This is a genomic window from Candidatus Tisiphia endosymbiont of Empis tessellata, from assembly GCF_964031035.1.
In the GTDB taxonomy this organism is placed as follows: Bacteria; Pseudomonadota; Alphaproteobacteria; order Rickettsiales; family Rickettsiaceae; genus Tisiphia.
Window position 1 is genome coordinate 288,357 of the sequence record NZ_OZ034997.1, and the last position, 57,671, is coordinate 346,027.

The 57,671-nt window shown below is 32.6% G+C and carries 48 protein-coding genes, 1 tRNA gene and 6 pseudogenes (2 of these 55 cut by a window edge); 28 read left to right on the forward strand and 27 right to left on the reverse strand.

Going from position 1 to position 57,671, the window contains the following annotated elements:
* The 5 genes from AAHM86_RS01500 to AAHM86_RS01520 form a co-directional block, all read right to left on the reverse strand.
* On the reverse strand, positions 1–612 hold the 5' portion of the coding sequence (locus tag AAHM86_RS01500) for an MFS transporter (RefSeq protein ID WP_342268027.1). The gene continues 537 nt to the left of window position 1, outside the view; the window shows 612 of its 1,149 coding nt (coding positions 1–612); it begins with the start codon at positions 610–612; its stop codon lies off the left edge, out of view.
* An 877-nt stretch (positions 613–1,489) separates the two neighbouring features.
* Entirely contained in the window at positions 1,490–2,215 is a 726-nt protein-coding gene (locus AAHM86_RS01505; protein ID WP_410520801.1) for an HD domain-containing protein, read from the reverse strand.
* Between the two features lie 134 nt (positions 2,216–2,349).
* Positions 2,350–4,122: an ABC transporter ATP-binding protein gene (locus AAHM86_RS01510; protein ID WP_342268028.1), complete on the reverse strand. Its 1,773-nt coding sequence runs from the start codon at positions 4,120–4,122 to the stop codon at positions 2,350–2,352.
* A 171-nt stretch (positions 4,123–4,293) separates the two neighbouring features.
* Positions 4,294–5,544: an MFS transporter gene (locus AAHM86_RS01515; protein ID WP_342268029.1), complete on the reverse strand. Its 1,251-nt coding sequence runs from the start codon at positions 5,542–5,544 to the stop codon at positions 4,294–4,296.
* 22 nt (positions 5,545–5,566) lie between these two features.
* Positions 5,567–6,760, reverse strand: coding sequence for an MFS transporter (locus tag AAHM86_RS01520; RefSeq protein WP_342268030.1), 1,194 nt, complete (start codon positions 6,758–6,760; stop codon positions 5,567–5,569).
* A gap of 163 nt (positions 6,761–6,923) precedes the next feature.
* Between AAHM86_RS01520 and AAHM86_RS01525 the strand changes: the two genes are divergently transcribed.
* Positions 6,924–8,399, forward strand: coding sequence for a UDP-N-acetylmuramoyl-L-alanyl-D-glutamate--2,6-diaminopimelate ligase (locus AAHM86_RS01525; RefSeq protein WP_342268031.1), 1,476 nt, complete (start codon positions 6,924–6,926; stop codon positions 8,397–8,399).
* Between the two features lie 31 nt (positions 8,400–8,430).
* Positions 8,431–9,471, forward strand: a complete 1,041-nt coding sequence (locus AAHM86_RS01530) for a hypothetical protein (protein WP_342268032.1) — start codon at positions 8,431–8,433, stop codon at positions 9,469–9,471.
* A gap of 13 nt (positions 9,472–9,484) precedes the next feature.
* Here AAHM86_RS01530 and recF read toward each other — a convergent pair whose 3' ends face one another.
* Positions 9,485–10,567, reverse strand: coding sequence for a DNA replication/repair protein RecF (recF, locus tag AAHM86_RS01535; protein WP_342268033.1), 1,083 nt, complete (start codon positions 10,565–10,567; stop codon positions 9,485–9,487).
* Positions 10,568–11,035: 468 nt separating this feature from the next.
* Here recF and mutS point away from each other — a divergent pair, with 468 nt between their 5' ends.
* The 3 genes and pseudogenes from mutS to clpX all read left to right on the forward strand — a co-directional run bounded on the left by mutS (position 11,036) and on the right by clpX (position 17,767).
* Positions 11,036–13,711 carry a DNA mismatch repair protein MutS gene (gene mutS / locus AAHM86_RS01540; RefSeq protein ID WP_342268034.1) on the forward strand — a complete coding sequence of 892 codons (2,676 nt, stop codon included), beginning with the start codon at positions 11,036–11,038 and terminating at the stop codon, positions 13,709–13,711.
* Between the two features lie 40 nt (positions 13,712–13,751).
* Positions 13,752–15,614 (forward strand): annotated as a pseudogene (recJ, locus tag AAHM86_RS01545) (single-stranded-DNA-specific exonuclease RecJ); the annotation flags it as partial.
* 890 nt (positions 15,615–16,504) lie between these two features.
* The gene (gene clpX / locus AAHM86_RS01550; protein WP_342268035.1) at positions 16,505–17,767 is read left to right on the forward strand and encodes an ATP-dependent Clp protease ATP-binding subunit ClpX; all 1,263 of its coding nucleotides are present in this window, start codon (positions 16,505–16,507) and stop codon (positions 17,765–17,767) included.
* A gap of 244 nt (positions 17,768–18,011) precedes the next feature.
* Here the strand turns inward: clpX and AAHM86_RS07155 are convergent.
* Positions 18,012–18,337, reverse strand: a pseudogene (locus tag AAHM86_RS07155) (transposase).
* Between the two features lie 192 nt (positions 18,338–18,529).
* On the opposite strand from AAHM86_RS07155, the gene AAHM86_RS01565 reads away from it, so the two are divergent.
* The 4 genes from AAHM86_RS01565 (at position 18,530) to AAHM86_RS01580 (ending at position 20,623) form a co-directional block, all read left to right on the forward strand.
* A complete protein-coding gene (locus AAHM86_RS01565) occupies positions 18,530–19,150 on the forward strand; it encodes a palindromic element RPE1 domain-containing protein (RefSeq protein ID WP_342268038.1) in 621 nt (206 codons plus the stop codon).
* An 82-nt stretch (positions 19,151–19,232) separates the two neighbouring features.
* Complete coding sequence (locus AAHM86_RS01570; protein WP_342267695.1) at positions 19,233–19,376, forward strand: transposase; 144 nt, start codon at positions 19,233–19,235, stop codon at positions 19,374–19,376.
* An 18-nt stretch (positions 19,377–19,394) separates the two neighbouring features.
* Positions 19,395–20,429, forward strand: a complete 1,035-nt coding sequence (locus AAHM86_RS01575; protein ID WP_342268039.1) for an IS3 family transposase — start codon at positions 19,395–19,397, stop codon at positions 20,427–20,429.
* A gap of 65 nt (positions 20,430–20,494) precedes the next feature.
* The gene (locus AAHM86_RS01580) at positions 20,495–20,623 is read left to right on the forward strand and encodes a hypothetical protein (protein ID WP_342268040.1); all 129 of its coding nucleotides are present in this window, start codon (positions 20,495–20,497) and stop codon (positions 20,621–20,623) included.
* 200 nt (positions 20,624–20,823) lie between these two features.
* Here AAHM86_RS01580 and lepA read toward each other — a convergent pair whose 3' ends face one another.
* Positions 20,824–22,626 carry a translation elongation factor 4 gene (gene lepA / locus AAHM86_RS01585; RefSeq protein WP_342268041.1) on the reverse strand — a complete coding sequence of 601 codons (1,803 nt, stop codon included), beginning with the start codon at positions 22,624–22,626 and terminating at the stop codon, positions 20,824–20,826.
* Positions 22,627–22,709: 83 nt separating this feature from the next.
* Here lepA and prfB point away from each other — a divergent pair.
* Positions 22,710–23,820, forward strand: a protein-coding gene (prfB, locus tag AAHM86_RS01590; RefSeq protein ID WP_342268042.1) for a peptide chain release factor 2 whose coding sequence is annotated in 2 segments (ribosomal slippage) — positions 22,710–22,778 and positions 22,780–23,820 — 1,110 coding nt in all. Because the reading frame shifts where the segments join, the coding sequence is not laid out codon by codon here.
* A gap of 762 nt (positions 23,821–24,582) precedes the next feature.
* Here the strand turns inward: prfB and AAHM86_RS01595 are convergent.
* The 11 genes and pseudogenes from AAHM86_RS01595 to AAHM86_RS01645 all read right to left on the reverse strand — a co-directional run bounded on the left by AAHM86_RS01595 (position 24,583) and on the right by AAHM86_RS01645 (position 33,148).
* A pseudogene (locus AAHM86_RS01595) lies at positions 24,583–25,368 on the reverse strand (SDR family NAD(P)-dependent oxidoreductase).
* Between the two features lie 431 nt (positions 25,369–25,799).
* Complete coding sequence (locus tag AAHM86_RS01600) at positions 25,800–26,690, reverse strand: HEPN domain-containing protein (protein WP_342268043.1); 891 nt, start codon at positions 26,688–26,690, stop codon at positions 25,800–25,802.
* A 126-nt stretch (positions 26,691–26,816) separates the two neighbouring features.
* Positions 26,817–27,065 (reverse strand): hypothetical protein, encoded by a 249-nt coding sequence (locus tag AAHM86_RS01605; protein WP_342268044.1) that lies wholly within the window; start codon positions 27,063–27,065, stop codon positions 26,817–26,819.
* 272 nt (positions 27,066–27,337) lie between these two features.
* Complete coding sequence (locus tag AAHM86_RS01610) at positions 27,338–27,553, reverse strand: transposase (RefSeq protein ID WP_342268345.1); 216 nt, start codon at positions 27,551–27,553, stop codon at positions 27,338–27,340.
* 197 nt (positions 27,554–27,750) lie between these two features.
* Positions 27,751–28,444 (reverse strand): annotated as a pseudogene (locus AAHM86_RS01615) (tyrosine-type recombinase/integrase).
* Between the two features lie 2 nt (positions 28,445–28,446).
* Positions 28,447–28,680 carry a Tn3 family transposase gene (locus AAHM86_RS01620; protein ID WP_342268346.1) on the reverse strand — a complete coding sequence of 78 codons (234 nt, stop codon included), beginning with the start codon at positions 28,678–28,680 and terminating at the stop codon, positions 28,447–28,449.
* 27 nt (positions 28,681–28,707) lie between these two features.
* Positions 28,708–29,474 (reverse strand): IS5 family transposase gene (locus tag AAHM86_RS01625; protein ID WP_342268347.1). Its coding sequence is split into 2 segments (ribosomal slippage): positions 28,708–29,117 and positions 29,117–29,474, totalling 768 coding nucleotides; the frame shifts between segments, so codons are not numbered across the junction.
* A 45-nt stretch (positions 29,475–29,519) separates the two neighbouring features.
* A complete protein-coding gene (locus tag AAHM86_RS01630; protein WP_342268045.1) occupies positions 29,520–29,735 on the reverse strand; it encodes a histidine phosphatase family protein in 216 nt (71 codons plus the stop codon).
* Positions 29,732–31,669, reverse strand: coding sequence for a heme lyase CcmF/NrfE family subunit (locus AAHM86_RS01635; RefSeq protein WP_410521569.1), 1,938 nt, complete (start codon positions 31,667–31,669; stop codon positions 29,732–29,734). Before AAHM86_RS01635 ends, AAHM86_RS01630 begins: the two co-directional genes overlap by 4 nt.
* Positions 31,662–32,933 carry an HlyC/CorC family transporter gene (locus AAHM86_RS01640; RefSeq protein WP_342268046.1) on the reverse strand — a complete coding sequence of 424 codons (1,272 nt, stop codon included), beginning with the start codon at positions 32,931–32,933 and terminating at the stop codon, positions 31,662–31,664. Before AAHM86_RS01640 ends, AAHM86_RS01635 begins: the two co-directional genes overlap by 8 nt.
* 29 nt (positions 32,934–32,962) lie before the next feature.
* A complete protein-coding gene (locus AAHM86_RS01645) occupies positions 32,963–33,148 on the reverse strand; it encodes a hypothetical protein (protein WP_342268047.1) in 186 nt (61 codons plus the stop codon).
* Between the two features lie 534 nt (positions 33,149–33,682).
* Between AAHM86_RS01645 and lepB the strand changes: the two genes are divergently transcribed.
* From lepB to recO, 4 genes are all read left to right on the forward strand, one after another.
* Positions 33,683–34,486, forward strand: a complete 804-nt coding sequence (lepB, locus tag AAHM86_RS01650; RefSeq protein WP_342268048.1) for a signal peptidase I — start codon at positions 33,683–33,685, stop codon at positions 34,484–34,486.
* Positions 34,473–35,189 carry a ribonuclease III gene (rnc, locus tag AAHM86_RS01655; protein WP_342268049.1) on the forward strand — a complete coding sequence of 239 codons (717 nt, stop codon included), beginning with the start codon at positions 34,473–34,475 and terminating at the stop codon, positions 35,187–35,189. The genes lepB and rnc overlap by 14 nt, the downstream gene beginning before the upstream one ends.
* A 217-nt stretch (positions 35,190–35,406) precedes the next feature.
* Positions 35,407–36,294, forward strand: coding sequence for a GTPase Era (era, locus tag AAHM86_RS01665; RefSeq protein WP_342268050.1), 888 nt, complete (start codon positions 35,407–35,409; stop codon positions 36,292–36,294).
* 2 nt (positions 36,295–36,296) lie between these two features.
* A complete protein-coding gene (gene recO / locus AAHM86_RS01670) occupies positions 36,297–37,019 on the forward strand; it encodes a DNA repair protein RecO (protein ID WP_342268051.1) in 723 nt (240 codons plus the stop codon).
* 18 nt (positions 37,020–37,037) lie between these two features.
* Here recO and rpoD read toward each other — a convergent pair whose 3' ends face one another.
* From rpoD to AAHM86_RS01685, 3 genes are read right to left on the reverse strand one after another with little or no spacing between them, the layout of a single operon-like run.
* The gene (gene rpoD / locus AAHM86_RS01675) at positions 37,038–38,954 is read right to left on the reverse strand and encodes an RNA polymerase sigma factor RpoD (RefSeq protein WP_342268052.1); all 1,917 of its coding nucleotides are present in this window, start codon (positions 38,952–38,954) and stop codon (positions 37,038–37,040) included.
* 17 nt (positions 38,955–38,971) lie between these two features.
* Positions 38,972–40,744, reverse strand: coding sequence for a DNA primase (dnaG, locus tag AAHM86_RS01680; protein ID WP_342268053.1), 1,773 nt, complete (start codon positions 40,742–40,744; stop codon positions 38,972–38,974).
* On the reverse strand, positions 40,741–41,361 hold the full coding sequence (locus AAHM86_RS01685) for a diacylglycerol/polyprenol kinase family protein (protein WP_341752167.1): 621 nt from the start codon (positions 41,359–41,361) through the stop codon (positions 40,741–40,743). The genes dnaG and AAHM86_RS01685 overlap by 4 nt, the downstream gene beginning before the upstream one ends.
* Positions 41,362–41,437: 76 nt before the next feature.
* On the opposite strand from AAHM86_RS01685, the gene greA reads away from it, so the two are divergent.
* From greA to AAHM86_RS01720, 7 genes are all read left to right on the forward strand, one after another.
* Positions 41,438–41,929, forward strand: coding sequence for a transcription elongation factor GreA (gene greA, locus AAHM86_RS01690; protein ID WP_341748463.1), 492 nt, complete (start codon positions 41,438–41,440; stop codon positions 41,927–41,929).
* A gap of 349 nt (positions 41,930–42,278) precedes the next feature.
* The gene (locus tag AAHM86_RS01695) at positions 42,279–42,926 is read left to right on the forward strand and encodes a dienelactone hydrolase family protein (protein WP_342268054.1); all 648 of its coding nucleotides are present in this window, start codon (positions 42,279–42,281) and stop codon (positions 42,924–42,926) included.
* A gap of 101 nt (positions 42,927–43,027) precedes the next feature.
* A complete protein-coding gene (ubiB, locus tag AAHM86_RS01700) occupies positions 43,028–44,416 on the forward strand; it encodes a 2-polyprenylphenol 6-hydroxylase (protein ID WP_342268055.1) in 1,389 nt (462 codons plus the stop codon).
* A complete protein-coding gene (gene xth, locus AAHM86_RS01705; protein ID WP_342268056.1) occupies positions 44,413–45,204 on the forward strand; it encodes an exodeoxyribonuclease III in 792 nt (263 codons plus the stop codon). Before ubiB ends, xth begins: the two co-directional genes overlap by 4 nt.
* Positions 45,205–45,400: 196 nt before the next feature.
* Positions 45,401–46,096, forward strand: a complete 696-nt coding sequence (locus AAHM86_RS01710; RefSeq protein WP_342268057.1) for a hypothetical protein — start codon at positions 45,401–45,403, stop codon at positions 46,094–46,096.
* A gap of 368 nt (positions 46,097–46,464) precedes the next feature.
* Entirely contained in the window at positions 46,465–46,758 is a 294-nt protein-coding gene (locus AAHM86_RS01715) for a nucleotidyltransferase domain-containing protein (protein ID WP_342268058.1), read from the forward strand.
* A complete protein-coding gene (locus AAHM86_RS01720) occupies positions 46,745–47,152 on the forward strand; it encodes an HI0074 family nucleotidyltransferase substrate-binding subunit (protein WP_342268059.1) in 408 nt (135 codons plus the stop codon). Before AAHM86_RS01715 ends, AAHM86_RS01720 begins: the two co-directional genes overlap by 14 nt.
* Before the next feature lie 584 nt (positions 47,153–47,736).
* Here the strand turns inward: AAHM86_RS01720 and AAHM86_RS01725 are convergent.
* Positions 47,737–47,970, reverse strand: coding sequence for a hypothetical protein (locus AAHM86_RS01725; protein ID WP_342268060.1), 234 nt, complete (start codon positions 47,968–47,970; stop codon positions 47,737–47,739).
* Positions 47,971–48,001: 31 nt separating this feature from the next.
* Positions 48,002–49,231 (reverse strand): oligopeptide:H+ symporter, encoded by a 1,230-nt coding sequence (locus AAHM86_RS01730; protein WP_342268061.1) that lies wholly within the window; start codon positions 49,229–49,231, stop codon positions 48,002–48,004.
* Positions 49,232–49,847: 616 nt separating this feature from the next.
* Here AAHM86_RS01730 and AAHM86_RS01735 point away from each other — a divergent pair.
* From AAHM86_RS01735 to AAHM86_RS01765, 7 genes and pseudogenes are all read left to right on the forward strand, one after another.
* Entirely contained in the window at positions 49,848–50,264 is a 417-nt protein-coding gene (locus AAHM86_RS01735) for a DUF2278 family protein (protein WP_342268062.1), read from the forward strand.
* The gene (locus AAHM86_RS01740) at positions 50,261–50,458 is read left to right on the forward strand and encodes a DUF2278 family protein (protein WP_342268063.1); all 198 of its coding nucleotides are present in this window, start codon (positions 50,261–50,263) and stop codon (positions 50,456–50,458) included. The genes AAHM86_RS01735 and AAHM86_RS01740 overlap by 4 nt, the downstream gene beginning before the upstream one ends.
* Positions 50,459–50,497: 39 nt before the next feature.
* Entirely contained in the window at positions 50,498–51,880 is a 1,383-nt protein-coding gene (fumC, locus tag AAHM86_RS01745) for a class II fumarate hydratase (protein WP_342268064.1), read from the forward strand.
* A 95-nt stretch (positions 51,881–51,975) separates the two neighbouring features.
* On the forward strand, positions 51,976–52,236 hold the full coding sequence (locus AAHM86_RS01750; RefSeq protein WP_341747302.1) for a type II toxin-antitoxin system RelB/DinJ family antitoxin: 261 nt from the start codon (positions 51,976–51,978) through the stop codon (positions 52,234–52,236).
* A gap of 86 nt (positions 52,237–52,322) precedes the next feature.
* Positions 52,323–52,508, forward strand: a pseudogene (locus AAHM86_RS01755) (type II toxin-antitoxin system YafQ family toxin); the annotation flags it as partial.
* Positions 52,509–52,610: 102 nt separating this feature from the next.
* Positions 52,611–53,583, forward strand: a pseudogene (gene ftsZ / locus AAHM86_RS01760) (cell division protein FtsZ); the annotation flags it as partial.
* Positions 53,584–54,118: 535 nt separating this feature from the next.
* Positions 54,119–54,988: a TIGR01459 family HAD-type hydrolase gene (locus AAHM86_RS01765; RefSeq protein ID WP_342268066.1), complete on the forward strand. Its 870-nt coding sequence runs from the start codon at positions 54,119–54,121 to the stop codon at positions 54,986–54,988.
* 702 nt (positions 54,989–55,690) lie between these two features.
* Here AAHM86_RS01765 and AAHM86_RS01770 read toward each other — a convergent pair.
* From AAHM86_RS01770 to waaA, 3 genes are all read right to left on the reverse strand, one after another.
* Positions 55,691–55,766, reverse strand: a tRNA-Ala gene (locus AAHM86_RS01770).
* 236 nt (positions 55,767–56,002) lie between these two features.
* Positions 56,003–56,554 carry an isopentenyl-diphosphate Delta-isomerase gene (gene idi / locus AAHM86_RS01775; protein ID WP_342268067.1) on the reverse strand — a complete coding sequence of 184 codons (552 nt, stop codon included), beginning with the start codon at positions 56,552–56,554 and terminating at the stop codon, positions 56,003–56,005.
* Between the two features lie 4 nt (positions 56,555–56,558).
* On the reverse strand, positions 56,559–57,671 hold the 3' portion of the coding sequence (gene waaA / locus AAHM86_RS01780; protein WP_342268068.1) for a lipid IV(A) 3-deoxy-D-manno-octulosonic acid transferase. Its footprint extends 174 nt past the window's final position; only the last 1,113 of its 1,287 coding nucleotides appear in the window; its start codon lies off the right edge, out of view; it ends in the stop codon at positions 56,559–56,561.

The window sequence follows — 57,671 nt, forward strand, 5'->3', positions numbered from 1 at the left end:
TGTTCTAGCAATACCGCCAATCAAAGCAATTACTGCTCCGATCCAAAAAGCAATACGCCAATTAAAACCGTAAGATGTAACAAGCGAAGCAATACCTAAAGCAGCTACTGTACCTATAACAGAAGCAACGGCAATAAAGGCTACTACTAGATATTGTATTGGTGGTTTTATAGTTTCTGTTAAATAAAGTTCTGCTCCTACTATTTCGCCTACTGATGACATACCTTGTAGTACACGACAAACCGTAATTATTACAGAAGCGGTAATGCCAATTTGGGCATAAGTTGGAACATTGGCCATTATTACACATGAAATTGCCATCATAATAGTGGTAATAATAACTGTTGCTTTACGTCCTACTCTATCCCCGATATAACCAAAAATTAATGCTCCAATTGGACAGAAAATAAAAGTAGAACAAAAGGCAAAAGCTGTCAGTATAGATGCAGCAAAAGCTTCATATTTAGGAAAAAACAACTCGTTTAGTAATACGGCTAAATGTACATAAAGCATCAAATCAAAATATTCAAGGAATGTTCCTACTGACAGTAATCCAACCGCTTCTTTTTGTTCTCTAGTTAGGATTCTTTGTTCTTGCTGGTATCCTATCATTTATTCACCTTAATATATTTATTAATACTAATAGATATTATGATTTGGTTGAACGATAGCAAGAAAAAATAATATAGAAAATTGAAATAATAAATCTTGGTTGTAACAATATCACAATTCTATAAACAAATTAGAAGGGAAAAAGAGATATTGGTAAAAATATAGGCTGAGATCAAAGGATGTTAAATATCAGAACTAATATAGTTATGCGAGTAGAATATTGGATATTGTTTATATATGAAAAATAATTAATTTTTATTAAAAATAAGTTGACTAATATTTTAGAATTGATTCTAATTAAATTATGGTAATATAAATAATACAGATACCAGTACTTTAGTAAACAATCCTATTTGGACAGAAAAAGTTAATAAAAAAACAATATTAGCTCTTTTTTTCTTACAATGTGCTTTACCTGTAGGTTTTTATTTTATTTATATATATTGTAGTAATATTTTACAAACTAACTTTGGTTATACAATTGCTGAGGTTATTCATCATAATTTTATTCTATGTCTAATACAGCTCTTGGTCGTATCAATATTATCTTATTTAAGTTACAAAATATATCCACTATTAACCATGAAAATTATACTCATAATATGTTCTATTTTTATCATATTTTGTCCATATTTTTTGAATAATCTTCATTCTCCGTTTGAGTTATTTTTAATTCAATTCTTTATCATTTTATTTAACGAATGTTTAGGTCCTGCTATGCCAATTATTTATAAACATTTTCCTGTATTTAAACGTTTCACCTGTGCTAGCATTATATTCGCTATATCACGTGCTTTCGTATCCGTTATTACTGCTTTTGGCTTCACTTATCTTGTTAACCATTTTGGCTATTGGGGATTATGGGTTATTATGATCCCTACAATTGTGGGGTTCGCATACGGGCTATTACATTTTGAAAAGTTGGAGAAAGTGGCGAATTATCCATAGAATTTTGATGATTATGTTGATCAAACTGCTGTATGGATAAATTTTTATAACATAATGCAGTTAAGTCTTGTGTTATTGTTGGTATTTTTAAATGCATAGCAATGATTATAAAATTTTTTACGGTTTCTTCAATAATCTTCCTAGCTTTTTCAGGTGATTTAACTCCTAGAGTTTGTAAGTTGTGAACTCGGTCAAATAATTTAATCAATGCCACATCATATTTTTCTTGTTGAAGTAATATATCTAATGTTTCTGCCGAGCTAATCTTCCCGTGAGGCTTGTTCCTGCTTAAGTCTTCTACTTGACTAGCAACCTGCTCCCCAAAGATATAGGCAATCATCTTTTTGGTAAGTTTTGTATCCTCAATGGTGTCATGCAATATGCTGGTAACAAGAATGTCAGTGCGGTAAAGATAATCAGAGATCATATACGCCACCTCTAGTGGATGAGAGTAATAAGGCTCGCCTGACTGCCGCATTTGGCTGCCATGATATTTCTTGGCGTAATAAATAGCCTTTTTAACCTCATCAATATCTATTGACCGGTTTATTTTCTCATTCATCTTACGTAATTTGTCCAGTAACCTAGTAGCATATTGACAAGGTGCATACTTTGAGTTGTCCCAATAATTAATATCTTCTTCCATAAAAACCATAAATATTTTTTATATTCAATTTATAGATTAAACTAAAGTATAAATTATTACCAAGGATTTTTTATCTATTTTTAAAAAAGAGGAATGTTTTTGCATTTTGTTGTTGTATAAATAGACAGCTACTCCCTTTATGTTCACTTATCCCCCTCCTCTAATTCCTTATGATATAATTTATAATATTCTGCTTTATTTTCTATAAGTTGCGAATGAGTTCCTTGTTCAAATATCATGCCAGATTTCATAACAACTATGTGATCAACGTCCTTAATACTCGATAAACGATGTGTTATAATTAGGGTGGTTTTATTCTCACGAATATTTACTAAAGAATTTAGAATTAATCGCTCAGAATTTTGGTCTAAAGAGCTTGTTGCTTCATCCCAAACCAAAATTGCTGCTGATTTCAAAAAAGCTCTAGCTATCGCTAAACGCTGACGTTGTCCACCTGAAAGTGTTGAACCTTGATTACCAATGATCGTATCATACCCTGCAGGCAGATTTGAGATAAATTGATGAGCATCAGCATATTTTGCTGCTATAATAATCTGATCACGAGTTGTATTTGGATTACCATAAGCAATATTTTCTGCAACACTAGTGTCAAATAATGTAGTATCTTGAGTTACTAAAGAAATTTGCTGCCTTAAAGAGTCAATCCTTATATCTTTAATATCATAATTATCAATTAAAATCTGTCCGCTAGTTGGGTTATAAAATCTTACTAATAAATTAGATAACGAAGTTTTTCCACTGCCAGAACGTCCAACAAAAGCTGTAGTTTTCCCTGGCATTATTTTTAGATTAATGAGCTTTAAAGCTACTTTATTATTAAATTTTAGCTCGACATTATTAAAAATTATTTGTGGATTAACTAACTGAACATTTTGAGCATTTACACTATCTTTAATAATAGGTTCAGTATCTAGAACATTAAAAACTCTTTTTGTTGCAGCAATACCCTCTTGTAAATTTACATTTAAAGAAACCAAGCTTTTAAAAGGTCTATAGGCTGCAAGAAAGGCAGTAATAAAAGCAAAAAATGCTCCCGGTGTAGTTTCTCCTTTTATGACTAACAACCCACCGTACCAAATAAGCCCTCCAACTGTAATACCACTTAACACTTCCATGATTGGTGAAACCAATGCATCCAATTTTGCAGTTTTCTTTAAAAAATGTAAAATATTACTAGAGAGCAATAAAGCTCGATTGCTTTCAATTTTCTCTCCTAAGAAAGACTTAACAATTTTAATTGACTGAAAAGTTTCATCTAACCTAGAAGTATAATTAGCTAATTCCTCTTGAGCTTGTCCTAATATTCTACGAATTTTTTTCCCTAATTTCTGTATTGGATAAATTGCTAGGGGAAATGCTAGAAATACTATACAAGATAACCTAGGTTCTAACTTAAACATCACTACGATAAGACCTATTACTGTTAAAAAATGTTTGGCACATCCTACTAGTAAATTTGACACAGCACCTCGCATCATGGCAATATCGTTAGTAAAACGTGATATTAAACGTCCCGATGATTGAGATTGAATAAAGAGAATATCAGCAAACAATAAATGCTCATACATCTTAATTTGTAGATCAGTTAAAATTCTCTGACCAACAAATTTAATTAAATAATTTGAATAATATTCAGCTATCCCTTTAATAGTAAATGTTATTACTACCATTAACGGTAAAAATAATAACATTTGACGATTGCCTGTTAAAAATATTTGATCAATAGTTGGTTGCACTAAATTAACGCTGTAAGCAGCACATATAGCCGCAATTACCATACAAAATACCGCCATGCTGATTTGTTTGAGATATGGCTTTATATGATCAACTATTAACCTTCTTAAAGTATTATAGGCACTATAGTCATAATTTATTAGGTTATGTTTTTTTTGCAAAATTCTCTCCTTCAGTTTGGTAATTTGTTATATAGCTAGCTATGGTTAGTATTTCCTATTTACCCCAACGACAAATGTGTATCATGCCTTGCACTCCCTTGTCATTCCCGCGTAGGCGGGAATCTAAGATCCCTGCATTCGCAGGGATGACGCATATCATCCGGATAAATACTAATATGGTTCTATAACATTTGTACTATACAGAAAAATTACTGTACTGAACAATATTAGTAATAATAGCATAAAAAATCCTAGCACTAAGTATATTGAATTAAAATATTGCCATAATAACATACAAAAAAATGGTGTTGTCGATGAAAGTATCATACCGCCAAGTGAATGGGATAGACTACACATTCTTGCCCTAATATTAGTTATAAACATAGATTGGACAATAATTTGTAATGGCACTACGTAAAATGGGGCAAGTCCGATAAGCATTACTGGAAAGTAAATTACCAAGATTTCTTTATATAGTAAAAATTGTACAATAATTATCACTAACAAACTTAATGATAATGCGATGATGATTTGTTTTTTAGGGTAAAATCTATCAGCTAAAAAACCAGACAATACTGACATAATAGCGTAAATGCTTATTAAAGCTATATTGATAATTTGAGCTTGATTGCTATCCATAATTAATGCACTTTTTACAGCAAATACTCCCCAAAAATAAATTAGAAAATGGTAAATACCTCCTATGCAACCACTTATTAATATTGCTATAATAAATTTTTTAAATGAATCTTTTACAATCTTTGTTAAATAAAAAAAGTTATAATCTGGAGATTTATGATCTTTTTTAGAATTTAAGAACTCCTCACTTTCATGAAAATAGTGCCTTAGGAATATGATAAATAAGCCAAAAACCCCACCAATAATAAAATTTGCCCGCCATAAATAAGCTGCTGAGTCAAATTCTGTAGAAAAATGATAAATTGTTGCAGCAAGCAATGCTCCAACCTGACTACAAAATGACACGATACCACTAGCACAATTTTTGCTAGTCTTACCTACTTTTTCTACAACGTAAATTTTTATAGCATCACTTTCTCCTGCTAAGCTCATTAAAAATGTCATACGACAAAATATTAAGATTATTGTAGCCACTATGCCAATTCTATCAAAATTAGGAGTTAATCCTATAAGAATTGTCGAGATAGTAGCTAAAAATACCGAGATTCTAACTGATACAATTCTACCATATTTATCACTGATAAAACCAAAAATGATCGAGCCTATGGGACGAGCTATTACAGCTATGCTGAATATAGCAAAAAATAATAATATCTGCCTATCATTTGATCCTAGAGGTAAAAAATTCTTGGATAGAACTGCTGCCGAGAGACCAAAAAGAGCATAATCATAATAACGCACAATTGTTGTAAAAAAAGCAATTAGGAATGCCGGTCTTGTCATACATCTATATCTATTATGTTTTTCATGGTATACTCTTCACCGCCCATATGGTAACTAAAGTAATCATTGCAATATAAACTCCTATGGCTATAGAAGAGCCAGTAAAATGCCAAAGAGCTATGCACACTGCAGGGGTAAATCGTCCAAATATTGAAGTACCTAAAGCATCACCAATACTGACCAGCATATATTTATCTGAGCCATGGAATAAGCTATTAAGCCAATAATTTAGTGGGCATAAGAAAGTTACCCCTAATGTAATAATCCACAAACGGACAAAATTAATATACCATAAGGAAGCGTCAGACATATATAACCATAATGGTACTATGCTAATAAATAAAATGCTAGTACTGATGATCATTACATTTGTAGGACGATATTTCTTAACCAAAGACCCTATTATTGGAATCATTGCTGCATCCATAATTAATAAGATTGTATTAAACGTCATCATCCTCTCCAAAGATATAGAGGTAATAAGAGGTATAAAACTATTCATCACGACAAAAGGTATCACATATGTCATATAGGAAAAGCCACTAACTATAGACACACGCAGAATATTGCATTTATTATTCAATATCGTATGTAAAGTATAAGACTTTTGTTTTATTGTATTCTGCAACATATTAGAATAACGTCTAAGATAAACCCCTACAATCCCAGTACTTCCTCCCAATATAAAACATAAACGCCAATATTCATGATGATTAGAACTAACTAGAATGGTACTTACAAAAGAGGCAATAATAATGCCAAACATTGTTGACAGTTGGTATAGATAAGATGCTTGTACGCCTTTAGTCTGTACCTTATTTTCTAAAATATATAATTTGGCAATAGAGCATTCTCCTTCGGCAAAAATTCCTTGTATCATTCGAATAATGGTCAGCATAAACGGTGAAAACCAGCCAATTGTTTGATAAGTTGGTATAAATCCTATTGATATAGTGGTAATGGCAACACCTATTAATGAGTAAGATAGAGCTAATGTTGACCCACGTTTTTTTACAATTATGCTAAAAATTATCGAACCAACTGGTCTAGTAATTATGGAAGTTGTCAATACGCTATAGGTTAAGATCAAGGCAACTATAGGATCACTCTTGGGAAAAAAGATTGTTGCTAAGATTGGAGCAATAAAACCATAAATAGCCGTATCAAAATGATCTAGAGCATTACCTATTAGAATTGATATATCTTTTTTTTGCATAAAAAACCATAAAATTCTTGTTAACAAATTATCTACTAGCTTTACATGGACTACTACTTTATACTACTATGATTTCAAGAAGTTGGTAGACGTAATATACTCAAATGATTTGAGTATACACGTGCTAAACATACACTTAAAAACTAATTAGGCTATATTTAAATTGCAAAAATTATTTGACTATTTAAAAATTACCTCTCAGATTGAACCTAAAATTTTATGTTGTGACTCTAGACTAGTTAAATCAACTAGTCTATTCTTTGCCATTAAAGGAGCAAGTTCGGATGGTAATAAGTTTATTGATGATGTAATAAACAAAGGAGTAAAATTCATTATTACCGATGATGCTGAAAGTTTAAAAAACCCTAACATTATCGCTAATGGTGTACATATAACGCTTGTAATTGATGCACGGGTGGCACTAAGCCAAGCTGCTAATATTCTCTACCCTTTATTACCACAATATATGGTAGCTGCTACTGGTACTAACGGTAAAACCTCGGTAGTATCCTATTGTAGGCAACTATACACATTACTAGGAATACCCAGCTGTTCTATCGGAACCATTGGCGTAGAATGTTCGGGTGGTTTGGATTTAACAAGCATCCAAGAAATTTTAGACGAATCCCCGGCTCTTACTACTCCTGATCCTGTAACTTTCAGGCATATTCTACATAAGCTAGCTGAGAATGGCACAAAATATCTAGCTTTTGAGGCTTCTAGCCATGGTCTAGATCAAGAAAGATTACATGGTCTAAAAGTAGATGCTGCCTGCTTTACTAGTTTTAGTCAAGATCATCTTGACTATCATAAGAATATGGATAATTATCTTTTATCCAAACTAAAATTATTTACAAATAATTTATCGCAGAAAGGAGTTGCTGTACTAAACTCGGAAATAGAACAATTAGATTATATCAAAAGTTATTTACAAGAACGTAATATAAAATTCTTAACCGTTGGTATGAATGGTGATCTGAAAATTATCGACAGCACAATTTGTACTTATAACGGACAGAAATATAATTTTACTACTGATATAGTTGGTAGTTTTCAAGCAACCAACTTGCTGATTGCCGTTATGATGGTGCATTTGACTGGCTTTCCTTTTGAACAAGTCATATCGAAATTACCGCAAATTAAAGCAGTTAAAGGACGTTTAGAGAGAGTAGCTAATAGCAATATTTTTATTGACTACGCTCACACTCCAGATGCCTTAGAAAAAAGCTTGCTAGAGCTAAAAAAAATAAAATCAGAAATATACTCAAATAGGGGTTCATTAAACGTAATTTTCGGATGTGGGGGAAATAGAGATAGTGGGAAAAGACCATTAATGGGACAAGTTGCGGCAAAAATTGCAGATATAGTTATTATCACTGACGATAATCCGAGGAATGAAGACCCAAAATTCATACGGCAGCAAATTATACAAGGTATTATATCTATCACTAATAGATATATAGAAATAAATAATAGAAAAATTGCAATTATTGAAACAATAAATAATTTACAAGAAGATGATATTTTGCTGATTGCCGGCAAAGGTCACGAAAATTATCAAATAATCGGTAATAAAAAACTACCATTTAGCGACTTCGATATAGCCAAGGAAGCTCTACAAAGCAGAAAAAGATTTTGAATTAAAAAATATAAACTAATAATAAAATTATATGCAAATTTTTAGAATATTCTTAGTCTCCTTCTATATAATTCTACCATCCTTATTAACTATACATTCTGTATATGCCACTCCATTTAACCATCCAGAAACATGGAAAAAAGTTGATATCTCAAAATTACTTAAAACATCTACAATACACCATATAGAACCTATGAGAAAGTTTCTCACAGAGAAAGGTAAAAAAGTGGAATTCAATGGAGAAGTTTTTTTAGTTACTTTAGATGATCAGGTAAAAGCTGTCTTTAAAAAATTACCTGCAGATGATTTAGGAGATGCACAAGCTGAAGTAGCAGCGTATCAAGCTTCTCTAATTCTAGGTTTCCCTCATATTCCTCCAACAGTAATGCGTAGAATTAATGGAATGACAGGATCATTGCAACTCTACATTGATACTAAAATTGATCCTTTAGTACCTGAAGAGTATGAAAAAGCTCTTCAAGAGGTTTCCATAAAAGATCAAATGAACCTACGAACTTTTTACTTTATTTTTGGGCAGTGGGACTCTGGATCATATAATTTATTAATATTTAAAGATATTAATAAAACATATTTTATTGCAATAGATAATTCAGGTATTCGTAATCGCCAACATGTTAAATTTGGTGAACTTCCTTTTGTTAGAGTACTGTATAGTGATAAATTAAATACCAATGATTGGGATAAACCATTTCCTTTTGATAAAGCAGAGGTTATTGATCTCCCTAATGAAGAAAAGCTAAAACAAAGATTTAAAAAACAAATACCTAATACCTTTTACAAAAATTTTCAATCTTATAACAAACCTTTGCGGTTTGTTATTTATCAAAATAGCCTATGGCGTCAATATCATGCATTTGATAAGAGTTTTATAATATCTTATCCAACACAATGTTATGACGACACTATAAAAGCTATAAAAAAATTAGACTTACCTATTCTTAGAAAGATTTTTATAGCAGCAAAAGGTTCTGATTTTTTAAATAATTCTTACCTTAATGCTATATTAGAACGCCGTGATCAAGTTTTAAGGCATTGCCTTAAAATTAAATAAGAGAAATTTTATCCTATAATTTTATTAATTCTGCTTTTTTTGTTAAAGATTCTATGCCATTTAAGTCAGTTGCAGTCACCCATAGCTGTAATCCTAATTCTAGGAAGAAATCAATTAAGTACTGTCTCCTTTTGTTATCAAGATGTACAAAAACCTCATCTAACAGTAAAATAGGCATAGCAATGTTTTCTTTAATAGAATAATTAACTTGGGCAAGTATTATGGCAATGAGCATAGCCTTCTGTTCACCGGTGGAACAGTGTTTAACTAAAGCATTTTTTTCTTTATGAATAACTATAAAATCACTTTTATGCACTCCAAAATTAGTTCTATTAGATATCTTATCACGAACACGAGACACCACTAACTCATTTTTTATAAAATCAATATCTATTTCAGAATTTTTTAATATTATATCTTCTATAACCCCATTAATTGATAAAATAGCTTTAGGAAAATCATTATCCAAATCTGAGATAGCTTTTTGCATATGTTCTAAAATTTTTAGCCTATTAATAGCGATCTCAATTGATAATTCCACCATTTTTTCTTCAACCACTCTTAGCCAATTTGTATCCACTTGGTCTTGTGCTAGTATTTTGCTACGTTCATACATATAATATTCGTATTTACTAACTATTCCTGCATGCGATGGATTAAAGTTATAAACAATCCTGTCAAAGAATTTACGCCTATCGCTAATACTGGAAGAAAAAATACCTTCCATTTGGGGTGTAAGCCAAATCATAGCAGAGAACTTACTTAGTTCATTATTTTGTATTTTAACACCGTTAAATTCTGTAAAACGTCTATTAGATTCACGCTTTAAATTCGTTGAAATTTCAACTAAGCCAAGTTTACTGTGTAATAATGCATAAGCTAAGCAATGATCTTCTCCCCTTTGACAAATATCATCTAATTTAGCTGATCTCAAACCTTTACCAGGTGAAAATAGTGATATTGATTCTAAAATGTTAGTTTTTCCACTACCATTCCCCCCTATTAGTATAACAGGATTATTACCAGCACTAATATCTAAATTCTGAAAATTACGATAATTTAGTAATTTTAATTTTTGTAGATAAATATTATGCATAACTTATTTGAAATAGTGAGAAAAAAACCTAATCAATTAAAATCAAAAGCTCTTTTGAATCTAAACATATACTGCTATACTCAAATGATTTGAAGAATTGGATTTGAAAATGAATGGTGAGCATACTAGGTATACATATAGTATAATTACGCATGCGAATCCATGATATTTTCAAAAAACAATTCTTCAAATCATTTGAGTATATAATTTCAAGAGTGGGTAGACGATAATAACTTCAAGAAGAGCTAGCTGTGCTATGATATTTAGGGTACGATGACCTTAATTCTTGAAGTTCTATACCCTTCGCCTTTCAAGTGTTGGCGTTGTGGCACGATGGGACTTCGCGTAGGAACAACGGTTTGACTACGCCTAGTCCGCTCGCCACTCGTACGCCTAGCCAACTCTTGAAATTCATCGGGTATACCTGAGTATATACTCAAATCTAATTCAAACAACTAAAATATATCCATGACTTTATCCATGTCTTTAGAAGAATTTCGCCATAAATATAATTATGATCAATCAACAAAGATGATGCAACAATATTTAGACATCAAATTTGCCAATCTTGATTGTCTTCTATTGTTTAGAATGGGTGATTTTTATGAAATGTTTTTTGATGATGCAGTTCTTGCCAGCCAAGTTTTAGGTATTGCTCTTACCAAAAGAGGGTCTAATGGAGACTCTGAGATTGCTATGTGCGGAGTACCCCATCATGCTCTTGAGACATATTTAAATAAATTAATTGAAGAAAATTACAAAGTTGCTATTTGTGATCAACTAGAAACACCGGAAGAGGCAAAGAAACGTGGGGGGTATAAAGCTGTAGTAAATAGGGATGTAACGCGTATTATCACCCCAGGTACTATTATCGAGGAATCTTTAATTTCGTCATGCGAACCTAATTATTTGGCAAGCTTAGTTTTGCTAAAAAACAGGGCATCAATTTGTTATGTTGATCTTTCCACTTCAGAAATTTCAGTTATAGAGATTCCGCAGGATGAGATTCTAAATGAGCTATCACGTCTTAAGCCTAAAGAGATTTTACTTAGCGAAAATTTGCAGGGAGAGCAATTAGCTAGTAGTATTCAGCACCAATTACATTTCCGTGTCTCGTATCAAGTTGATAGTTTTTTTGCTCCTAAAAAATGCCATAAAATTATTTTAGATTTTTACAAAATCAATGATCTAAAAGCCATAGGGGAAATATCTGAATGTCAAACAAGTAGTATTGGTAGTATCTTAGAATATTTATCACTAACGCAAAAGCAAAATATACCTTCGCTACCTTTGCCTCGGTTGGTCAATTACCATAATTTTATGATTATTGATTCGGCGACTCGGCGGAATTTGGAAATTACTAATAATTTATTAGGAAAAACCAAGGGTAGTTTACTGGCCACTATTGATCATACAGTTACTAAGGCTGGTAGTCGTTTACTATATCACTTTTTATCTACACCACTAATAGATATTGATGAAATAAATTATCGACAAAATATCACAGAATTTTTTTATTCAAATATTGAACTAGTAGGGAATATTAAAAAGTTACTCAAGAAAATTGGGGATTTAGAACGTTGCTTGGCTAGAATTACCATGAATCGTGGCTGCGGGCGAGATCTGCTAAATATTAAATATACGTTAAATGCTGCACTGGAAATAAAAGGAGAGTTTATTTCCTATTATGGGCTAAATTTGCTAGATTATATAGAGAAGTTAATTAAACCTCTATCTGGAGATGAACAGTTATATTCATTAATAGATCAAGCAATTAGAGAGGATGCACCTAATACTATCAATGAAGGTGGGATAATAAATCATCATTATCATCCTAAAATACAAGAATTATATGACTTAATTAACAATGGCAAAGTCCATGTAGAAAAATTAAAAAATGTATATCGCCTTGATACTGGCATCGACACCCTAAAAATATCTCATAATAATGTACTTGGGTTATTTATTGAAGTTACCCTAAGACATAGTGATAAAATGTACGCATCAAAATTTATTCACCGACAAACAACTTCTAATGCTAGTCGCTATACTACTATTGAATTACAAAAGTTAGAAAGCGATATGGTGAATAGCAGGAGTTTAGCGGTTAGTCTTGAACTAGAATTATATAATAAAATATGCCAGCAAGTTATTGATAAAGCTATATTTTTACGATTACTTAGCTGTTCCTTAAGTCAGCTTGATGTATTTTGTAATTTTGCTTATATTGCTGATGAATATAATTATGTCAAGCCTAGATTAAGCAATGATTTGAGTTTTGAGATTATTGAAGGGCGGCATCCAGTCGTTGAGCAAAGTTTATCAAATGATAAAAAAAGCTTTATTCACAATAACTGTACTTTATCGGAAGCTAATAGAATTTGGTTAATTACTGGACCTAATATGTCAGGTAAAAGTACTTTTTTACGGCAAAATGCCCTAATAGCCATATTAGCTCAAATTGGTAGTTTTGTGCCGGCTAAAAGTGCCAAAATAGGTATTGTAGACAAGATATTTAGTAGGATAGGTGCAGGGGATGATTTACAAGCAGGTCAATCAACTTTTATGGTGGAAATGCTTGAAACATCAGCTATTTTAGCACAATCTACTAAAAATTCTTTAGTCATATTAGATGAGGTTGGTCGTGGAACTTCCACCTATGATGGTGTATCAATTGCTTTCGCGGTGCTGGAATATATTCATGATAATCTCAAATGTCGATGTTTGTTTGCATCGCATTATCACGAATTAACCAGCATGAGTAATTTTTTGCCAGCCTTACAAAATTATACGGTGGCTATTGAGGAATTAGGGAAAGAAATATTATTTTTGCATAATATTATAGCAGGGATGGCTGATAAATCTTATGGAATTCATGTAGCCTACTTAGCGGGCCTACCAAAATCTGTTATAATTAGGGCGAATGACATTTTAACAAAATTAGAAAAAACCGCAACGTACAAAAGCAAAAATATATTAAACACTGAATCAAACAACTTAAGTTTATTTAGCCTACCAGTAGAAAGTAAAAAAGAGATAAAATTTAATAAGTTAGAAGAAGAACTTATTAAAATCGATCCTGATCAGCTCTCCCCTAAACAAGCCTTAGAGTTGGTTTATAAATTAAAGAAACTAATTTTTTAAAATAGGGTTGCCTTACATGATAGTACCACTAGAACCCAAACGTTCAGTAAATGGAAAAATTTGGCAACAGCGATCAGTAAACGAGGATGATGTTTCAGAACTTTGTCGTTCTATAGGAATCAGTGATTTTCTAGCACGGGTTCTATTTCCTCGCTTAGAGAACTTGTCACAAGCTATAGATTTTTTATCACCTAAGCTCAAGAATTTACTGCCAGATCCTTTTCATTTACTTGATATGCAAAAAGCAGTAGATAGGACTATAGAAGCTATTATAAATAAACAGAAAATCTGTATATTTGCTGATTATGACGTTGACGGAGCTACCTCTTCATCACTACTTAAGAATATATTTAGAGATTTGGGGCAAGAAGCTGATATTTATGTTCCAAACCGAATTGCTGAAGGGTATGGACCGACCCCAGCTGCTATGCAGAAAATTAAGGATAATGCTACTGAGCTACTTATTACTGTTGATTGTGGAGCAATGGCACATGAGGCTCTAAAATATGCAGCGCAAGTAAAGCTTGATGTAATAGTTATCGATCATCACATTAGTAGTGATATATTGCCTGACGCTGTTGCTGTTGTTAACCCGAATCGTATCGATGAGACCAGTAGATATAAGTACCTAGCAGCTGTAGGAGTATCATTTTTATTTGCTACCGCCTTATTATCCGAGTTAAAAAAACAAAATTTCTTTACCGATCGTCATTGCAAGGAGCAGCTTCGCTGCGACGAAGCAATCAAGAAAAATGGTGATAAAAGAAAGCATTTAGATTGCTTCGTCGCTGCTGAAGCATCTCCTCACAATGACGCTAGTTTGCTACAGACTATACCCAACTTAATGCAATATTTAGACTTAGTCGCACTTGGAACAGTATGCGATGTAATGAAGCTTATTCACTTAAATCGTGCTTTTGTTGCTCAAGGATTAAAAATCCTTGGTCAAAGAAAAAATTTAGGTATGAAGACTTTATGTGATGTTGCTGGTTTAAATGAAAAACCAAACTGTTATCATTTGGGATTTGTGTTGGGGCCTAGGATCAATGCCGGTGGAAGAGTTGGTAAATCATCCTTGGGTGCTAGTCTTTTATCTACCGAATGTGCAATAGAAGCAAATCTACTTGCACAGGAATTGGAGAAACATAATAATGAGCGAAAAGTAATAGAGCTGATAATGATAGAGGAAGCTACTCAAATAGCTTTAACCCAAGAAAATGATAGTTCATTATTTATAGTTGGTAAAGGGTGGCATCCGGGTGTTATCGGCATTGTCGCTGGCAGATTAAAAGAAAAATTTAATAAACCAGTTGCAGTTATAGCTTTAAATAATGCAATCGGTAAGGCTTCTTGCCGTTCTGTCAAAAATGTTGATTTTGGTAGTAAAATTATCAATGCCAAGGCTAAAGATTTAATCATAGCTGGCGGGGGACATGCAATGGCAGCTGGATTTACAGTATTGGAAGAGAAATTACAAGAGTTACAAGAATTCTTAAATCACGCCTTTAAGATTGATATTAGTAATCAAAATGATATTGCCTATGAAGAATATGATGCGGAACTTACTACAAGTAGTGTAAATTTACCGCTAATGGATGAGCTAAGTAAACTCGAACCATTTGGCCAAGGAAATCATGAGCCAATATTTAAATTCTCTAATCTTTTTGTATTAAAAGCTGACATAGTCGGTGGTAAACATATAAGATGTTTGCTTGCTCCTTCTAAGGAAGCTTTTGGTTCTAAACCGCTGCATGCTATTGCGTTTAATAGTGTATCTAGTCCTATAGAAAATATTTTACTTAATATTAAGTCATATAATATTTCTGTAATTGGTTCATTAAAAATTAACAGTTGGAAAGAGTCTAATACTATTCAATTACAAATAAAGGACTTGATAATATGATATTTGTTAGCTATAGAAAATTAAGAGGATGGATATACTCTTCTGCTTTAAAAAAATGTCATCCCTGCTTCGGTGCAGGATATCATAGTACATTTTTTATATAACCACTATTAAAATGGCTGCTGATCGTCATTGCGAGGAGTCGCTGAAAGCGGTGAAGCGGCAATCTTTATGCAGTATTACACCTCGCTTCACTAGATCGCCACGGCACCTAAAGGTGCCTCGCGATGACGATTATACAAAAAATGTACTACGCTATTAGCCTTACAGGCTGACTTTAAAATTACCCTAGCTTGAAGTGGTAGGTTTGTGGTTTATTCTTTATAGCCTTCGCTGTCATCTCCTAATATTGGTCGATCATCCTGCTCTCGTCAGTGAACCGTAAGGTAGCATTTAAACTAGACGTTAAGGAAGGCTGTAAGGTATTATCAGTAGCATTAGGAAACTATAAGGCATTACTAGGGGTAGTAGTATTATTAGGGAGAGTAAACTGTAAGACTAAGTCATTAGCTTTGCAAGTAGTGTAGTGGTCGAGAGTCTTGATCTCGTATAGGAAACGCGTCATATATAATTGTCCTTTATTAATTTTTAGAAGTATATTATACACATAATATCAACTGTTAATTAGGAAATGATAAATTCTTTATTAGACTTTCTGCATCTTCGATGTTACCCCACAACTGTTGAAAGTTTACAAATACCTATACCACAGCGTCATTGCGAGCGTAAGCGAAGCAATTATAATTTCACCGAATTTGAGTATATAAGAATTGACAAATTCTTATCCTAAATTCGCGTGTCTTGAAAATATATTAGACTTACCTAAATAACTTATCTATATTAGATGTATATAAGCTATATTAAACTCATAAATTAAATAAAGCGGAATCATGTCAGGGGAAGTTGGAAAAAAAGAATTAAACTGTTCTTTTTGTGGTAAAAATCAATATGAAGTAATAAAATTAATTGCTGGACCAACAGTATTTATTTGTAATGAATGTATTGAACTGTGCCGTGATATTATAAAAGAAGAGACTAAAGTAACTCTTAAACAAGTTGCCTCTTTAATTCCAACACCACACAAAATTTTTTCTACTCTTAATGATTACGTAATTGGTCAAGATCAAGCAAAAAAAGTTTTATCAGTTGCGGTATATAATCACTATAAACGATTAGAATATATCGAGTCAGGTAATAATGATGTCGAATTAAATAAATCAAATATCCTAATTATTGGTTCTACTGGCTCTGGTAAAACCCTTTTAGCACAAACCTTAGCAAAGATTCTTGATGTACCTTTCACTATGGCAGACGCCACTTCTTTAACCGAAGCTGGCTATGTTGGTGAAGATGTTGAAAATATCTTGCTAAGATTATTACAAGCAGCAGACTTTAATATAGCCAAAGCCCAACGAGGCATTGTTTATATAGATGAAGTAGATAAAATCGCTAGAAAATCTGAAAACCCTTCCATAACAAGAGATGTATCGGGTGAAGGAGTCCAACAAGCATTACTTAAAATCATGGAAGGAACTATTGCTTCTGTTCCCCCCCAAGGTGGCAGAAAACACCCCCAGCAAGATTTTGTTCAAGTAGATACTTCCAATATTTTGTTCATATGCGGTGGAGCTTTCATGGGGATAGATAATATCATTAATGCCCGTACTGCTCAAAGTTCAATTGGTTTTGCAGCAAATGTCCAATCAAAACAAGAAAAAAACCACAGCGAAATACTCAAATCATTAGAAATTGAAGATCTAGTAAAGTTTGGGTTAATTCCAGAATTCATCGGTAGGCTTCCAGTAGTAGCAACTTTAGATGACCTAGACAAAGCATCTTTGGTGGCAATTTTAACTCAACCCAAAAATGCTGTTATCAAGCAATATCATAAATTATTTGAGTTAGACGATGTTGAACTATCAATTGATAATGATGCTTTAGAAGGAATAGCCGAGAAAGCGCTGGCACGAAAAACCGGAGCTAGAGGTCTTAGATCGATAATTGAGACACTGCTACTTGACAGCATGTATAATGTTACCAATCTAAAAAAAATGCATGTACATATTTCAAAAGATGTTATAGATGGCAAAGCTACCCCCTTAGTTACACCAAGAAACTACGGAAAAGCTAATAAAAAGCGTATAGCGGTTTAGGGTAAATTCTATGAATTTATTAATCTATTCTAGATTTATATAATTAATAGTTGATATTCTTTCTACAGATAGTTATAATTTCCTTTATATTTCAAATTAATAGAGGGCTATATATGATAAATAATGATTCAAAGAATAATTAACCGGAATTGTCTACATCCTAAGCATGTAGCAGCTTTAAAAACCGCCCTTATAAATTATTTCAGAAAACAACGACTTGCTTTTTAATCTGCTTAATAATAGGTCATCCTAAATATCCCTTATCAACAAATAGCCAACCTTGCAATTCTTTCATTAACTTTGCTACAGGAAAACGATCATCAACATTTGCAGATGTCATTTTACAAGCCATTAACTCACCTTCATTATTAATTATCAAGTAAAGTTTTAAGCCAAAAAACATCCCATTGAGTTTTTGCCTTTTGTTGCTATGCCCTTAAAGACCTTGTGCCTTTTTTCTCTTTTTATATGACAAACATCTAGTGTTGTTGAATCTGCAAAATATATTCCTGTTTCTTTACCGGTAATGCCATGTAAAAAAATAGTAAAGGGCATCAAACTACTTTCCATTAACTCAACAAATCTATTATAACTCACTACCTTTGGAAAATAAGCTTTTAGAACTCTTAGTAACTTTAATTCACTTCCCACTACACTGCAACCCTTATATCTTTATATAATCCTTCTACACTTATATCGAACTCAAATTATATTACAACCTTAAGTAAAGTTGAGATTGAAAGCTTAGAGAAAAGCGGAGTTTTGCAATATAGTTTTTTTGAAGAACAGCTATGCGAAATAACTAGTAATGGTAAAAGATATATTTTAAGAAAAAATGGTTCTATAGCCCAAAAAGTTGAGTTTGATAGGAATAACCGAATTGAAAAACTAGTTAGCAAGGTGGAAGAACGTAATATATATGTATCAACGCATAAGAAAGCAAAGCCAAAAACTAGTTTAAATAATATTCAAAAAATTGCTGAAGAATGGCGGATAGATAAATTTATCAACCTAAAATTAGACGGCAACCAAATAGTGGTTGAAATTGATCAAGATAAGAAAAAAGAGTTATTTGCTCTTGATGGTTGTTATGCGATTGAAACACAAATTGAAATTAAACTGATGAGTAAAGAATTAGTTGATAAAGCTTACCATAATTTACATGAAGTAGAATCGAATTTTAGCAGTATGAAGACGGGATTACTCGAAGTAAGGTCGATTTTTTTAAGGAAAAGCAATAGACCTCTTTCGAAACTCGCTTATGCTGAGGGATTTGAAGGAGACGCGGAACGCAGAACCGCAGCGTACTCTAATTCCGTTAAGGATTCGAGTACCGCATCGACGTACAAATCACCAGCAGAAGTAGAGTTTCGAAAGATATAATGGACTGAAGAAAATGGACAAAAAAATAGAGTTAAAAGTTTCCTAATTAAGATAAAATAATAAGAAAAAATTAGGAGAAAAAATGACAAAAGAAAAAGTAAGAGTTTTTAGTGCTGAAGAAAAAACTAGGATAGTATTAGAAGTGCTGAAAGAAGAGAGTCCATTATCAGTGATAGCATCAAAATATGAGATAAACTCCAAGACAATTAGTAATTGGAAAAAATAATTTATATCAAATGCAGCATTGGCTTTTGAACCAGCAAAACTGGTAAGTAAATATCAGGAACAAATTAATATGCTGAAAGAACAAAATGATGAATTAGCGAAAACTCTTGGAAAAACAATAGTAGAGAGAGATTGGGCTGTGGGAAAGCTACAAAGCTTGGACTTATCAAATAGAAAAGAACTTGTCGATTCCAAGCTAGCAATGTTACCAAAGACAAGGCAATATGAATTATTAAAGATTAATCGTTCTTCAATGTACTATAAAGCAAAACCATTTAGTGGGTATAACTTAAATATTTTAAATAAAATAGATGAAATATATACTGATTATCCTGAATTTGGTTATCGTTATATCCATAGACAATTATTAGAAGATGGCTTGGTTATTGGTAAGGATCGGGTTCTAAAATATATGAACATGATTGGCATAGAGGCTATTTATCCAAAGAGGAAAAAGTTAACATCTGGAAAAGATAAACAGCATAAAATTTATAGTTATTTGCTTGATAAATATTGGTCTAATCTAGGTACAAGTAAAACTGTAGATGTACCTAACGCTAACGAGGTTTGGAGCAGAGATATCACTTATGTTAGAACTAATTCGGGATTTATGTACATGGCGGCAATTATAGATTGGCATAGTAGAGCTGTGTTGAGTTATAAATTGTCAAATAGTATGGATGTAAGTTTGGTAACTGAAGTATTGCATGATGCACTTAACAAATATCCTGCACCGCAGATATTTAATAGTGATCAGGGCAGTCAATATACTAGTCATGAACACATTGAAATTTTACAAGAGCATAACATTAAAGTTTCGATGAATAGTAAAGGAAGAAGTATTGATAATATAATTATGGAGAGATTTTTCCGAACTTTAAAATATAATTGTATATTTATTAATGATTTTAAAGATGTTAAAGAGCTAAAGAGTGGTATTGATGATTACATCAATCACTATAATTATAGAAGATTCCATTCAAGTATTGGTTATAAAAAGCCTATGAATATCTATCTAAATTCTATACAAAATTATGAACAAATTGCAGCTTGAAAAATGCAAAAATGGGAAACAACATTATTATTTTTTTGTCTTGATTTTTCAGTCCAGTATCCTATATGAAAAATAAGTTGAAACAGGGTCGTGGAGTAACTAAGGATGGTAAATATAATGTGACCATTGAGGAAGCATTAAGAGAGTTGGAAAAATATGTTTTTTATATTACACTATCAAAGGTTGTAAAGTAGCAAGATTATCAAAATTAACGGCTCTTCAGCAACATTTATTCAATTTATTTGATCTAACAATGCCCCAAATGACAAAATCTGCAAAATGATAAAATGTAGTCCGTAAAGAAAATTTAATTTTCTATCCCATACACCGCATACTAACCTCGTTTTATGGCACAATTTTGATCCTATCCATCTCGAAGATAAGTCGCGTGATATCACTCATCTCCTATTTTAAGAGCAGCTATAAAAGCAGATTGAGGTATCTCAACATTACCAATATTACGCATACGTTTTTTGCCAGCTTTTTGTTTTTCCAGTAATTTACGCTTACGAGTTATATCACCGCCGTAGCATTTAGATAAGACATCTTTACGCATTGCTTTGACAGTTTCTCTAGCAATTATTCTACTACCAATAGCAGCTTGAATAGCAATTTGAAATAATTGCCTTGGGATTAGATCACTAAGGCGTTTACACAATTCTCGACCTCGATATTCTGACCTTGAACGATGTACTATAGTAGATAAAGCATCAACTGGCTCACTATTAACCAAAATAGATAATTTTACTAAATCACTTTCCTGATAAACATCTATTTCCCAATCAAAGCTAGCATAGCCTTTTGTATAACTTTTTAACTTATCATAAAAATCAAATACTATCTCATTTAACGGTAATCGGTAAATTACCATAGCTCTACCGGCTACATAAGTTAATTCAATCTGCACCCCTCTTTTATCGGTACATAAAGATAACACATTACCTAAAAACTCATCTGGTACTAATATTGTTGCCTTAACCCAAGGCTCTAACATTGAGTCGATATTTTGCACAGGTGGCAAATCAGCTGGATTATGTATTTCTAATTGATTTCCATCACGCATATTAATCTTATAAATCACACTAGGAGCGGTGGTGATCATATCAAGGTCAAATTCGCGTTCCAATCTTTCTTGTACTATTTCAAGATGTAGTAACCCTAAAAATCCACAGCGAAAGCCAAAACCTAAGGCTGTTGAACTCTCTGCTTCAAATTCAAAGCTAGCATCGTTAAGTTTTAATTTAGCTAAAGAATCTTTTAAATGCTCAAATTGCGAAGCATCTGAAGGATATAAACCACAAAACACTACCGGTAAATGCGGCTTAAAACCAGGCAGAGATTCCTGACAAGGTCTTTTCTCGTCAGTTATTGTGTCCCCAACTTTACAATCAGCAACTTGTTTTATTGAAGCAGTAAAGAAGCCTATTTCTCCTGGGTATAAAATATCTGATATATGTTTTCTAGGAGTAAAATACCCAACATTGTCAACATTATAAGTAGAATTGGTAGCCATCATTTTAATACGCATATTCTTGCGTAAAACTCCATCGATAACTCTAACTAAAATTACTACCCCTAGGTAAGAATCGTACCAGCTATCAACTAATAATGCCTTTAAAATATCTGTTTGATTAGTTTTTGGACATGGCAGCCTATTAACAATTGCTTCCAGTACCTCCTCTATTCCTATACCACTTTTTGCAGAAATCAATAATGCATCGCTTGCATCTATGCCAATTACGTCCTCTATCTGTTGCTTAACTTTATCAGGATCAGCAGCTGGTAGATCAATTTTATTTAGTACTGGAATAATTTCATGATTATTATCGATCGCTTGATAAACATTTGCTAGAGTTTGTGCCTCAACACCTTGGCTACTATCCACTACTAACAAAGAACCTTCACAAGCAGCTAACGATCTACTCACCTCATAAGAGAAATCCACATGACCAGGAGTATCCATTAGGTTTAGATAGTAGGTATTACCATTTCTTGCTGTGTAAGTTAATCTAACAGTCTGTGCTTTGATAGTGATACCACGTTCTTTTTCTATGTCCATTGAGTCAAGTACCTGATGACTCATTTCCCGAGCTGCCAACCCCCCACAATATTCAATTAATCTATCTGCTAGAGTAGACTTACCATGATCAATATGAGCAATGATTGAAAAATTTCTGATAAAGTTTTGATTATTCATGGTATATTTGGTATAATGTTAAAATTAGAAAGAAGTTTTATCTTTATATAATAAAATTCCATTTTATAGTAGGAAAATTAATAATGCGTGCTGAAATTGAACATTATGTAAAAAAAATCGAACAGTCTTTAGAGCTGCTCAGGAGGTCTCTTTGATTTCGATAACGCAAGCAAAAGGCTTCTAGAGCTAGAAAATATATCAGAAGATCCGGATCTGTGGAATAATCAAGAGAAGGCCTCGAGTATTCTAAAAGAAAAAAGACTTCTAGATATCAAGCTTAACTCGTTTAAACAACTTCAGTCTAATTTTACGGAATGTTTAGAACTTGAGGATTTGGCATTTACTGAAAATGATCAACAAGTTTTGCAGCAAGTTCAAGAAGATTTAGGGAAACTATCTATTATTGCCGGAAAATTTGAGACTGAATGTTTATTTTCTGGAGAATTTGACAGTAATAATTGCTTTCTAGAAATCAACGCCGGAGCTGGAGGAACAGAAAGCCACGACTGGGCATCAATTATGATGCGTATGTATTTACGCTTTGCAGAAAGGCTGGGTTTTAAAAGCGAAGTTATTCATCTTATTAATGGCGAAGAAGCTGGAATAAAATCATGTACTATCAAAATTAATGGCTACCAAGCATATGGTTGGTTTAGAACAGAATCTGGTGTGCATAGGCTAGTTAGGATATCACCTTTTAATGCCGCAGGTAAAAGGATGACTAGTTTTGCTAGCAGTTGGGTATATCCAGAAATTGACGATGATATTTCCATTACAATAGATGAAAAAGATCTTAGAATTGATACTTATAGGTCTTCCGGGGCTGGGGGGCAACATGTAAACACTACCGATTCTGCAGTAAGGATTACCCACTTACCAACTAATATCGTAACCCAGTGCCAAAATGATAGATCGCAGCATAAAAATAAAGCACAAGCTATGAAAATGCTTAAAGCAAGGCTTTATGAGTCGGAGTTAAAAAAACGTACCGATGATATTAATGAACAAAATGCATCCAAGACTGAAAATGGTTGGGGACATCAGATAAGATCTTATGTATTACAACCTTATCAGATGGTTAAGGATTTACGTACCAACCATGAAACTTCTGATACTAAGGGGATACTTGACGGAGATTTAGAGAAATTCGTTTCAGCCAGCCTATCAATGAGTGTTGGTAATATTAGTCATTAGACTAAACTATTTATATACTCAGGTAGAACTTCAAGAAGAGCTAGCCTGAATATTGTACAATCAATTATCATAATACCCACAAAGTATTGATAATATCAGGAAGTACAGTAATTTTATAAAAAATATAAATTTACAAAGTGTATTTTTAGATAATCGACCTGCATACCTTTTAGTATAAGGTCTACACGACAGAAAATTGCTGTCATCATGCAATATTCAGGCTAGGCAGTAGCAAAGTCGAGCAGCTATATACTCGATGAAAATCAAGAATTGTGTTGTCGTTTTCAGGGATCGTAGGTAGTCACGTACTAAATGTCATATCTTTACCCACATCTTTTTAAATAGGTTATACATATCAGGTTTTAATATCAAAGATGTATTTTTAAAGCCTAATAAGTATGCCGCTTTTAAAAGATGTGGGTAAAGATATGACTAAATGTACGCCTAGCACCTCGACTTGGTAATTCCTAGCAATTCTTGATTTTCATTGAGTAATCGTAGATTCTTAAAATTCTGCTTAGTCAATTAAGAATAATTATTCTTATATCGATACTTGCTTTGTTATAAGGAAAAATGTACTCTTGAAGCAGCTGACGCGGATGCATTTTAACTTTTTTCATCATTCAATATGTGATTTTAATTGTTAAAATCACATATTGAATGGAGTATTATATTTTAACAATCAGGTGGGCAGCCGCTTCAAACCTGATTGTTTCTATATATAATACTGAATTCGATGTAACTTGTTACATCGAATTCAGGTTAATTGACGTAAGTGGAGTTATTTGCCTCCCCACGAAATACCCCACCATCAACAGTAATACATGAACCTGTGACATACCTAGATGCTTTGTTTGAGGCAAGGTATAAAATTGCACCATCAAGGTCAGTAGGTTCTGCTACAAAATGTAGTGGTATAAGTTCCTCTAATTCTTTACGTTGTTTCTCTGTACTTAATTTGTAATCTGTAAGCGGTGTATGAAATATGCCAGGTATAATACAATTAATTCGAATATGTGCAGTTGCCAGCTCTCCTACTAATGCCTTTGTCATTTGAATCACAGATGCTTTAGAGGCACAGTAGCCAGCGATATTTTCACGTAAACGATTTGCTCCATTGACACTAGCAATATTAATAATAGTTCTGTGGATGTCATGGTTTTTCATATGATTGGCAACCATTTTGCTAACGTACCAAACTCCTATTACATTAGTTTTTATGACAGACTCGAAGTCATCCAGTTCATCTAACTCAAAGACTGGTGTGAGTTTTGCAATTCCGGCATTATTAATACAAATATTTATGAGTTCTCTTTATTGTTCCAGTCTATCAAAGGCTCTTTGAACGGAGGTTTTATCTGCTACATCCATTTCCAAGGCAACAGCATTGTTAAGCTCAGAGGATAAAGTTTGCAGTTTATCTAGTCTTCTACTAGCTAATATGACTCGTACCCCTTGGCTAGAAAGAAGGCGTGCGAATTGTTCTCCAAGACCACTACTAGCTCCTGTAATTAAAGCTGTCTTGCCTGTTAAATTAAAAAGTTCCATTATTTTAACCTCAATTACTATGCTTACATTCTATTTATTTAGCAAATGAGAGTATATTCTTCTGCTTTGAAGAATTGTTTTTTAAAAATATCATGGATTCGCATGTTCACATACTATAACGCTTGCTCACCATTCATTTTCAAATCCAATTCGTAGGATCATTTGAGTATATATTCCCATAGTACCCTACATTTTTTATGCCACTGTTGTTAAGAGGCTTTCCGAGCGTCATTGCGAGGAGTCGCTGAAAGCGGCGACGCGGCAATCTAGGATACACGAAGCGTACTAGAAAAAAACAGCTTCGCTGTTTACCTAGATCGCCACGGCATCTAAAGATGCCTCGCGATGACGATTATAAAAAAATGTAGGGTACTATGATATATTCCTAATTTGATAAAGTTTTTATTGAAAAAATACCTCAGGAAAAATAATTACATTAATTCTTCTTTATTAATCCTTTCTAGACATATCTTTTCAGTCACTATCTTTAATTCCTCTACCCGGTTAATAAGGTAAAGTAATTGTTCTTTACTAATTGTATAATCTTGATCATATCTTGCATCAACATAAGCATTTCGCAGTAACGTAAAGCACTCTTCTTGCTCAGGAGTCTCATGTGGAAATATCTTATAGAGATCGTAATGATGACTTCTAGCCCTATCGCCAAGTCCTAGTATATCATGTGACTTAGCCTTGTAACCAGTAAAAACTAACAGGATAGCATTATAAAAGCTCTCGGTAGCTTGATGGAGTTCAAAAGCACACTTATTAAAATTATTTCTTTGTAAGATATTATGGACGTCAATTATGCATTCTATACCTTTCCTAAACCAATATTTAAAATCTTTCTCAGCTATTGGTCTACGTTCCTGCCATGATAGTTCCTTAGCTTCAGATAGTATAAATTCACCACTATCATATAAAAGAATTCCCTCTTTCTTGATATCACTAAAGAAATACTGACCTTTTTCCAGTTGCCTATTTACCAGTTTAATAGCTTCAAGTATCAGAATAATTGGTGGTTTTTCATCTAATGAGAATTTTTTACCTAGCCTGTTCTCTATCTTATATTGTAGGTTTATAGCTGGATAGCCGGCATATTCTCCGTTCTTTAAAATCAACAAAAGATCAAAATCACTTTGATACTTATAATAACTAATATCCCCTACCTTCTCTATATCCTCTACCCAATCTCCTCTAGCATAAGAGCCAAATAAGATAATCATTGCTATTTTTGATTTGCCTACATATAGGATTTCTTTAACAATATTATCTAGCTTTTCTTTAATCACTAGTGAACGACTAGGTAAGGTAGTTTTCATAAAACTGCTTTTTTATTCCAAATCAATCATATACTAAATATAGCAAATAGTCAACAATAATTTAACTGTAAATTGATTTATTTTCTCAAAGTTGCTATGAAAGTTAGCAACACTTCTTTTATTAACTTAAACCATATTTAACTCATTAATAAAGCAATGATCTATTTTGATAGTGTTTATCCAAGTTTTTATTACTTGTTTATGAGTTACAACTATTACGTATTTATAATCTAAATACCTTCTTAATACATTATTTGCTCTATTACTTAATAACTCTTTTGATACCCATCTTTTACTAATACCAGCTGGATATACCCCCTTATTTTTTTTATAATCCTCAATTGTACTTTTTAATTCGTATTGATTTTTTATCATAAAATTTAAATTCGGTTGCCATTCTCTTAAATCAAATTCAACAATAATATCTAGATTAATATTTTTTGATATAATTGCAGCAGTTTAAAGTACTCTAGGGTATATCGTCACGAGATTTTAGCCCACATAAGTAATCCCCTTAGACAAAGACCCGCCATGTATGATTTTGTGTTTTTAGCATATCTTGTTGCTATACCACGCCATTCTTTAAATGTTTGAAATGTATTTTTAATAATGTGCCTTAGCTTATATATATCCTTATCTATCTCTCTTTAAATCTTCCTGTTTCTTTTTGATGGTATTACAGGAATTATGTTTGCTTTCTCGATAGATTCTACTATGAGATTTGTATCGTAAGCTTTATCCGCTATAATGTGTTGTGCCTCTATATTTTGGGTTAATTCACAAGCTTGAGTACAATCGTTTCTGGAACCTTCTGTAACAATAATTCTGACCGGCATACCATGCACATCCACGGCCATATGTATCTTTGTATTGAACCCCCCTTTGTACGGCTAATCGTTTGATTTCCGCCTTTCGCTCCAAACCCTGCTTTATGAGTTTTTACAAATGTAGAATCTATCATTAACTATTCGAAATCAGGAGCATTTATAAAAATATTTAGTACATGCTCCCATATGGCCCAATACTAAAGATCATGCAAGGAGCGGCAAAGTTAAGGAGTTTAAACAGGGAAATTTTTTATATTTTCTTCATATATTTTTTGGGCTTCCGATAACGATAATTTTAAATAAATCTCTAAAGACTGGCGGGTTTCATGGCCAGAGTATGGTTGAATAAGTGCATCATCTATCCCTCTTTTTTTAAGCCAAGTAAACAAAAAATGATGTAATTTGTGTGGAGAAATGTTTTGTTGCATACCTGCTAAATTACTATATTTTTCTAATTCCTCTATCAGAATAGGGCTTTTTCCAACTTGACTCAAATAGGTAAGAAGTCTTATTCTCTGAGGTACTAGTGATATACATCGCTAATGTTTCCCGAAAACTTCTTGGAAAAGGTACTATTCTATCTTTTTTTCCTTTTCCAGCAATAATTTTAATTTGGCATCCATCCACGTTAACATCTGGTTTTTTGAGTCTTACCAGTTCACTTACTCTTATACCTGTATATATTAACACTTTTATAATTATAATGTCTTGTATATTCTTACTTTTCCATATTACATCATAGTACTTTTGTATTTCTTCTTCATTTGGAACATATGGTAATTTTTTAGGTTGCACAGTAACAACCACTTCTAATTCTTGCCTTAAATACATAAATACAGTACGTAAATAGCCATAATCCGGAGATTCAGATCTTAGGTATTTAGCTAATTGCAAAGCTTTTTTCCTTGGAGGGGTTCTTTTATTCATAGTTATGCTGCCTCTTGTGTAAAAAGAGTTTGGTCAACATTAATTGCTAAACGCTTATTTAGATCTAAACTAAAACTACCATATGGGTTAATATGTTCACTAATTAGTGAAGAAATTGCTCTTTTGTCCTCATTACTCATCCTTTCCAGCCAAGATGATTCAACTAATATCTGTTGTAACATTAAAGTATTAATGTACACCATTGATAACTGTAATAAATTTAATGCACTATGTATTTCTTGTCTTAGTTCTAGGGTATATCGTCACGAGATTTTAGCCCACATTAGTAATCCCCTTAGACAAAGGCCTGCCATGTATGATTTTGTATTTTTAGCATATCTTGTTGCTATACCACACCATTCTTTAAATTTTTGAAATGTATTTTCAATAATGTGCCTTAACTTATATAAATCCTTATCTATCTCTCTTTGAATCTTCTTTCTGTTTCTTTTTGATGGTATTACAGGAATTATATTTGCTTGTTCAGCAAATTCTACGATGCTATTTGTGTCATAAGCTTTATCTGCTATAAGGTACTCTGCCTCTATATTTTGGATTAATTCACAAGCTTGAGTACAATCGTTTCTGGAACCTTCTGTAACAATAATTCTGACCGGCATACCATGTGCATCCACGGCCATATGTATCTTTGTATTGAGCCCCCTTTTGTACGGCTAATCGTTTGATTCCCGCCTTTTGCCCCAAGTCCTGCTTTATGAACTTTTACAAATGTTGAATCTATCATTAACCATTCGAAATCAGGAGCATTTATAAAAATATTTAGTACATGCTCCCATACTCCATTATCGCACCATCTACAGAATCTTCTGTGTACATTCTTCCAATTCCCATAATCAGGTGGCAAATCTCTCCAAGGAGCTCCTATCCTAAATATCCACATTACTGCATTTACAAAGGTTCTATTATCTTTTGCAACCCCTCCCCAACAACCTTCCCTGCCAGGCAAATGCCTTTGTATCTTATTCCAAAGTTCATCATTTATATCATGTCTTCTATGTGCTAGCCCCATAACTCTTATCCCTATTACTATAATTAGTATAACCAACTTCACAAATTATTCAACTATAATCTCGTGACGATATGCCCTAGTATAAGGAGAAGATAAAATTATTTCTGCTTTTTTTAATCTATAGTCTTTAGATACTTCGTTAGCTTCTCTTGTGCCATTTTCTGTCAAACAAGGTAAATCTCTACTTGCCCCTTTTAGTTTATACCTTTCGTTTAATGCTAAATTGGTTTCACCATGCCTTATTAAGAAGAAAACTGTCATTTTTTCAATAATCCAATTAAGAATCCTCCAGCTGTAAGCACAATAGATAGCCAAATAAGACTCATCATCGGTTTGTAATATATTTTTGCGTGAATTACATCATCGTCAATTTTACTTAATACTGCGTAAAGATCATAAGTTAAATAAGAATATATATTACTTTCTTGGGATAGTTGTTTTTCTATTATATATAATCTATTCTCAGGCTTTAAGATGGTGATATTATTTTGTTGATCCTCAATCCAAAATTCAGCAATTTGCCGATAATAATTTTGGGCTGAGGATACTCTCATATCTTTTAAGGTAACTTCAAACCCACCAGCTGTTACCTTGTCTCCAACTTTTCCTATAAAATCTACTTCACTTTGTAATAATGAATTAAGAGTAATAGTTAAAACAAGTAAGCCAAAGCCTAAATGCCCTAAGATCATAGCAATATTAGCTTTTAGTTTGGTTCTAAAAAAATTGCTTTTTGCTAATATATAATAACAATTTTGTATTATTAGAAAAAGAGAAGATGTCACGGCACATGCTGAAATAAAACCATACTGAATTTGGTATGAGCTAATAACAGTTATTGCAAAAGAAATAAATAGTAAACAGACGTCATTGCGAGGATGCATAAGCCTACGAAGCAATCCATTTCTAATTACTTTTCTGGATTGCTTCGTCGACATTAGCTCTCCTCGCAATGACGTCTGTGAGTTAGTCGGGTTAGCTATATGATTTGTTTGAGCAATGCCAACTAGTAGAACTATTGGAATAATGAAGATTATAAAATTATTGATAAAAAATCTTTCACTAATGGTAATAGATTCTTGGTATAATAAAGAATAAACTATGGGGTAAATGGTGGCACATAGTAATATTACTAGGGCTGTTAAGAAAAATATACTACCCCAAATAATAAGTTTGTACTTAAATTTATGTTTGTCTAATCCTGCTGGATCGGGTTGAGTGATATTTTGTCCTTTTACTAATAGTAAAACTAAACTTGATATAGCAATAATAGCAAATATTACCAACATGTAAATTGCTCGCTCAGGTGATGAGGCAAAAGAATGGATTGAGGTGATTAGCCCTGAGCGTACCAAAAACGTACTAAATACTACCAATAAAAAAGTGATGATTGATAAGGTTATCGTCCAATTTTTCATTTGCCCAGATTTTATCGTTACCAAGATTGAGTGATGTAGAACGATAGCCGACAGCCATGGTAGCAGGGAAATATTTTCTACTGGATCAAAAAACCAAAAACCACCCCAGCCAAGTTCTCTATAAGCCCACCATGATCCTAAGGCTATTCCTAAGGTTGAAAATAGCATTCCTAGATTGGTAAATATTTTAATTGCTCTGAGATTAACAAAGTCTAAACTAGACGTAAGCAGGATTACGCAAGCAGATGTGAAAGGTACGACGTAACAGACGTAACCTAAATATAATATAGGTGGATGTATTATTAGTGCAATATCTTGCAGCATGGGGTTTAAGCCGAGCCCCTGGGCGGGACGGAAGGATAGGCTGTCAAATGGGTTAGAGGTAAAATAAATGAAACTACCGAACAAGATTTGTATTAGTGCTAGTATAATTGTGTGATAGACTTGAATTGGACGGCTATTGAATAGTGCAATATAAATAACACCTATAGTTTGTAATAAACATAGCCATAATAGGATAGATCCCTCATGACTCGCCCAGCTAGCAGCAATTTTAAATCCAAGAGGTTTTAATGTACTAGAATTCAGAAAGACATTCTGCACAGAAAAATCTGATATGATAAATCCATATACTAATAGCAAGAAAGATAATAATGTTGACAGGAAACTAAGGTAGAAAAAAAAAGTAGCAGAACGATATAAATATAAAGAACTAACAACTGTTAGTATGCTGAATAAAATTGCAGATATTTGTAAATAATTGCCAAGACTACTTATCACTTTCAGATTCTTTATTTGGTAGAATAATGACTTTTATGCTATCAAGTCTGTTACCTATTTTTTTGTTAATAGTGATACTTAAATTAAATATCTTGATAGATTCTCCTTGATTGGGAATACACTCAAGTTTATGGATAATTAAGCCAGCTATGGTATTTGCGTCATCATCAGGTAGACTCCAATTTAATTCTCTATTTACATCTCTTATGGTTACAGATCCATCAATAATAAACTCCACATCAGATTTTTTTACAATTGTGTTAATAGGATAATCATGCTCATCGATAATAGGACCAACGATCTCTTCTAGAATATCTTCTAGAGTAATAATACCTTGTAGATCACCATATTCGTCAACAACACAGGCAAAATGGCTTTTTCTTTCTCTAAAAGCATGAAGTTGATGAGTTACCAAAGCATTATCAGGTATAAACCAAGGCTGATTTACTAATTCTTTGATATTAATTTTTTTTGCATCGTTATTCTTTTCATAAAGAGCCCGGAGTAGATCTCTCATGTGAAGTACGCCAATTATGTTGTCCTGAGTGTCCTTCCATAATGGTATTCTTGTATGGGGGCTAGATAATAATGCTCGCCTCACTATCTCCTCTTTAGGCAAATCTATATTAATGGCTACTATGTTACTTCTATGTATCATAATTTCAGATACTGTCATTTTCCTAATATCTAATATACCCCCTAACATGTCACGGTCAGATTTATAAACATTACCTTCTTGATGATAATGTTCAATAACTCCTCTGACTTCTTCTGCTCCCGAGATATTTTGTTGTAGATTAATACAGAAAATAAAACAGAACAGCTTAACTATAACTTCAAAAATAGAATTAATTGGTTTCAAAAGCTTTAGGAAAAATATAATTGCTGGAGAAGTGAATAATGCTAACTGTTCTGCTTTTGCTACAGCAATAGCTTTAGGTATTATCTCGCCGAAAACAATTATCACGAAAGCCATCACTGCTGAAGCTACGACAGTGCCACTATCACCTAGCCAATCGATAAATATACTGGTAGCAATGGTAGTGCAAACAGTATTAAGCAGAGTATTACCAATCAATAATGTGCCAATTACTTTTTCTTTATTCTTGAGAACTTGTAATACAGTGTTACGTTTAATAGCTTTTGCCTTAAACTTTTGTATTTTCCCCGGAGAAGACGCGGTGATGGCCGTTTCAGTAGCTGAAAGCAGTGCGGCACATCCTATCATTAGAACAATAATGATTGTCAAAAAAATAGTCATTGATCCTTGTATAAATTATTAGCGTAAATCTAATTATATTGGCAACTGTGCAATTCCCCTAATACTTTTTTAGTATGCTCTTGCCTTAAACTCATGCTACAGGGCTTATTTCTTTTCTTGCCTGAATTTGCTAAAAAATAATTTTGATTATTTTTATCAAAATACTTACAAAAATCATCAATTGAACAGAATATTTCCTCTAGGGAAGCCAACATAGTTACCTCTTTAATTGTCAGTTAAAATTAGTAACTTTAATTCACTTCCCACTACACCTCAACCCTTATATCTTTATATAATCCTTCTACACTTATATCGAACTCAGGTTAACTAACCAACTGATGTAATGAAATAACATTGTAGAGGTAAACAGAATATTAAGAGATTCTAACCTAGAATATGCGAAAGAAAATGATAATGATGGTAAATAAGACAACCTTAGCTTACAAAAAAACTGATTTATCCAATGGCTCTTTGAAGGCGACAAGTTGATAAGTATAGTTTGTAAGCCAGCGAATTCCATCAGGGTTGTAGAGTAAATTTTATCTGTATTATTGAAAATATTAATAAAATTCACTTTGCTATAAGCCGGATACATGGCTGCATTTGCTTTTTTGCTATTGACGTTATTTTTTTTCTTGCATTATATGGGTAGATCTATACATGAACTAGGGGCGATTCAAAAATTGCTGGATTTAAACATAGTAATAAGGTATTGTAGGCTGAATTTAGTTCGTTATTAAATAATAATTATGCAAACAACAACTGCGGTTACCAACAAAAAAACACAAATTAAAGAATATACGTCTTTTATCTTTACAATATTTTTGGCACTGATGATAAGATTTTTTGTCATGGAACTTTTTTTTGTGCCAACAGGTTCAATGAAAGCGACCGTGCTGGAGAATGATTATATTTTTTCAACAAAATATTCTTATGGATATAGTAATTACTCTTTTCCGTTTAGTCCTAATATTTTGAATGGAAGAATATGGGCGGCACAGCCACAAAGAGGAGATATAATAGTTTTTCGCCCACCAAATAATATGGATATTCGATTTATAAAAAGACTAATTGGCCTACCTGGCGATAAAGTACAATTAATCAATGATGTAGTGTATATAAATGATAAAGCTATAGAACGCACTGAAATTGGTACATATACAAGTGAAGAAGGAAAAAATTATATAAAATATAAGGAAATGTTACCTAATGGTGTAAGTTATTTTTCTTATAAATTAAAACAAAATAATCATTCATTAGTAAATAAATATGGTAATACGGAAAGCTTTTATGTACCTGAAGGTAAGTATTTCTTTCTTGGAGATAACAGAGATGAATCGAATGATAGTAGGATATATCTAGGATTTGTACCGTTTAAAAACTTTATTGCCAAAGGACAATTTATTATTTTTTCTACAAAAGAAGAATTATGGCAAAGTGATATTGGGATAATTAATCAAATACTCCGTGTTGGTACTTGGCTGGCATCTATTAGATTTAACAGAATATTTACGTCCCTTTATACAGATAAAATACAAAATGATAACAAGTAAAGAATCAGCTCTTTCTGCTCCGGAAAAGCTTGAACAAGATATAGGATATAATTTTAATAATAAATCTCTTTTACTTGAAGCGTTAAGTCATCCTTCTCTTAAGCAACATGTACTAAAGCATGGAATTCAAAAAAACTATGAACGTTTAGAATTACTTGGTGATGCAATAATTAATTTTATCATTACTGAAATTTTATTTAAAAATTTCTCTACTTATGATGAGGGGAAATTAGCAAAAATTAGAGCATATCTAGTCTGTAAAGAATCACTTTGCAAAGTAGCTGCAAAAATCAATTTGTCAGACTATATTATTATGACCCATGGCGAGGAAGTATTAGGGGGAAGGCAAAATCCTAATAATATTGAGAATACTATGGAAGCATTAATTGCTGCCATTTATCTTGATAGTAACATTGATACAACCCAAAAAATAGTATATAATTTGTGGTATGAGTTTATATCTATTACTGATTTAGCTGATTATGACCCTAAAACTACTCTTCAGGAATTAGCACAAAGAAAGGGAATTGAAAGACCCGTGTATGAAGTGATAAAAAGAGAAGGATCACCACACGCATCTATCTTCACTGTATTAGTAAAAATGGAAGCCTACCAACAAACTGGTACTGGTCATTCAGTTAAAGAAGCAGAAAAAGTTGCTGCTCGTAAATTAATGAACTATTTTAACCTGAGTTCGACGTAAGACATTAGACCTCTTTCGAAACTCGCTTATGCTGAGGGATTTGAAGGAGACGCGGAACGCAGAACCGCAGCGTACTCTAATGTACGTGAGGATTCGAGTACCGCATCGACGTACAAATCACCAGCAGAAGTAGAGTTTCGAAAGAGGTCTATTGATTTAATGGTTTCGATGTTCCCTCTATATATCAAATTCAGGTTATTTTGAGCTGGTGAATTGTATGCCTCAGAAGACAATATCTTTATGTATAATCGGCAAACCAAATGCTGGTAAATCATCATTATTAAACAAACTTATTGGACAAAAAATCTCCATAGTAACGAATAAAGTTCAAACGACTCGCTCCATTATAACTGGAATAGTTACCATAAAAGATACGCAGCTGATAATATTAGATACGCCAGGTATATTCGAGCCAAAGAAACAGCTGGAAAAAGCAATGGTACGGTGTGCATGGTCAAGTTTACATGGCGTAGATTTAGTTTTATTGATAATAGATAGTACGAAACCTATTGATCAATTTACGTTACAAATACTTAAAAAGTTGCAAACTCTTAAAATAAATTTAATCTTTTTGTTAAACAAGATTGATAGCCCTTCTGAATATCTAGAAGAAATAGAAAATACTCTAAAATCTCAGTTCATAGATAATTATATATTGAAGACGTCCGTTTTATCCGGTAAAAATATCAATAAATTACTCAATTATATACAAAGCCAAGCTAAAGAATCGCCTTGGTTGTATGAAGAGGATGATGTTACTAATTTGCCTATGCGATTTTTAGCTGCTGAGATAACTAGGGAACAATTATTCTTGAATCTCCACCAAGAATTACCTTATAATTTAACTGTTCAAACTGAAATGTGGCAAGAGAATAATGATAAGTCTATCAAAATTCATCAGGTAATAGTGGTTTCAAAGAATTCTTATAAGACTATTATTTTAGGAAACAATGGTTGTAAAATTAAAGAAATAGGATCTAAGGCAAGAATAGAGATGCAGCTAGCTTTTGATTGTAAAATTCACCTTTTCCTTTTTGTGAAAGTACGTGAGCTTTGGGAAAATGATCCGCACTCATATAGATATATGAGATTGAAACAAGTTTAAATATGAATTTTAAAGATATAGGTATAATAATTGCCAAAAAACCACTAAAAGAAAATACGGCTATTATTACAGTTTTTACTGAGAATCATGGCTTATATTCCGGTGTAATACGAGAAACATCTAAAAAATTTGGTTCTGTAAATCAACAAGGTAATATTGTTGATTTTTTTTGGCAAGCTAGATTACACGAGCATCTAGGAATGGCTAAATGCGAATTAATAAAATCTTACGCTGGTCTTTTAATAACTAATAAAATTAAGCTTTACGCTTTTAATTCAATTATTAGCCTTATTAAGATGGCATTTCATGAAAGAGAAAATCACAATAAATTTTTTCCAATTTTTGTAAAATATTTAAGTAGTCTAGCAAATAATTTTATTTTTGAGGAATATATTAAATTTGAATTAGCCATACTTCAAGAATCAGGTTATGGTCTTGATTTGCATAAATGTGCAGTAACAGGTACTAGGGAAAATCTATCTTACGTCTCGCCAAAATCTGGAAGAGCTGTATGCTTATCAGAGGGATTACCATATCAAGACAGGCTTCTAATCTTACCACAATTCTTAACCTCCACTAATAGCCAAATTACTAATAATGATAAAAAACAATCTTTTAATTTAACTACATATTTTTTTAACCGGTATTTCTTTCACAACCAACAACAACTACATGTACGAGAGAATTGCATAGAATATATTATTCGATTTGCAACATTCACATAAAATAAAACCTATAGAAAATCAGCCTCCAAAAGCAGATTCTGAAGAATTGTTTTGCTTTCTAGAACCACCCCGAAAACTACTAAGTTTTTTAGATCTAGTCGGATGCTTCAATTTGCGTAGTGCTTTGGACTCTATTTGCCTAATACGTTCCCTAGTAACGTTGAATTGTTGTCCAACTTCTTCTAGTGTATGATCGGTACTCATTCCTATACCAAATCTCATCCTTAGAACTCTTTCTTCACGAGGAGTAAGAGTTGCTAAAACTCTAGTTGTGACCTCTCGTAAGTTAGATTGAATTGCTGCGTCAAGCGGTAATATAGCATTTTTGTCTTCAATAAAGTCTCCAAGATAACTACCATCATCATCGCCTATTGGATTTTCTAAGCTAATTGGTTCTTTAGCTATTTTCATTACTTTTCGTACTTTATCAACTGGCATAGAAAGGCGAGCAGCAATTTCTGCCGGAGTCGGTTCATAACCTAGCTCGTTAAGCATTTGCCTAGAGGTACGAATAATTTTATTGATCGTTTCAATCATATGCACGGGAATACGTATGGTTCTAGCTTGATCAGCTATAGCTCTAGTAATAGCTTGCCTAATCCACCAAGTAGCATAAGTGGAAAATTTATATCCCCTACGATAGTCAAATTTATCAACAGCCTTCATTAACCCAATATTTCCTTCCTGAATTAAATCTAAAAACTGTAATCCACGATTTGCATATTTTTTAGCAATTGAGATAACTAGACGCAAATTAGCCTCTATCATAGCTTTTTTTGCCCTAAGGACTTGTCTTTCACCCTTTTGTATTGTATGCACTAACTTTTTAAATTCAATAATTGGCAAACCAATAGTCATTTCCATGGTTTTTAATTCACTAATCATTTGATCAATAGCATCAGATTCTTTAGCAAGGAAATTCTTCCAATTAGATTGCTTGTTTTTTTGCATTTGCCTTTTCCAGTTTTCATCAATTACTGCTCCCATATATTCATTTAGGAAGTTCTGACGACTTATGCCATATTTTTCAGCTAATTTAAGGAAGTTCCCTTCTTTAGTTACTAATTCTCTATTTAGACTATATATTCTATTAAGAATTTCTTCTGTCCTTTTAGAGTGAAAATGGATACTAGAAATTTCAATAATTAGTAATTGTAGATTCTTGGCATATTTTTTGTTATCATGCAATCCCTTAGGTTGAGGATAACGTGTGTAATGTTTTTTTGCTTCAATTAACAACTCTTCAGAAAGTCTAGAAACTCTTTCCATACGCTTGACAACACTAGGTAATAACTGTAACTCAATAGTAGCTATTGATAAATTACTAGCTTCTTCATGTTCTTCATGATCTGATTCTATATAATTATTTTGATTCTCTTCAGAATTACTATCATCCCCGTTAATCATATTAGCTTCTAGATCAATCAAATCTCGGAGTAGTATTTTTTCATTAACTAAATCTTCATGCCATTTTATAAAGAATTTCATCGATATTGGATTTTCACAAAGTGACTTAACCATTATCTCTTTGCCTTCTTCAATATCTTGGGCTACTTCTATTTCAGCCTCACGAGAAAAAAGTCCAACTCCTCCCATATCTCGTAAATATAACCTTACTGGATCATCGGTTGTACCTAAGTTTTCTTCTTCACTTTCGTCTTCAGGCTCACGATCAACATTATTAGACAGTTTAAATTCATCATCTACATTAATATCAAGTTTGATCTCGTCATCATCACCTTCTATAATATCAACTCCAGCCTCAGAAAACTTTGATATTACCTTTTCTAGATCTTTTACTGATATATTATTAGTCATTGGAATGACTTTATTTAGATCATAATAAGTGACTGCAGTGCCTTTTTCTTTAGCTGTTTTAACTAGGTTATCAACTGCAGTACTTTTTACATCTATTTTCTCTTTTGCTTCTGTCATAATTTATAAACCTTGGGTCAATTAGTAAAAGATTCGTTTAGATTATAAATCTCTTTGGAGATTTTCAAAATTTCTTCTCGATATAATATAGCTTTTTTTAGCTCTTCGTCTGAGCCATTTTGAATAATTGAGCTATATTCTTGTTTTAATAGTACTAGGTGATGTTTTTTATGCAACCATTGCCAAAGTAAGTCAGAATCGATATCATCCTGATTAAATGACAAATCTAGAAATAGATTATTGGATTTTGACAATACTGAAAAAGTGTCATAAAATCCAGTTTTTTCTGCCAAAGCAATAATATTTTCCTGATCTAATATATCGTTGCTAATAATTTCTGCAAAATACCAATCACGAAAAGCTTCAAGCATTTTATTTTGGAAATTTAACGTTAATAAGAAATCCTTTATTTCTTGCTTTTTGATTATCTTTGGACACTTTACTAACATTATACAAAAGACTTGTTCTAACATCTCAATATCTGAATAATCCGGAGTTGACAATGTTACATTTGAATTTTTTACAGTTATTTTACTTTGACGTTTAATTAAATTCTGCCATATTTGATCTTTAAAATACCTATAGTAATTATGGCTAAGTAGCTTATCTTTTATTTGTTTACAATAATCTTCAAGATTCCTTTCCAAAATAGCTTTGTCTTCTGGAGTCGAGAAAGTCTTACCTTCATATTCGGAACGCCAAATCATTTCAGATAGATTAATTCTTTTATCAAAAATTTGTGTGAAACTTTCCGCTCCATCTTTATTTATAATATCATCAGGGTCACTTCCGCTAGGTAACATCACAAAGGAAATTTTCTTATTGCCATTTATCAGAGGTAGTACTAGATTAATTACCCGATGGGTGGCTTTTATTCCTGCTATATCACCATCTAAACAGAGTACTATTTCATCTCCGGCACGCCATAATTTTTGTAGGTGATTCTCTGTAACCGAAGTACCAAGACTTGCCATTGCTTCTTTAAAACCAGCTTGGTGCAAGGCAATAACATCTAAGTACCCTTCAACCAAAATTGAATGGTTTTTCTTATAAGCAACACTAATTGCATTATTCTCCCCATATAATGTTTCATTTTTTTGAAATAATATGGTTTCCGGAGAATTTAAATATTTAGGTAATCCATCACCAAGCACTCGCCCCCCAAAACCAACTACTTTATTATAAACATTTTTAATCGGAAAGATTATCCGATTATAAAATATTTCATATATTGTACCATCATCTCGCTTGCCCACTAAGCCTGCTTTTTGAAGTTTTTTCAAAGATATTGATTTTTTTTCAAAAAATTTCTGTAGTGCTTTAGCTGGAGGAGCAAAACCGATAGAGAATTCCTTAATTGCTTCTTTACTAATACCGCGGTCATGTAAGTAGCTACATACTTCTTGTGACAATTGTGATGTAAAAAATCTTTCAGCCATCTCTAAGATATCAAATAGTTCATCCGATTCTTCATAGAGTTTTTGTTGTGCTGCTGTTAATTTAGGCAATTCAATGCCATAATCATTAGCAAGTTTAATAGCTGCTTCCTTATAAGATAAACCGCTAAAGTTGGAAACAAACTTTATAACATCCCCGTGAACAGCACAGCCAAAGCAATAATAAAACTTCTTGGCATCATTTACAGTGAATGATGGAGATTTTTCAACATGGAAAGGACATAGTCCCAAGTAATTTCCAGATTTCTTAGTTAAGACTACTTTTTGTCTAACAACATCTGATAAATTAATCCGAGTTCTAAGAAGTTCATAAAATTCTAATGGAATTCTCATAAACTTAAAATAAAGGTGAATATGATTGTAGAGAAGCAGTAGCTAAGAGGTATTAATAAATTATCGTTTATTGATAACTCTTTTGAGTAGAATTCACTAATAGTAGCAACTATAGAACTAATTATGATAACAGTAAAACTAGTGTGATAGCCGATGAAAAAATACACTAATATGCTAATAAAAATTGCAGAAATTAGAAAGGCAATGGAACCTTCCAATGACTTGCCATTTTTTAGAGGCGTACCTATTTTTGTACCCACTAGTGCAGCAAGACAATCAGCTATTATCAATATAAGCCAAGATGAAATCGCTAAACCTTTTGAAAATAAAAGAGCAGTTAAGAAAAATCCAACTACCATAAAACTGCTACCACTTAGTCTGAATAAACCACTCTGTTCTTCAGGTCTCATAAACTTTCCAAGAAATTTATCTGTAAATTTCTTAACATATAAATTATAATGCCTTGTAATATCTATATATAATACACATATTATAAGTAGAAATAATAGTGTAGTAACAACTAATTTAGATGAAAATAAATAAAAAAGTGGTATAATCAAGCTGTATAAGTGGAAAGTTTTACGTTGTATTTCAAAATTAAAGAGTTTAGTTTGCATAATAACCTAAAAGGTCTATTTGACAAAGTTTGACACAACAAATATACTAGAAAACTTAACTTAGACAAGACATATTATTATGGCAGATTTTCCTATTACACATAAAGGGTTTGATAGTTTAGAAAAAGAAATTAAACATCTTAAACACATAGAACGACCAAAAGTAATTGAAGCTATAGCAACAGCTAGAGATTTTGGAGATTTATCTGAGAATGCAGAATACCATGCAGCACGGGAAAAACAAAGTTTTATTGAAGGTCGCATTTTGGATCTTGAAGATAAAATAGCAAGAGCTAAAATTATTGATACCTCAAAACTCTCCGGTGATACCATAAAATTTGGGGCGTTAGTTAAGTTGATCGATGATGAAACAGAGGAAATAGTTATATATCATATTGTTGGAGAGTATGAAGCAGATATAACCAAAAAGAGGGTATCCATAGTATCGCCAATTGCTAAGGCTCTCATCGGTAAAGGGGTCGGAGATATAGTAGAAGTAACCACTCCTAAAGGTTCAAAATCTTATGAGGTTTTAGAAGTATCCTATCAAGAATTAGTAGATATTTAAGATAATAACTATTAGTGCTAGCTTATTTATATGTTATAACCTGAATTCGATGTAACAAGTTACATCGAATTCAGTATTGTATATAGAAACAATCAGGTTTGAAGCGGTTCTACTCGATAATCAAGTTTTTTAGAATTATTAAAAAATACGTCATTGCGAGGAGTCACTTTAGTGGCGACGAAGCAATCCACAAAAAATATAATAAGTAATTTGGATTGCAGTGTCGCCACTAAAGTGGCTTCTCGCAATGACGTTTGACTACAAAGTTGTATACATCTTACTAATTTTGTGTGCATCGCCTAGGTTAACGGGGTATTACCCCTGTGGAAACTTTTTAAGAGCTTAAAAAATGATTAAAAATGAAATATTATCTTACCCAGAAGTAAAAAGTTTGAATGGTCAATGTAAAAAGCTTGTTGTGTTGTTACATGGGCTTGGTTCAGATGGGCATGACTTAATAAGCTTAGTTCCCTTTATATCTAAGGAATTACTAGATTGTCATTTTATCTCGCCGCATGGAGTTGAAAAATTTGACAATGCACCGTATGGTAGACAATGGTTTAGTCTAAATGATCGTACTCCTCATGTAATAGGGGAATTAGTTGATAAAAATAGTGGTTTAGTTAAAAAGATAATTCAAAAAAAACAAGCAGAACTAAATTTAACTAATAAAGATACTATCATAATTGGTTTTTCACAAGGCACTATGATGGGACTATATTTAAATTTGGTACAAAAAGAGCCTTTTGCTTGTGTGGTAGGCTTTTCTGGTAAATTAATCGCCCCACTAGAATGTATCAATAAAACTACGCCAGTTTGCGTAATACATGGCGAATTAGATGATGTGGTTGATGTAAGTAGCATGGACGAGATAATAGAATATTTACAGAAATATAATATTGATCATAGTAATTACAAGATACCAAATCTTATGCATTCTATTGATGATAGGGGTCTACAATTTGCCGTCAAGTTTATAAATACTAAAGCACAGTAAATTGTAATACGACGTTTTTTTAAGTACTTAATCCCAAGGAGTTTAGCAGATGTTTTACTGCTTAGGCAAGTAGCTTAAAACTTCAAATCATTTGAGTATATATGATTAGCTTATTATTGAATTTTTTATATATATTAAGAGTGGTAAGCAAGCAGCAAATACTGACTTATCCTGGTACAATAAGATTACCATCTAGGTTAAAAATTCTTGGCTGGATGATAACCATAGTATTTTATCCAATTGGTCTATTGAAAACACCAAAAGATGATTTTGGTATAAGGTTAACCGATTGTTTTAAAAAATTAGGTCCTGTTTATATAAAATTTGGTCAAACTCTTTCCACAAGACCGGATCTTATAGGAGTTAAGATTGCCCATTATTTGCAGTCTCTTCAAGATAAGTTGCCACCTTTTAGCAGCAGTATAGCACGAAAGATTATTGATGAGTCTTTTGGTCAAAGTACCGATGAGTTATTCTCCGTCTTTGAGGATATACCAATTGCAGCAGCTTCGATTTCTCAAGTACACAGAGCTAAGTTGAAGTCTGGTGAATTCGTTGCAGTAAAAATATTACGTCCGAGAATTCATCATACATATAATAAAGATATTAAAATTTTATATATTCTTGCTAAACTAGTAGCAAAAATATTTATAAAATTTAAAAGATTGCGACCAGTAGCGGTAATAGATGTATTTAATACTACTATGAAATTTGAGCTTGACCTACGTTTAGAAGCAGCAGCAGCTTCAGAACTATCTGATAATCTGCAAAATGATGTTGATATATATATTCCTAAAGTTTATTGGCAACTGACTCATGAATATATAATAACCACAGAATGGGTAGATGGAATATCAATTTATGCTCGAGATAAGCTTATAGAGCAGGGCTTATATCTAACTAAAATAGCCCAAAGATTTGCTACAATATTTTTTAACCAAGTATATAGAGATGGTTTCTTTCATGCAGATTTACACCCCGGCAATATTTTAGTTAGGTCGGATGGTAGCATAGTATTACTAGATTTTGGTATTATGGGTAGGTTATCTGATAAAGACAGAATGGCAATTGCTGAAAGCCTATTTGGTTTTTTAAGTAGGAACTATAAGTTAGTAGCACTTGTCCATCTTAGGGCTGGTTATATTCCTCAGAATACCGATCTTGATCTTTTTGCTCAGGCGTGTAGAGCAGTAAGCGAACCGATTATAGGATATGCCGTTAAAAATATTTCCATAGGTAGGTTACTTGCACAATTATTTAAAATCACCGAAGATTTTGGTATGGAGGTGCAACCACAATTGCTATTGTTACAGAAAACTATAGTAGTAGTAGAAGGAGTAGGACAGCAGCTTGATCCAAAAATTAACGTATGGCAACTTATAGAACCATGGATCAAGAAATGGGCGGCTAAGAATCTTAGCCCAGAGGCAAAAATTCTTAGAATTCTAAAGTATGTTGTAGTGGAAATATTGGAGAGATTTAATAAATGAAAATAGTAACCTGGAATATTAATTCAGTACGCTTGCGACTTAGTTTGCTCAAAAAGCTAATTGATGAACATCAGCCTGATATTATATCACTGCAGGAGATTAAAACAATTAATGAACTATTTCCTTACAAAGCTATTAATGATATGGGCTATCAGCACATATATTGTTCAGGAGAGAAGTCTTATAATGGAGTAGCAATTTTATCAAAATTGCCTTTTATCAATAAATTCATTCTTGAATTGTATAATAGCGATAAAAGGCATGTAGCAGTAGAAGTTTTAGGTATTGAGATACATAATTTTTATGTACCAGCTGGTGGTGATATAGCTGATGTGAATGTTAATGAAAAATTTAAACATAAATTGGCATACGTCAAATTAATGCAAGAATGGTTAACCAATAATCGGAGTAAAGATAGTAAGATTATCATAACTGGAGACCTAAATATTGCCCCTCATGAGCATGATGTATGGTCTAGCCGTCAATTGCGTAATGTTGTCAGCCATACAGACATAGAGCGTTCAACTCTGTTGGAATTACAGGATTCCTTAGGTTTTATCGATAGTAGCCGCTATTTCATACCGCATAATGAGAAATGTTATACTTGGTGGAGTTATAGAAATATAGACTGGCAAAAATCTAATCGGGGACGTAGATTAGATCATATTTGGACTAGTTCTAACTTACAAGATAAGATGCTATCTGTTAGCTCCTTATCAGAAGCTAGGAATTGGCTTATGCCCTCTGATCATGTACCTTATTTTTTAACATTGGGGAGTGTTGAGTAAAAGGTAAAACTGTTATGTTAAATTCGTGTTATTAATGATTAATAATTTAAAAATTGTTGACATGAGTCCATCTCTAATTATATTAGATATGTACAATTATTTTTGTTTAATATAAAAATTGCCTTTTACGTTTAAATTATAAAAAATATCTTAATTATGTAAATAAGAGGGAAATGTGCGTTTAAGTACACTAATAATGATATTATCTGTTTTTCTATTTTTAACAGGGTGTGTTGGAGATAGGGTTTTGATGCCGAAGGCTAATTTAGCCCAAGATATTACAGGTATCCAAGTAACATATATTTTACCACATGGGGTTGAACAAAGTGCTGGGACAGTTAATGGACTAAGGTTCAAGCAATATAATTGTGGACCTGAGAGTAAAAGAGAAAGGTTACATATTAATTCTAAACACAATGGTTTGTTAATAGAAAGAAGGACTGACAATGGGGTGGCAGGTTCTGGTGTGATTTACAATGTTGACGTAAATACTATATCTAAGCCTGATAGCACATGGGTTATACTAACGCCTAAGACTCAAGAAACATACCAACAGGGTGTAGTTTTGCCATTTCCTGTGCCTGATTTTGATATAGAATCTTATTTATTAAGTGCTGTATTTGATTATGTATTTGAACTCAATTCAGAATATAATGGTGATTCAATAAAAGCAAACTTTGATCGCCTGTTAGGTAAAGATAGCACTAATTACAGATTAAACCTTAATGATGAGCAATTTGACATTTCTATAAAAATATATCCTTACAGAAATGGAACAAAAGTTGTTGCCAATATTACGATATATAATCAAAAAACAAAAAATGGAGTGATTAATGTGATTCAAAAAATAGAAAGAGTCAAAGAAGAAATACGCAGAATAGTTAATTCTTAAGCAAGGTTAAGTAAATAATCTTAGGTATAGCTAACACGTTTAAGGTAGGTGATAGCCTTGGTATCATTCCCGCGTAGGTAGCGGAATCTAAATATGATCTTACGATGTCATCCCTGCGTAGGTAGATATCTAAAATAACTTAACACCTATCTTGGTCATTTTTTAGATTCCTGCATACGCAGGAATGACATAAACCTTCGCGGGATGACATCGCTTTCTAGCTAAGCAAGATTAACATATACCTAAAACCTTTTCGGGTTAGCTATAATATAATTTTAAAATTGTGAAGATAACTTTATTGCAATCTAATCTTACCTCTTTATTATTTTAAAAAATTATTAAAATAATAGAAGGTATGGAATTAATAAATGAAAGTTCAGGACTATAAATTTTATAATGATTTAATATCACAGATTGTGGTTGAGGAGGTTTGGTTATTTGGTTCTAGGGCAAGGAACGATAATCAGGATAGAGCAGATATTGATTTAGCTATAGTATGTCATAATGCTACTACTAAGGATTGGTTGAAATTACAAGAAATTGTTAATAATGCTGATACACTCTTAAAAATAGATTGTATAAGGCTTGACGAATTAGAGGATTCATCAGACTTAAAATTATCTATAATACGAGAAGGGGTGAAATTATATGAAAGATCCTAAAATAGAGTTAGGTTTCTCAAAGCTAAGTAGAGCTTTAATATCTTTAGAAGATATTGTATTTAAGCCCGTGCTAGAAGATCGAAGTAATATAGATGCTACCATTCAAAGATTTGAGTTTACAATAGAACTATTTTGGAAATTATTAAGGGTAATTCTTGAAAGCAAAGGATTAGAAGTGCAATATCCTAAAGATGTTTTAAGAGAAGCATTTAAAGGACATCTGATTGATCATGAACAAGAGTGGTTAAAAATGCTGCTAGATAGAAATATTACCTCTCACACTTATGATGAGCAGCTAGCGGATAAAATTTATAATAATATTAGATCTTACATTCCCACATTAAGAAGTACATTTGATAAATTGAACTTTCTTAATCACTTACCTTACGTATAATCCCCATGGCGATTTAAAAGTTATAGGAAAAACAGCCTAGCGTCATTGCAAGGAGGTATAAGCCGACGAAGCAATCCATTTTGGTTATTTTTTGGATTGCTTCGTCGACCTACGGTCTTCTCGCTAATAGACGTTGACCACATACAACTTTTAAACTGCCCTGCCTAAAACCGCTGCCTCTTCGAACTTTCGACAGTTGTGGATCGTAGGTAACCTGAATTCGATGTAACAAGTTACATCGAATTCAGTATTATATATAGAAACAATCAGGTTTGAAGTGGCTGCCCACCTGATTGTTAAAATATAATACTCCATTCAATATGTGATTTTAATAATTAAAATCACATATTGAATGATGAAAAAAGTTAAAATGCACCCGCGTCAGCCGCTTCAAGAGTGCATTTTTCCTTATAACAAAGCAAGTATCGATATAAGAATTATTAATTCTTATATCGAACTGAGGTTAGGTAGCCACGTACTAAATGTACGCCTAGCACCTCGACCCTACGACTCCTGCTACTATCATGATTTTGATTCTATCGTCTATCAACTCTTCATTTACAAGCAGTATACCATTACTTACGTTAGCGTTTTTGGTCTACTTTTTCTGTACTCGTCTGTGCTATAACTTTATTTACAAACAGATAGCAAGGTAAAAATAAGAGTGCTAACCCTAAGTTAAACGTTGCTATCTTTAAGAATCCTTTTTTATATATCTCTAAGGACTCTAGACAATCTACTTCCCCATTTATGGAAGGGATTGCCATGAACTTCGATATTAAAATTCCTGCTAAATTAGCAAATGCTGCAAATAACATTATTATACCCATTACCAAGCCTTTTAAGTGTTTAGGTGCAAGTAAAGTTGCTTGTTCTTGTATTAATGGTCCTATACATAGTTCTCCAAGCCCTATAAATGCTATACCACTTACTAAGTATAGTAAATCCTATCTTTCCTTCTATATTTGCATTTAAACATCCTATATATAATATAAAAAAGCATATAGCCATGGTAGAAATACCAAAAGCAAATATAGGAGTGGTATATTTTTTATCAAATTTCATATATGCCCCTAATAGAGAACCAAATATTATAATTGAAAAAGGGTTTATTGCTTGAAAAACAGCAGGTGGAATTGTTAACCCCAATATTTCATTTACAACATTTCTTTGAGTAAATAAGTTGACTAGTGAGCCAAGTTGCATTTCTAATGCAAAAAAACACATAAAAAATGTAATTAGTATTAATAATACTGTTAATCTTTTTCTTTGTAGTGGCGATGATTTTACTATTATGTAAATAAATATACCTAAAATTAGAATACCACACAAAGCAAGTATATTAGCAAAGAACTCACTTGATATAAGCATTCTAGCAACTACAAGAGCAAAAAGAAGGCTAGCTATCATTAATATAGTAAAAATATTTAACCCTAGTATTTTCTTATTCATCAGTTCTGGTCGTGGGGAAATACCATTATCTCCTAACAAATGTTGAAATTTGATAAAAATAGTAAGTCCTAAGATCATACCACCCCCAGCTATACCAAAATCATAGTGCCAACCATATAAATAAGCTATATAACTACATGATATGGATGCCATGAATGATCCTAGATTTACACCTACATAAAATAAAGTAAATCCTCTACTTCGTTCTGGGTCGTCTTCCTTGTAACATGAACCTAACAAATTAGTTATATTCCCTTTAAACATACCAGTACCTACAGCAATTAACGCCAGGCCTATATATATTAGCTCAGACTCCAATTCAACTAAAGTTAAGGACAGGTGACCAATAGTGATAATGATACCGCCAAGTAGTACCATATTACGAAATCCTGTTAATTTGTCAGCGAGGAAGCCGCCAAGCACAGGACCTGCATAACCAACCGCTGCAAATAATGAATAGATGGCATAAGCTTTTGCATCTTCATACCCTAGACGGGAAGTCAAGAAAAGCACTAAAAGAGACCTCATCCCATAATAACTAAACTGATCCCACATTTCAACAAAGAATAGCATTATTAAAAATTTGGGAAACCTCGTTGAATTTGGTACATTTAAAATTGCACTCATAAAACACCTACAATATAATGTTAGAATTTGAATGTTATATGAAAGTAGGTCATTCTAAGGTCAAGCCAAAGAACTTACTAAAACTTAATAAGATTCTTTAGCACGCACGTCAAACGACAGCACTTTTCAATAACATTTTTTAAAAATTCACATAAATTAAGCAAGAAAACAAAAAATCGCGGTTAAATTATGTGTTGTTAAATTAAGAATTAAAGCTTTTTGGAAAAATAGAAATAAGGTGATTAGCACCAATACATGTGAAAATGATGAGGATATGAGGCAAAAGGAAAGAAGATAGAATTTTCGTTAGTATTTTTAACGATTATTGATAATCGAGGGTTTTTTAAATCATCTGATTCTTTTAACATAAAAATAACCTATAATAGATAGAAAATGTTATGCCATATATTTAATATGACATATTTAGTATAATATAGTAGGAAAAAGAGTCAAGTAATTTAAATATAAAGAATTTAAAATACGGTAGCATTTCACAAGCTTCTATAGTAGAATGAGCAAATCTACTCTGTATAAAAAGGTTATTAGTATGTTAAAAAATTATTCGTGTTTAAAGGGAATCGTATAACAGGATTTAGAAGATCATATAAAACACACAATGACTCATCATAATCTTATAGTACAAGCTAATGGATTAGACTATCAAGTAAATATAAACACTCAGTCCGATTCGATACCTAATGTTAAGGTGTACTATACCGATCAGTTCAATAATGAGCTATTAACTAATTTAGATAAACTAGGAAATGAAGGATTATTTAGTTTGGATAAGTTACCTTACACTTCTAGGCTTGATTATCTTCGTAGTGAAATTTTAAAAGTAGCTGATTTAAAGAATATGCTACCAAAATCATGGCAAGAAATATCAGCTTTGTTAGACCAATATCTTATATGTGGTACAAAAGTGTGTATTTTAGGTGAATCGTATTATGATAGTGAAACAATGCAAGAGATGCCTTATGGCTTACATCTAAGACAAACATATAATCATCTACCTCCTAGAATATACATATGAACCAAGGTGCTTCTTTAATGATGCCGCAAAGTGCAAGTAATGGTATTTATCAAGATGGAGCTATATTTGTAGAAACGCCTAATAATACAAATAAAGCTTTCTTCTTTAAATTCACGGAGCAATCTTTGGTTACTGATGATGACGGTAACCCTCTTGATGAACAAGGTAAGTCAAAAGCTTGGGCAGATGAATAGGCTCTTAATACAGATAGGTATGAAAAGGAAAAGATTGTTATGAAAAATTATAGAATTGAAACTGATTCATTTGGAGAAATTAAAGTAGATAATCAATCTTACTGGGGTGCAGGAACTCAAAGGTCTCTTGCAAATTTTAAGATAGGTAATCAAAAAATGCCTATACAATTGATTAAGGCACTAGCAATTTTAAAAAAATGTGCAGCAAAGGTCAATAAGGAATTAGGTGATCTTAAGCCTGAAATAGCAGAATCAATAGATCAAGCTACCACTAGAATATTAGATGGGGAATTTGATGATCAATTTCCTTTAGTAGTATGGCAGACCGGGTCTGGTACACAGACTAATATGAATATGAATGAAGTAATCGCCTCTATTGGTAATGAACAGCTAGTAGGTAAAAAGGGTGGTAAATCACCAATTCACCCTAATGATCATGTGAATATGGCACAATCATCCAATGACTCCTTCCCAACTGCTATGCATATAGCAACCGTACTTGCTAGTAAGCAACAATTGATTCCAGCCTTAACAAATCTGCATTCGGCGTTAAATACCAAATCTCAAGCTTGGAATAAAATAGTTAAGATAGGGCGTACTCATCTACAGGATGCTACACCTATAACTCTTGGACAAGAATTTTCTGGATATGTAGCACAAGTGGCATATGCTATAGAACGGGTTGAAGAGTCACTAAAAAGAGTATATTTCTTGGCACAAGGTGGCACTGCAGTAGGTACTGGTATTAATTGCCGTAAAGAATTTGCAATAAAATTTTCTGATAAAGTTGCCTCATATACTAACTATCCGTTCAAAAGTGCTGCTAATAAATTTGAAGCACTAGCTACTCATGACGCATTAGTAGAATTCTCTAGTACCCTAAATACTATAGCGGTAAGTTTAATGAAAATTGCTAATGATATTAGACTGCTCGGATCAGGGCCAAGATGTGGTTTTGGTGAATTACATCTACCAGAAAATGAACCTGGTTCGTCAATTATGCCAGGTAAGGTCAACCCAACACAAATTGAAGCATTAACTATGGTTTGTGTTCAGGTCATGGGAAATAATCTTGCAGTAACTGTAGCCGGATCAAACGGTTGCCTCGAGTTAAATACCTTTAAGCCTGTTATAATATATAATATTTTGCAGTCAATAGACTTAATGTCTTCTAGCATCAATAGTTTTGTTACGCACTGTATTGATGGGCTAGTACCCAATATAGAACGTATTAATAAGCTCAGAGAACAATCGCTAATGTTAATAACAGCATTAAATCCACATATAGGCTATGATAATGCAGCAAAGATTGCAAAAAAAGCCTATCAGGAAGGTATAACTTTAAGAGAAGCGGCTATAAAATTAAATTTTTTATCAGGTGAAGAGTTTGATAGCTTAGTGCTAGCAGAAAATATGGTATGATATAATGAGCAGATGAAGTCTTGCAAGAAGTCTATTGACATATATCACGATATATGTCAATGTTACGTACATTATATGTATAATAAGGGGAATTTATGGATAATGTTGACATTAGGCTACGTATTTCTTCAGAAATTAAGGATGAGGCAGAATTAGTATTTCATGAGATGGGTATGACATTGTCTGAAGCTATCAGGATATTTATAAAGCAATCTATCAATTCTAGAGGACTACCCTTTAGACCACATGTAAAAAAGCCAAACCTTGAAACTTTACAAGCATTTAAAGAAAGTGAAGAAGGTGATTACACTAAGTCTTCCTTGGCTGAATTTAAACAATCTTTAAATATTGACTAAAGTTGAAACAGATTATACAGGTTACAGTTTTTAAGCGTGACTTAAAGCGTATTGTTAAAAGAAATAAAGATTAAAAAAAACTATATAAGGTGGTAGAAATATTGGTACAAGCTATTCCTTTGCCAAGTAAATATCGTTCACACAAATTAATTGGAAATTATGGTTCGAAATATGAATGTCATATTGAACCTGACTGGCTTCTTATTTATGAAATAACTGATGACTTAGTTATATTACACCGCAGTGGTACTCATGTTGATTTATTCGAGTAATTTAAAACAACTCTTAACTATAAGGAAGGTTATTTTATGGTAGAAATTTTTGGATTCTTTACTATACTAACAACAATTTAACTTAACAGGTAGAGTATTATTATGGCTTTACATTTCAAAGCACCAGAGAATATAGTTCTTAAACCAGTTATTACAGTATTTGGTGTTGGGGGAGCTGGTGGTAATGCGGTAAATAATATGGTACTTGCAAAATTACAAGGAGCAAATTTTGTTGTTGCTAATACTGATGCACAATCACTGGAACATTCTTTATGTGATAATAAAATACAGTTAGGAGTTGCTATTACTAAGGGTCTTGGAGCTGGTGCATCTCCAGAGATTGGTGCTTTAGCCGCTGAAGAATCAGCTAACGAGATTAAGGGATACTTAGAGGGTAGCAATATGGTGTTTATCACTGCCGGGATGGGTGGAGGCACTGGTACAGGCGCTTCTCCGGTTGTTGCAAAGATAGCAAAGGAACTAGGAATTCTTACTGTCGGAGTGGTAACTAAGCCTTTTCATTTTGAAGGAAAACATAGAATTAGAACTGCCGAGCAAGGTTTACTAGATTTACAGAAATTTGTTGATACTTTGATAGTAATACCGAATCAAAATTTATTTCGTATAGCAAATGAGAGTACTACATTTGCAGATGCCTTTAAAATGGCAGATGATGTATTACATGCTGGAGTTAGAGGGGTTACTGATTTGATGATCATGCCAGGGCTTATCAATCTAGATTTTGCCGACATTAGAACGGTGATGAGCGAAATGGGTAAAGCTATGATGGGTACAGGAGAATCCTCTGGCGAGGATAGGGCAGTTAAAGCTGCTGAAGCAGCTATCTCTAACCCATTATTAGATCATAACTCAATGCGTGGTGCTAGGGGGGTTTTAATTAACATTACTGGTGGTACGGATATGACATTATTTGAAGTTGATAGTGCTGCTAATAGAATTAGAGAAGAAGTAGGTGATAGCGATGCCAATATTATTTTCGGCTCTACGTTTAATCCAGAATTAAATGGTGTTATTAGAGTATCGGTAGTTGCTACTGGTATTGATGCTGATCACTCAATAAGTAGCAGATCCCAACCTATTGAATTAATAGCAAGTACTACTACGAGTTCTGAACAGATGGATAGTCAGTCCAATTCGATAGAAACAACAATATTAGAAGAAATTCCAGATTTTGCTCAATATACTGGTGAAAAGCCTAGTTTAGTGGATTCTGAAACACAACATTTAAATTTAAGTGTTCAAGCAACATCAATTGATATGCTAAATCAGCAAACTATAAGCAGTAATGATGCAAAATCATCTTTACTAAGTAGAATGTGGAATTCACTCAGATCTAATACTACTCAAACTCAGGAGCAAATAAAAAAGCCTACACCACCTATTCTTCAGAAGGATAATGTAGAAGTTGATATCCATGATATTCCAACCTTTCTAAGGAAACCAAAATAATTTGTTAACATAATTTATTTTTTTATGAGAGATTTTTAGGGTAGGTTTTTAAATTACCCTACAATTTTTAACAAATATATTTTACTAAAAATATTTATTGTCTATTATCATCAGATTATCCTATAAGTATAGTGTGCAAAATGACAAAACTAGATTTTAGACATATTTCATCTGTAATAGATGATTATGATGTTTTTTTATTTGATCTTTGGGGAGTGGTAGTAGAAGGTAACCAAATTTATCCCGGAGTAGTTGACAATATTAACAAGATACTTAAACAACAAAAGAAAGTTTTTTTTGTTACTAATGCACCACGCAACACATTTTCCTTATTTACTAAAATTAACAGCTGGGGCATTAACGCAACGAAAGAAATGATTATTAGTTCTGGTGAAGTAGCAATTGATATGATACTAGAAAGTGATAAAAGATTTGGTATAAAAAATCCTATAGTTTATCATCTTGGTCAAGAAAGTAACGATCTTATGGACGGATTACAGACGCCTACCACCACAAACATAAATGAAGCTAATATTTTGCTGTTAACGCTTTATCGTGATGAAGGAAAAAATTTAAATTTGGATGAGTTTGACGATTTATTAAAAACTGCAGTTAAAAGAAACATGGTTAGCATATGTGCGAACCCAGACCTTGGAATTAGACAACAAGGAATACAGAGATATTGTGCTGGATACTTTGCTGCAAAAATAAAACAATTTGCTGGTGAAGTAATTTTTACCGGCAAACCCTATATAGAAATATATTATAAAGTATTAACCCAATTACCAAATATTGCATTGGAACGTATTCTTATGATAGGCGATACTTTCTATACTGATATTTTAGGAGCGAATAAAGTAGGAATTAATTCAGCTTTAGTATTAACAGGTAATGCTACAAAGTTTCATAACCAGTATCATACTATTGAAGAAAAAATGTACCATTTGGAAATTGCAGCAACTGAGCAGGGAGTAATGCCAAATTTTGTTATTCAATTGACTGCAGATTGACTCAGATACTTGAATACTTTGAAGAATTGGCTCTTGCAAATACTTGCGGGGTATTCGCCACAACTGTTGAAAGTTAAAAAAAACCGTCTATTAGCGAGGAGACCGTAGGTCAGACGTGTGAGTAGACCTAACCAATTGCTTGTTAAGCTCCTCCTCAGAACCGGACATGCAGAGCTACCACATCCGGCTTCCGAAAGGTAAGATAGGCTACAAGCCTATCTTGTTGGTTTTAGAACATTGAAATAGTCTTCCACTTGATTTGGAAAGAGTCAATCATTTTTTTTGTGTAAGTTAGCTTGATCTATATATATATTACATTGATCAACTCAAGCTTTTATCAAAGCATTATATTACAAATCTGTATTCTATCTTTCATTTTCAGACAAAATTCTCATATATCCAACCAACATTCGTAAAACCAATGACAAAAGTTGACGAGAAGTTTTGCTTAATTGTTTACCACAATTGTTAGTAAGATTGCACCACTCAGGTGGGATAAAATTATCCACCAAATTATAAAAAATGGTATCAGGATTTTCAATTAAATTGTCGGAAAAATTAACGATTCTATCATATTTCCTCCCCGTGAAAAACGGTTAAAAATAGACTATTTTGTAGGTCAAATTTGGAGACTTTTGGTGGGAAACCAAAATAAAAATACTTTTAAGAAATTATAAAAACCTTTGAAAGGTTGGAGATATTTGGTGGAGACAGGGGGAATCGAACCCCCGACCTTTTGAATGCCATTCAAACGCTCTACCAACTGAGCTATGACCCCTAAATACCCTATATATTCTTTTGCGGTGAGTATACTCATTATAGCTAACCCGCTTAGCATTTAGCCATAGTAAACTGATGTCATTGCGAGGAGAGGAGGCATAAGCCAACAAAGCAATCCATTGCTAATCACTTTTATGGATTGCTTCGTCGCTACTAAAGTAGCTACTCGCAATGACGTTTGTGAATTTGGCTAAATATTAGTCGGGTTAGCCATAGTCCAGTTTTATACTATAGTTATAAAGATGAATCCATAAATTTTTTGAATATTTCGTTATTTTCTAATATTTTAAGCTCTTCCTTACACCAAGGGGAAAATTTTGTTGGGTATTTTTCCATATATAACTTAAAGTCTACCCATTTAAGTAATTTTACTTCTGCTATTTCTTGTTCATTTATTTTTATGATATCATCTGATGAAGCCAAATATATCGGGCATATTTCATTTTCTACAATATTATTTATAGCAAATTTATAGCGATAATTAGCAATAATATCTACTCTCTGTAGGCTTACTAAACCTAATTCAAATTTTGCATGCCTATAAATTGCTTGTTCATAAGTTTCGTTAATTTGTGGATGTCCACAAAAACTATTTGACCAAAACCCACCCCAAGTTTTTTTGAGTAAACTTCTTTTTTGTATCAAAAATTCTTTTTTGCTATTGAAAAGAAATACAGAAAATCCCCTATGCAATGGAGTATTAGAATTATGAGCTTTTAACTTATCCTCTATTCCAAGGATATTATCTTGTTCATCAACTAATACCACATGTTCTGAGTATAACATAACATTAATTTCCCACTAAGTGTTTTTCTATAATAGCTAAATAATTACCCAAAATTTGTTGGTTTTTATTAACAAATTCCAAAGCATTAGCCTGATAAACTTTAGCTTCCTGAGTACCAGTCTCAGATAGAAGATAATCAATTTTATTCAGCAAATCGTTTTCATCACGAATTTGAGTAGCAGCTTTATTAATAAGCATTTCATTAGAAATATCAGCAGAATTACTCATATCTGGCCCAAATATAATATAATTAGCAAAATATGCTGGTTCAAGTACGTTATGTCCTCCTTGTTTAAATGAACCGCCAACAAATGAGATATAGGCTATGCTAAAAAACAATCCAAGTTCGCCAAATTTATCAACAATGTAAAGATCATCAGTTAGAATAGGTATATTTTGTTCGGACTTGATACTATAAGTTAAATTTAATTGAGTACACGCTTTTCCTATATCATTCTTACGCTCAGGATGGCGTGGAATTAGAATAAAATAGCAATCTAGGTGTCGTTGTTTTATTGGTTTTATAATATTAAGTACTACTACCTCATCGTCTAGGTGGGTGCTAGCAAATACAATAACTCTTTTACCACTCATATGTTGTGTTAAAATTGTTAACTCTTGTTCATGTACAGGTAATTTTTTGTTGGCAAATTTAATGTTACCTAAATTAACTATATTTGTCACACCAAGTTGCGTAAATTTCTGGAAATCACGATTACTTTGCACGATAATCTTACTAAAGTTAGTGGTAACTAACCTAAAAAATGAACTTATTTTTTTCCACGATTCAAATGATTTATCAGAAATACGTGCATTCAATAATAATAGTTCACAATGTTTTGCCCCTTCACTAATGAGACATGGCCATAACTCTGATTCAACAAAAATTCCTAGGTTTGGTTGCCAATTTCTAAAAAACTTTTTAACAAAAATAATATTGTCTATAGGAATGAATTGATGAATGGCATTTTGCGGTAGTTTTTGTTGTAATATTTTTCCAGAAGATCTAGTTCCCGAAGTAACCAAAAACTTTAAGGAGGTTTTTGGCATAGTTCTTTTTAACCAAAGATTATTAATATTTTCAACTAAGGTAAGAGCTATAATAGATTCCCCTAC

Bases quoted from the DNA above. Each gene is read 5' to 3' on its own strand.
- AAHM86_RS01505 (WP_410520801.1), bottom strand. From the start codon at position 2,215: ATGGTTTTTATGGAAGAAGATATTAATTATTGGGACAACTCAAAGTAT.
- AAHM86_RS01515 (WP_342268029.1), bottom strand. From the start codon at position 5,544: ATGACAAGACCGGCATTCCTAATTGCTTTTTTTACAACAATTGTGCGT.
- AAHM86_RS01520 (WP_342268030.1), bottom strand. From the start codon at position 6,760: ATGCAAAAAAAAGATATATCAATTCTAATAGGTAATGCTCTAGATCAT.
- AAHM86_RS01530 (WP_342268032.1), top strand. From the start codon at position 8,431: ATGCAAATTTTTAGAATATTCTTAGTCTCCTTCTATATAATTCTACCA.
- recF (WP_342268033.1), bottom strand. From the start codon at position 10,567: ATGCATAATATTTATCTACAAAAATTAAAATTACTAAATTATCGTAAT.
- mutS (WP_342268034.1), top strand. From the start codon at position 11,036: ATGACTTTATCCATGTCTTTAGAAGAATTTCGCCATAAATATAATTAT.
- clpX (WP_342268035.1), top strand. From the start codon at position 16,505: ATGTCAGGGGAAGTTGGAAAAAAAGAATTAAACTGTTCTTTTTGTGGT.
- AAHM86_RS01570 (WP_342267695.1), top strand. From the start codon at position 19,233: ATGACAAAAGAAAAAGTAAGAGTTTTTAGTGCTGAAGAAAAAACTAGG.
- AAHM86_RS01580 (WP_342268040.1), top strand. From the start codon at position 20,495: ATGAAAAATAAGTTGAAACAGGGTCGTGGAGTAACTAAGGATGGTAAA.
- lepA (WP_342268041.1), bottom strand. From the start codon at position 22,626: ATGAATAATCAAAACTTTATCAGAAATTTTTCAATCATTGCTCATATT.
- AAHM86_RS01600 (WP_342268043.1), bottom strand. From the start codon at position 26,690: ATGAAAACTACCTTACCTAGTCGTTCACTAGTGATTAAAGAAAAGCTA.
- AAHM86_RS01605 (WP_342268044.1), bottom strand. From the start codon at position 27,065: ATGATAAAAAATCAATACGAATTAAAAAGTACAATTGAGGATTATAAA.
- AAHM86_RS01630 (WP_342268045.1), bottom strand. From the start codon at position 29,735: ATGACAGTTTTCTTCTTAATAAGGCATGGTGAAACCAATTTAGCATTA.
- AAHM86_RS01640 (WP_342268046.1), bottom strand. From the start codon at position 32,933: ATGACTATTTTTTTGACAATCATTATTGTTCTAATGATAGGATGTGCC.
- AAHM86_RS01645 (WP_342268047.1), bottom strand. From the start codon at position 33,148: ATGTTGGCTTCCCTAGAGGAAATATTCTGTTCAATTGATGATTTTTGT.
- lepB (WP_342268048.1), top strand. From the start codon at position 33,683: ATGCAAACAACAACTGCGGTTACCAACAAAAAAACACAAATTAAAGAA.
- rnc (WP_342268049.1), top strand. From the start codon at position 34,473: ATGATAACAAGTAAAGAATCAGCTCTTTCTGCTCCGGAAAAGCTTGAA.
- era (WP_342268050.1), top strand. From the start codon at position 35,407: ATGCCTCAGAAGACAATATCTTTATGTATAATCGGCAAACCAAATGCT.
- recO (WP_342268051.1), top strand. From the start codon at position 36,297: ATGAATTTTAAAGATATAGGTATAATAATTGCCAAAAAACCACTAAAA.
- rpoD (WP_342268052.1), bottom strand. From the start codon at position 38,954: ATGACAGAAGCAAAAGAGAAAATAGATGTAAAAAGTACTGCAGTTGAT.
- dnaG (WP_342268053.1), bottom strand. From the start codon at position 40,744: ATGAGAATTCCATTAGAATTTTATGAACTTCTTAGAACTCGGATTAAT.
- AAHM86_RS01685 (WP_341752167.1), bottom strand. From the start codon at position 41,361: ATGCAAACTAAACTCTTTAATTTTGAAATACAACGTAAAACTTTCCAC.
- AAHM86_RS01695 (WP_342268054.1), top strand. From the start codon at position 42,279: ATGATTAAAAATGAAATATTATCTTACCCAGAAGTAAAAAGTTTGAAT.
- ubiB (WP_342268055.1), top strand. From the start codon at position 43,028: ATGATTAGCTTATTATTGAATTTTTTATATATATTAAGAGTGGTAAGC.
- xth (WP_342268056.1), top strand. From the start codon at position 44,413: ATGAAAATAGTAACCTGGAATATTAATTCAGTACGCTTGCGACTTAGT.
- AAHM86_RS01710 (WP_342268057.1), top strand. From the start codon at position 45,401: ATGATATTATCTGTTTTTCTATTTTTAACAGGGTGTGTTGGAGATAGG.
- AAHM86_RS01715 (WP_342268058.1), top strand. From the start codon at position 46,465: ATGAAAGTTCAGGACTATAAATTTTATAATGATTTAATATCACAGATT.
- AAHM86_RS01720 (WP_342268059.1), top strand. From the start codon at position 46,745: ATGAAAGATCCTAAAATAGAGTTAGGTTTCTCAAAGCTAAGTAGAGCT.
- AAHM86_RS01725 (WP_342268060.1), bottom strand. From the start codon at position 47,970: ATGTTATTTGCAGCATTTGCTAATTTAGCAGGAATTTTAATATCGAAG.
- AAHM86_RS01730 (WP_342268061.1), bottom strand. From the start codon at position 49,231: ATGAGTGCAATTTTAAATGTACCAAATTCAACGAGGTTTCCCAAATTT.
- AAHM86_RS01735 (WP_342268062.1), top strand. From the start codon at position 49,848: ATGACTCATCATAATCTTATAGTACAAGCTAATGGATTAGACTATCAA.
- AAHM86_RS01740 (WP_342268063.1), top strand. From the start codon at position 50,261: ATGAACCAAGGTGCTTCTTTAATGATGCCGCAAAGTGCAAGTAATGGT.
- fumC (WP_342268064.1), top strand. From the start codon at position 50,498: ATGAAAAATTATAGAATTGAAACTGATTCATTTGGAGAAATTAAAGTA.
- AAHM86_RS01750 (WP_341747302.1), top strand. From the start codon at position 51,976: ATGGATAATGTTGACATTAGGCTACGTATTTCTTCAGAAATTAAGGAT.
- AAHM86_RS01765 (WP_342268066.1), top strand. From the start codon at position 54,119: ATGACAAAACTAGATTTTAGACATATTTCATCTGTAATAGATGATTAT.
- idi (WP_342268067.1), bottom strand. From the start codon at position 56,554: ATGTTATACTCAGAACATGTGGTATTAGTTGATGAACAAGATAATATC.